Origin of the sequence: Enterobacter sp. BNK-18 (genome assembly GCF_047456135.1) — a bacterium.
Lineage (GTDB): Bacteria > Pseudomonadota > Gammaproteobacteria > Enterobacterales > Enterobacteriaceae > Enterobacter > Enterobacter ludwigii.
Genome location: NZ_CP179899.1, coordinates 1,427,815 through 1,485,090, shown reverse-complemented (window position 1 = coordinate 1,485,090; position 57,276 = coordinate 1,427,815). Strand labels below are relative to the sequence as shown.

Sequence of the window (57,276 nt, the reverse complement as noted above, 5' to 3'; positions counted from 1 at the left end):
GAACGGGCCAGCATCAATCGGTGTGTTGGTCGGGGCCGGAAGCAGTTTACGCAGATCAAAATCAGGATCGTCAGCGTAGAAAACCTGTTCCTGGCAAGGGGCCTGCGATGCCGGGACAACAACCGGCGCGATCGGGTTTTTCACGGCCTGACCGACGTGCTGCGCGAGCGTCGAGGGTTCACATCCCAGAAGGAGTGCCGCTCTTTCCCGGCTGGCGTGCATGCCCACCAGGATACGCGAATCCGGATAGCCTTTAACGTTATTGAACATCATGGCCGGGCCCGTTCGGGTAGGGCGTTTCACCGTGCCGCCCGCACCAATGTGTCGATAAACACCCGCCAGCTCCGCGTTGGGATCCACCGGATGATCCGTTTCAATATACTGTCCTTCGTGGCGTTGCAGTAACGCGATGGCACTTCTGAGATCGTTGACTGGACTTTCCATTTTTTCCTCCCGTGTTTGCATGCCACCATTTTTATGGCAATAGCCCATAGCATCAATTGCATCATTACTGCTATTTTGATAATAAATTTATTATCAAAAAATCCAGGGAAGCGTTATGCAATTTCGTCAGATGCGTAATTTCATTGTCGTTGCGGAAGAACTTCACATGCACCGGGCTGCGGAGCGCCTGAACATGGCACAACCCGCGCTGAGTCAGCAGATTAAAACGTTAGAGGAACGGTTAGGCGTTACGCTCTTTAGCCGGGCGAACCGCCGTTTAACCCTGACGCCGGCCGGTGAAGCTTTCCTGGAGAAAGCCAGGCTGGCGATCGCCCTGACGGAACAGGCGGTACTGGACGCCAGACAAACGGCGAGGGGGGAGCAAGGGGTGTTGAATCTCGGGTGCGTATCGAGCGCCATGTTTGACACCAGGCTGCCTGCCGCGCTGCGCCAGATGCACAGTCGGTGGCCTGCCATAACCATGTCGCTAATGACGGGGAATGTGCAGACGCTCTATACCGCCGTGCAAAGCAACCAGCTGGATGTGGCCATCATCCGGGCACCGCTGCCGTCTCTGCCTGACGACCTGCAAAGCCGCCCGTTTACATCCGAGAAAACGGTGCTGGCGCTCTCTTCACAGCATCCTCTGGCAAAATCGTCCGCGCTTACGCTCGCCTCGGTGAAAGACGAAAAATGGATCTCCCTGCGCGACCCGGAGGGAATGGGCCTCGAACAGTACTTCTATGACGTTTGTTACGGCGCAGGTTTCCAGCCTGAGGTGGTACAAAACGCCACCGACGTACCTACCGTCATCAGCCTGGTCTCTGCGGGGTTTGGCATGGCGCTACTGCCAGCCTCCGCCAGGGCAGTCAGCGTGGAGAATGTCGTGTACGTCGACATCATTGACAGGCTCAGGGAAAGCGAGCTGAAGCTGGTGTGCCACCGGATCATTCGCTCAGAGGTGTTAAAGAAATTTCTGCACACCCTCGATCACATCTGACGTCCCGCGGCCAGCAGCAGTTGCTCGCGCAGCCAGAGGCTTGCCGGATCCTGACTGTTTTTCGGGTGCCAGTACATGCTGATGGTAATCGGCTGCAGCGGCAGCGGCGGGGGAAAGATATCCAGCGTCGAGGCAAAGCGTTGCAGCATACGTTCCGGTAAGGTGCAGAGCAGGTCCGTGCTGGCGACAAGCGGAGGTGCCATGGCGTAGCTCTGCGTGGACATCACCACGTTGCGCTGATACCCCAGTCCGCCCAGGGTTTGATCCACAAAGCCGGTAAACGGGTCACCCTCTGAAGAGACCACCAGATGAGAGAGCGCGCAATAGTGCTCCAGATCCAGTGGCCCGACACCGCGGGGGTGGCCTTTTCGCTGGGCTGTTGCAAACTGGTCATCGAAAAGTTTGCGTCTGACCCAGCCGTCGTGCGCGCCGGCGCTCACACCGATATAGGCATCCACATCACCCTTTTCCAGCTGCTGTGGCAGGGTTGCCATTTCTGGCAGCGCGAATCGCAAGCGGATCCCCGGGGCATGGGCCCGGAACTGATTAAGCAGTTCGGCACCCAGCATCAGGGCCGGATTTTCATGCAGGGCAATCACAAATGTCCGCTGGCTGGTTTGCGCATCAAAGGTGGTGGGAGCAAACATCGCGTTAATGCCCCGCAATACGGTCATGACCTGCGGTCGCAGCGCTTCCGCTCTGGGCGTGGGCAACACCCCACGTCCATGTGGGGAAGGGATAAACAACGGTTCGCCAAAGAGCGAACGCAGGCGCGCCAGACGGGCGGACATCGCGGGCTGGCTGATGCCGAGCCGCGCGGCCGCATGGGTGATGTTCTGGTCCTGGAGTAATGCATCAAGCGTCAGGATCAGGTCGATATCTATCTCAGCAACGGGCGCCATCGTGTTATCCGTTTTACTTTGCGCTGTGGCTGTCACGATTGGTGTAGGTGACGGGCACCCAGGCGTAACCGCCGTGCTCGCCTTTCGTGACGTAACCGATACCCGGGAACGGCAGGTGGGGGGCTGCGACAAGGTCTCTGTTTTTCACAAAATCAGCAAAAGCATCCTGGCGGACACGTGCCGCACCGTCCTGATCCTGGTCGTAGGCGATGGTCACGGCGGGCTGCGGGAACTGTACCGCCGCGACGTGGATAATATCGCCAACAAAGGTGATTTTCTCGCCTTTACTTTCCAGCGTATAGAAGGCCGATCCAGGCGTATGGCCCGGGTGAACCGTGCCGGTTATCCCGGGCAGAAGCTGCGAGGTTCCGGAAAAAGGAACCACCTTGCCGGCATCACGATACGGTTTTAAGGTTTTCTGCGCGACATCGAAGTAGTTCTGGTCGTAGCCGGTTTTTTTCTGATTATCGTTGTTAAAGAAAAAGTCGATGTCAGGTTTGCCGACAAAAACGCGCGCATTGGTAAACACCGCCTTGCCATCTTTGACCAGGCCTCCGGCATGGTCGGAGTGTGCATGGGTCAGTAAAATCTCGGTGATGTCCTGCGGCGCGATCCCCTGCGTTGCCAGACTCTCAATCAGTCGCCCGCCGTTACCGGGGCCAAAAAGCTGGCCTGAGCCGGTATCCACCAGAATCTTGTGGCCGGGTAGCGCAATCAGAAAAGCGTTAATGGACGCCTCTACCGGGTTGGTCTGGAAATTGTGTGCGAGCAACGCATCGGTCTTCTGCGGGGTCGTCCGACGAAGTAATTTGTGCAGGTCTTGCGCCACGGTACCGTCGGTAAACGAGGTCACCATAATATCGCCAACCTGCACACTGTAGCCCCCCGCAGGCTGTTTAACCACGTGCTGGGGCGTTTCTGCCGAAGCCTGAAGCGCAGGGTAGAACAATAACGAACTGGAAATCAGCGTTGTCAGGGCAAGTTTTTTTACGGTCAGCATAAGGGTCTCCTTCAGAAAGAGCTCATCTTACTTCTCCGTAAAATTATATGAACCCGCCTGATAATGATAGGACCTATAAACGGGATGGATAGGTCGGGTCAAATGTCGGGTGGCAGCAATGTGCCACCCGGCAAGCCAGACGTTATTGCTTCAGCGGGGCTTTCCAGCCTTCAAGCGTGGCTTTTGACCACGAGCCATACGCGGCATTGGGCAACACAATCCAGTCACTGCCAAAGCGATCGGCGCTGGCCTCAACGAGTTCACGCTGCGCTTCGCTCGGCTTTTTGTTTTTAAATTGCGCGGCGAAATCAGGCAGGCTGTCACCGAAGAGCATGATTATCTGCTGTTTCTTCAGGATGCTCTGGCGGCGGGCTTCTTTACTGACCGTATCGAGCAGAACGCTATCCTCTGAAACCTGCGGTAAGCCAAGGGATTTTAACGTATTGAGCGTATCTGCTTTGTTTTCCTGCATGCGGTCAGATACATAATAAATACGGACCTTACTTTGATTCACGCGATCAAGAAACGCCTTCGCGCCAGGAATTAATTCCGGTTTTCCCTGTTTTTCCCAGTCACTCCAGGTGTCCCATTTCGTGTAGTCGTGGCACTGTTCGGCATCACGCGCCAGTAACGGAGTGTTATCCAGCACCGTTTCATCAAGATCCATCACAACGGCATAGTTCTCAGGTGCAGTCAGCCCTTTTATTTTTTCGTTAAAACGCTCGGTGGCGAAACGATAGGTCTGCAGCTGAAGTGCCATGATTTCTGCCGATTTCTGTTGATAGCGCAGCGCCATCTCATACGCTTTCGGCTCACAGATATCGTGGTCGGCTGCCGTGGCGGTCGCGCTCAAAACAGGTAATGCCAGCAGTAATGCCTTAGCCATTGAATTCACTCTTCTTTCCTTAACGTCATTGTCAAAATCATGTAAGCGTATTGAAATTAAGTGACAGAAAAATGAAGGGAGGCAGGTGAGTCATATTCTGACGCACATTCCCTTGCGCGCCGGGTGGATAATTTTCAGACTAATCGCTTTCGTCCGCCAATATCCGTTAGAGCCAGGGTCAGATCAGCATGTAATACCAGAACAGGGCGATTTCGTCTTTTTCCGGTAATGCGTTGTAGAGGAAACGATCGTATCCGCCTAACGTAAAGCCATAATGACGGTAGAACAGGCAGGCAGAAACATTCACATTCTGGGTTTCGAGCCTTAATCCAGCCGCGTTGACGCTGCGCGCCCACACGTGTGCGGCCGCCATCAATTTTTGCGCCGCGCCAGCTCTGCGTTTCGTGCGCTCAACGGCAATATAGTCAACGGCGATAAATTTATTCCAGCTCATTGACGCGGTGATAAAACCGGCAATTTCTCCCTCATCTGTTTCGGCCACAAGAAATATGGCATCCGGATTAACGCAATGATTTTCAAGGGTCTGCATATCGAGCTCATACGTTTTACGATAAGGCACGGCGACAGCGTCGATATGCAAATCACAATGTATAAAAGGCTCCCGCGCAACGTGACTGACGGTGAATGAAAAGTCACAGCATTCAAGACGTGCGAGGTCGGTATTTAATCCTTTTCGAATCTGCATGGTATTCCTTGTGGCGAATATTTTTATAAATAATAGATGAAGCCATTAAAACCGCTGGCGTAACACTCTTTTGATCCTGAACTAAGCTTGTACTTCATTCCGCGTAAAATGTGGGTCATTCGAGGACAATGAATGGAATTCAGGACATTTCAAAAACACTGGGGTGCTGAGTTTATTTCCAATGACGTTGTACGTTTTCGCGTCTGGGCAGAAGGACAGAAAGAACTTACGCTACGTCTGGCAGAAAACGACTTGCCAATGACGGCGGTCGGCAGCGGCTGGTTCCAGATTGACGTCCCCGGCGTCACGCACGGCACAGAATATCAGTATGTTTTGCAGAACGGCATGGCCGTACCCGATCCGGCGTCGCGCGCCCAGGCTGGGGATGTTAACGGTCCCTCGGTTGTTATCGATGCCAGACGGTATCCGCCCGGCAACCGGGAGTGGGCAGGGCGTCCGTGGGAAGACACGGTGATTTACGAGCTGCACATCGGCACCTTTACCCCGGAGGGCACCTTCCGGGCCGCCATTGAAAAACTGCCTTACCTGGCTGAACTTGGCATTACCCAGATTGAAGTCATGCCCGTCTCACAGTTTGGCGGATCGCGCGGCTGGGGATATGACGGGGTATTGCTGTATGCACCGCACTCTGCCTATGGCACGCCAGAAGACTTCCACGCCTTTATCGATGCTGCGCATGGGCTTGGGCTTTCTGTCGTGCTGGATATTGTGCTTAACCACTTCGGCCCGGAAGGCAATTATCTGCCTGTGCTGTCACCCGCGTTTTTCGACGCGGAACGGATGACGCCCTGGGGCAACGGGATTGCTTACGAGGCTGAGCCAGTCAGGCAATACATTACCGAAGCCCCGCTGTTCTGGCTGACGGAATACCATCTTGATGGATTACGGTTTGATGCCATCGACCAGATTAAAGACGCATCGGATAAACATATCCTGCAGGAGATTGCCGAACGCATTCGCGAGGCTATCCCCGGGCGGCAGATCCATCTCACCACCGAAGACAGCCGTAACGTTATCTTCCTGCATCCGCGTGACGCACACGGTGCGACACCGCTTTTTACCGCGGAGTGGAACGATGACTTTCACAATGCCGCGCATGTCTTTGCCACCGGCGAAACGCATGCGTACTACCAGGATTTTGCCTTTGAACCGGAGAAAAAACTCGCCCGTGCGCTGACGGAAGGTTTTGTCTATCAGGGCGAGGTTTCTCTCCAGACCGGCAAATCGCGCGGCGTGGAATGTCACACGCAGCCGCCACAGTTTTTTGTCGATTTTATTCAAAACCACGATCAAACCGGCAACCGCGCTCAGGGAGAGAGACTGATCGCCCTCGCGGGGGCCGATAAAACACGGGTGTTGCTTGCTGCACTGTTGCTTTCGCCCCATATTCCGCTGCTGTTTATGGGGGAAGAGTTTGGTGAAACCAATCCGTTTTTGTTCTTTACCGATTTTCACGGTGAGCTTGCCAAAGCAGTGCGGGAAGGGCGCGCAAAAGAGTTTACCGGCCATGCCGGGCACGATGCGTCCGTCCCCGATCCGAATGACGTGAAGACCTTTATTCGCTCCAAAATTGACTGGAATAAGGTCGCCACCGATGACGGTAAAACGTGGCTTCGCTTCACGCGAACGCTGCTGACGTTGCGCCATCGTCATATCGTTCCGTTACTGCGAAAGGGCGTCACGGTGGAGGGCAAGGTCATCAGGACGGCACCCGGCATGATTGCAGTGAGCTGGCGATTCCCGACCGGAACGTTGTCTCTGGCGTTCAATACCGGCAATAAGGCTGTTGATGTGCCTGCACTGGCAGGAGAAACGCTCTTTAGCTGGCCGGAGGTGAACGAGGTGTTACCGCCGAACAGTATTGTTGTTCGCTTTGCTGATGGAGAAGCATCGTTATGATCCCTTCCGCGACCTACCGTATTCAGTTCCGTAACGGCATGACGTTTGACCGTGTCGTGGAACTGGTGCCGTATATGAAAGATCTCGGCATCAGCCATCTTTACGCCTCACCTGTGTTCACCGCCACGACCGGCTCTACGCACGGCTATGACGTGACCGACCCGAATGAAATTGACCCCGCCATTGGCGGACGAGAAGGATTCGACCGTATGGTGGCCGCGCTCAGGCAGGCGGGAATGGGCTTGATACTGGATATTGTGCCTAACCACATGTCGACCTCGCTGGAGAATCACTGGTGGCGAGACGTGATTGAGCATGGCAAACAGAGCCGCTACGCACGCTATTTCGATATTGACTGGTCACGGCCGCTTACGCTGCCGTTTCTGGGCGACACCTTTGAGGCGGAGCTTGAAAAGGGTGCGATTGCTTTAAAACGTGACCCTGTCACGGACAAAGCCGCGCTGGTCTACTACGATACCGCCTATCCTCTTAACCCCGGGACCTTTGTGGAGGGTAAAAGCATTGCGGCGCTGCACGAGGCCCAGAGCTGGAGGCTAATGTCCTGGCGTGAAGCCCCGAAACAGCTCTCGTGGCGGCGTTTCTTTGAAATCACCGGCCTGGTGGGCGTGCGGGTTGAAGACGCGTCGGTATTTAGTGATACACACCGACTGATCCTTGAACTGGTTCATTCTGGCGTCGTTGACGGTCTGCGAATTGACCATATCGACGGTCTGGCCGATCCGCTGGGCTATCTGCAGCGTCTGCGACAGGCAACCGGACCGGCGTGTTACATCACGGTTGAAAAAATTCTCGCCAAGGGGGAACAGCTGCCCGTCGAATGGCCAGTCTCCGGCACCACGGGGTACGAGTTTATTGCCTCGCTGGCGGAAGTTCTGGTGGACGACAGCCGCCTTGACCGCCTGGAGAAAATCCATGACGACACGCTCGGGGAAACCGTTGATCGGTTTGCAGCGTTACGGGATGCCAAAGGGCTGATGACCGATCGCAATTTCGAGGGCGAATTCACTACCCTGTTAACTATCGCCACCGATCTTGCCCGACGCAATGCGGTTGAACTGCAACCCGACGAAATCCACCATGCGTTGCGCGAGCTGCTGATCGCGTTTCCGGTGTATCGGACCTACGGCACCCGTGAAGGTTTAACCGCCTCTGACGTGGCGCTGCTCAATCGCGTTGTCGCAAGCGTTAACACCTCTGAAGCGGCCCTGAGCCTGATCGTGTGCATTCTCACCGGCGATCTTCCTGAAAATTGCCACGACGACGCGGCACGTTTCAGAACCCGCTTCCAGCAACTCACCGGGCCACTGATGGCGAAATCCGTGGAAGATACGCTGTTCTTTCGCCATAACCTTGAGCTGGCGCTTAACGAAGTGGGGGCAGACCCGACGCCGCGTGCCTTTTCGCTATCGCGTTTTCATCAGGAAATGCGCATCCGTCTTGCCCGCCAGCCTGACGCCTTACTCGGGACATCCACCCATGACACGAAGCGCGGTGAAGATGCCCGGGCACGCCTCTATACGCTGACGGAAGCGCCGGAACAGTGGGGCGAAAATCTGGCCCGCTGGCGGCAGATGAATCAAACCCACGTGCGTTTTCTGAGCGACGGTACCGCGCCGAACGCTGCCGATACCTGGATGATTTATCAGGCTCTGGCCGGCGTCTGGCCCGCCACGCTGTCACCTGACGATGTCGACGGGCTGAAATCACTCGAAGAGCGCTTCCTCGGCTTCCTGGAGAAAGCGCTGCGCGAAGCCAAACAACGCACAGACTGGATAGACAGCAACGAAAGCTATGAGAGCGTGGTGTTGAGCTATGCCCGGCATCTGCTTTCACCGGACAACACGCTGTTCCTGAAGGATTTCAGTGAGGCGATGCAGCCCTTTATCCGTGCCGGGCTGATGAACAGCCTCAGCCAGACGGTGATCAAACTCACCGCACCCGGGGTACCGGACATCTATCAGGGCTGCGAAGCGCTTAACTTTAGCCTTGTCGACCCGGATAACCGACGGGAACCGGATTTCCCCGCGCTGGTGCACCATCTCAGCACGGCGGATGCCGGGGTGTTTGCCCGCCCGGAATGCTGGCGAGACGGAAGCGTTAAGCAATATGTCACCGCCACGCTGTTACGGCTTCGTCCGCATTATGCCGCGCTATTCCATTACGGTGACTGGCTGCCGTTGAAGGTGAGCGGCGAGCGGGCAGAGAACCTGATTGTTTATGCACGCGTGAAAGACGAGGAGGCGCTGATTGTTGCCGTGCCGCGGCTGGTCTTCGACGTGACAACCCATGAAGCACTGTGGGCCAATACCACTATTGCTATACCCGATGCGCTGGCAGGAAAACGCTACCGGGATCTGTTCACCGGTGAAAGCCGGGTTCTGCAAGAGACGCTGGATGTAACGTCTGAAACGGGATGCTTAATGGTTCTGCTTACCTGCGAATGATCGTGGAGAACAAAAAATGCCAAAGGATAATACGTTTGAAATTCGGGCCGGTCATGGCCAGCAGCAAGGCGCAAATTATGACGGGAAGGGGGTCAACTTTGCGCTGTTTTCAGCACATGCGGAGCGGGTTGAGCTCTGTCTGTTTGACCCTTCAGGAAAAACCGAAATCGCCCGGCTGGAGCTGCCGGAATATACCCATGAAGTGTGGCACGGCTATGTGCCGGATCTGAAGCCTGGCGCGCTGTACGGCTATCGTGTTTACGGCCCCTATGACCCGGAAAACGGGCATCGCTTCAACCCCAATAAACTGCTTATCGATCCGTATGCCCGTGAACTGGTGGGCGATATCGACTGGAACGACGCCCATTTCGGCTATGAGCTGGGTCATGACGATCTCGACCTCAGTTTTGATACCCGCGACAGCGCGCCGTTCACGCCAAAATGCAAGGTCATCGACCCCAATGCTTTTGACTGGCAGGATGATAACCGGCCAACCATTCCGTGGCCGAATACCGTTGTGTATGAGAGCCACGTGAAGGGCTTTACCCAGCTTAACCCGGCGATTCCGCCTGAACTGCGCGGTACGTTTGAAGGGATGGGACACAAAGCCTCGGTCGATTACATCAAAAGCCTTGGCATCACCTCGGTTGAACTGCTTCCGGTTCACTGGTTCCCGGACGATCAACACCTGCTCGACAGGGGGCTGAAAAACTTCTGGGGCTACAACACGCTCGGCTTCTTTGCACCGGCGTCACGCTATTACGGTCCGGCGGGGATCCAGGGTTTTCGCGATATGGTGCGCGCCTATCATGACGCAGGCATCGAGGTGATCCTCGATGTTGTCTATAACCACACGGCAGAAGGCAATGAGCTCGGCCCAACGCTGTCGTTTAAGGGCATCGATAACTTCAGCTATTACCGCACCTTACCCGATCAACACCGGTATTACATTAACGACACCGGCACGGGGAATACGGTGAATACCTCCCACCCGAGAGTGCTGCAGATGGTGATGGATTCACTGCGCTACTGGGCCGAATCGATGCATATTGACGGTTTCCGTTTCGACCTCGGGACAATTCTGGGCCGTGAGCCCGAAGGCTTTGATCCGCGCGGTGGCTTTTTCGATGCCGTCACGCAGGATCCGGTGTTATCCCGTCTGAAGCTGATTGGTGAGCCCTGGGATATCGGCCCCGGTGGTTATCAGGTCGGCGGCTTCCCGCCAGGCTGGGGGGAGTGGAACGACAAATACCGCGATACCGTACGTGAGTACTGGAAGGGCGATAACGTGTCTAACGACTTCGCCGCGCGCCTGCTCGGTTCCGGTGACTTGTACGACCTGCGCGGACGCCGTCCGTGGGCCAGCATCAACTTTATCACCGCCCACGACGGCTTTACGTTGAATGACCTGGTGTCTTACAACGAAAAGCATAATGCCGACAATGGTGAAGACAATAACGACGGGCATAACGATAACCGGTCGTATAACTACGGAGAGGAAGGGCCGACAGAGAATCCGGATATTATCGCTACCCGGGAGCGGCAGAAGCGTAATTTCCTCACCACGCTGTTGTTCTCTCACGGCACGCCAATGCTGCTGGCCGGGGACGAGTTTGGCCGTACGCAAAAGGGGAACAATAACGGGTATTGCCAGGACAGCGAGATCTCCTGGATCGACTGGAAGGGGTTATCGGAAAACGACACCGCCTTGCGCGACTTTACCCGCCATCTGATTGCCCTTCGCGCGAAACAGCCGTTGCTGCGGCGTGAAAGCTGGCGCGACGGGCTTGAGATCCGCTGGTTTAACGCCGGCGGCGGCCCGCAGCAGGATGAGCAGTGGGATGAAGGTTCCACCCTCGGCGTATCCATCAGCAGACCGGACCTCAGACAGGAGCCGGGCCTCTGGCACGATGTGCTGATGCTGTTTAACCCGTTTGAAGGCACCGTGCCGTTCCAGATCCCCCAGTTTGGCGAAGGAGGCTGGGTACTGGAACTCTCCACGGCGGATGACGTTGTCCCCGGGACGGTCATCACCAAAGCCGTGGAATATAATCTGGCCGGACGAAGTATTTCGCTTTTCAGACGCCCTTAACTACAGTGATGCCGCCGCCCGCGCGGCGGTGTCATACAGGGAAGATATGGTCCGGAGCAGCTGGGCGGTGTCACCAATAGACGCTCCGGAAATCCCGCTCTCCGCATGGATATTGATCAGGCACGCTTCCCGCACGTCTCGGTATTTCATGCATAGCGCTTTCCCTTCCTCCGTCGTTGAGAAATAGAGCTCTTTTCCGGCTTTTTCACTCGTCACGTAGCCCGCCTTGACCAGCTTCTTCAGTGCATACGTCACCACATGGGTATCTTCCACGTTCAGGACAAAACAGATGTCGGCCAGCTTTTTCTTGCGATCGCGGTGGTTCACGTGATGCAGAAGCGAGACATCAAAAGCGCCCATATCTGGCTCACCGGCGGCGGTCATGCAGCGCACCATCCATTTGTTAAACGCGTTGCTGGTCATGATCAACGCGTACTCCAGCTCTGATAATTCCGCGCAACGTTCCGATACCAGATGGCGAGAGGACACGATACGGCCATCGGTTATATCGTCGTGATTTGATGATCCAGCACTCTTCTTTGCAGTCATAACGTTCCTTACGGGGGGTGACGTTGGCCCGGAAATGTAAACTCATCGATAAAATAAGAACATTTTATTGATAAATTGTTTACATGTTTTTGTGGTTCAGATATAGCTTTTTAGTGCAGGTTCTGCGGAGCCTGACGCAAAACACAACATCGCGCGCCGCACTGCATCCCGCTTCGCCATGATGCGAAGTATTAAAAAAATAGCCGCCGGCGCGCAACGCTCACTTTGGATAGGGTAAACGTTTATGGACGGTTCGACACTGTTGCCGCTCATCGGTATACCGGTGGTGGTTATTGGTTTTGCTCTGCGTTTCAACCCGCTACTGGTGGTTGTGGTAGCGGGGCTGGCTACCGGACTGCTGGTTGGCATGGATTTTGGGATGTTGCTGGAGACCTTTGGCGAGAAGTTCGTCAACAGTCGTTCCCTGGCGACCTTTATTCTGATCCTGCCGGTTATTGGCCTGCTGGAATATTACGGGTTGAAAGAGCGGGCGCAGGCGTGGGTGGCAAAGATTGCCAGCGCCACCTCGGCACGTATTCTGATGCTCTATTTTGTGGCGCGTGAAGGGACGGCCGCGCTGGGATTGATGTCGCTGGGTGGGCATGCTCAGACCGTTCGTCCGCTGCTGGCACCGATGGCCGAAGGCGCAGCGCTCAATGAGTATGGTGAACTGCCGCAACATATCCGGGACAAGATCAAAGCGCATGCCGCGGCGTGCGACAACATTGCGGTTTTCTTTGGCGAAGATATTTTTATCGCGTTTGGCGCGGTGCTGCTGATAGACGCTTTCCTGAAAGAGAATGGGATACAGGGCATTGAACCGTTGCATATCGGCCTGTGGGCCATTCCGACCGCCATCGCGGCATTGATTATTCATATGACGCGCCTGTTGCGTCTGGATGCCAGCATCCGTCGTGACGTTATGTCCTGGCGCGCTGAGCAGGGTACACAGGAGGTCGTGCCATGATGACCCTGATCACCATTAACCGCGTGTATTACCTGATCGGCTTTGTCGTGATGCTGCTGGTCGTGATGACCCTGCGCGATCGCGCGAATCCTAAACGTTTTACCACCGCGCTGTTCTGGTTCCTGTTCGGCGGGATCTTCCTGTTTGGCGACCTGATGGTGCAGGAGCTGGGCAAATCCCTTGCTTATCGAATTATCGGCGGCTGCGTCATTGTGATTGCTCTGCTGGCGGGCTTTGGTCTGGTCGGGAAGGGGCATTATAAAATGGCTACCGATGCCGAGCGCGAAGCCTCGTCAACGCGGCTGAAAAACTGGCTGTTCCTGCCTGCGCTGATGATTCCGGTGGTTACGGTGATCGGGACATTATTCCTGAAAGGGGTGTCGATAGGGGGCGTATTCCTTCTTGACCAGAAACAGCTCACGCTGGCGGCACTGTGCGTCGCCTGTGTGGCGGCGATCCTGACCGGCTGGTGGCTGACAAAAGGCACGCCATTGCAGGCTATTCGCCAGTCCCGACGCCTGGTCGACACCATTGGCTGGGCGGTGATTTTGCCACAGATGCTGGCCATGCTGGGCGGGGTATTTGTGGTGGCGAACACCGGCGAGTCAGTCCAGAAGGTCGTAAGCCTGTTTGTGAACCCCGACAGCCGGTTCATGCTGGTGGTGATTTACTGCGTGGGCATGGCGCTTTTCACCATGATCATGGGCAACGCCTTCGCGGCATTCCCGGTGCTCAGCGCCGGTATCGCCTTGCCGTTCCTGATTAACGTTCATCATGGTAACCCGGCACCGCTGCTGGCGATTGGCATGTACGCGGGCTATTGCGGCACGCTGATGACGCCGATGGCGGCCAACTTTAATATCGTTCCGGCCGCGCTGCTGGAGCTTAAAGATAAGTACCAGGTGATCAAGATCCAGATCCCAACGGCGTTAACCCTGCTGGTGGTCAACGTGTTCTTAATGTATTTCCTCGTTTTTCGCTAAGCGCGGCAACGATCTAAGGAGCTGATATGGAATTAACGCAACACCAGGCCGACGCGTTTGCCCGCATGCCTTTGACCTATTTACGCCAGGAATATCCGAACCACATTATGCACCTGCTTAATGATGATGGTGATGTCCTGCCACCCCGCGAACTGCACCCCATTTTTTATGGCTGCTTCGACTGGCACTCGGCGGTGCACGGCTACTGGCTGCTGCTGCGCTGCGTGCGGCTTTACCCTGAACTGTCGTGCCGGGATGAAATTGTCGCCCTGTTTGATGAACACATCACGCAGGAGAAGGTGGCGAAAGAGCTGGCCTATTTCAATGCACCGTTTCGCGCCTCGTTCGAGCGCCCTTATGGCTACGGCTGGCTTCTGGCGCTGGCACAGGAGCTGAAGCAATCCGCGTTACCTCAGGCCGCCAGCTGGTATCAGACACTGCAGCCGTTAACGCAGGACATTCGCGACAGGCTGGTGGATTACCTCAGCAAACTCACCTATCCGATCCGTGTCGGCACGCATTACAACACCGCTTTTGCCCTGGCGCTGGGGATTGATTACGCCCGTGAAGTGCAGGATAACGCCCTTGAACAGGCTATTCTGACGGCGGCGACGCGCTTTTATCTGGCTGACACGCATTACCCGGCTCACTATGAACCGGGTGGTGATGAGTACATTTCCGGCGCGCTGACGGAAGCGCTGTTGATGAGTAAGGTGGCGGAGCATTTCCCGACGTGGTTTGACGCCTTTCTTCCTGATGTGGGGTCTGTTTCGGCCCTGATGCACCCGGCAGAAGTGAGCGATCGTACCGACCCGAAAATTGCCCATCTGGATGGGTTAAACCTCAGCCGCGCCTGGTGCATGAAGCATATTGCCCGCGCGCTGCCGGATAACCATCCGGGACAACAGGCGTTGCGCGAGGCAGTCAACCGACATCTGACGGCAAGCGTCGAGCATGTGGTGGGCAGCCACTACAGCGGTGGACACTGGCTGGCGAGTTTTGCGCTGCTGGCGCTGGAGTAAATCACAGGTGCAGCGCGTAGTGCGCTGCACCGTGTTTATGCCGTAGCCTGACGCGTGGCGCGCAGCCGGCTCACGCTAAACATGACAGAAACCGCCGAAGCAATGACCGCAATCCACAGTGAATAATGAACGGCCCGATCGTCAAAGGCCGGCTGATTCTGCGTTGTGGCCAGCAGAACGCCGACCACGGCAGCCCCCAGGCATTGTCCAAACGTCCGCACGATAGCCAGTACGCCGGATGCGTAGCTGGCATACTCCCGCACCACGTTAGAGAGCATTTCCCGGTTATTGGGACTCTGGAAACAGCCAAAACCAATCCCGCACACCAGGCTTCGCAGGCAGATATTCCATGCGGAAGGGCTGGCGGGCAGTGTCGCGAGCAGGATCAACCCCACCACAAACACGAATAGCCCGAGGGTAGATATCAGCGGGGCTGAAATTGTGTCTGCCCAGCGGCCCGCATGCGGCGCAATCAGTACGATACCTATCGGCCAGGGCGTGAACAGCAGCGCGGAGACTACCGGACTGTAGCCATATACGCTCTGAAACAGGAACGGCAGGGCGATAAAGGTGATGCCCTGGCTCACAAACGAGGCCAGCGACGTGAGCGCGGCGAGCGTAAAGCGTCCGTTGTGGAAAATAACGGGAGGCAGTATGGGGCTTCGGGCGCGGCGAATATGCCAGACAAAGGTGATGGCGCTAATCGTGTCGAGCAGCGCCCAACTGATGGCCTCGTGGCTGATGTGGTGCGAAGCATGCTGGAAACTGTTGGCCGTCATGATCATCGCCCCCAACAGGACCGCGGAGAGCAGTGCCCCCGGGGCATCGAACGGAGAGTGATCTGAAGCCGGTTGTCGTGGTAATGCCTTCCAGGCCAACAGCAGGGCAATCGTTCCGGGAACAAGGTTAATGGCGAATAACCACTGCCAGCGCAGTACGTCCAGGATCGTCCCGCCCAGTACGGGTGCAATGGCCGTGCTGGAGGCGATAAGCAGGGCGTGCAGTCCCAGAATGCGGCCAAGCAGTCGACCGGGGAAGACGGCGCGCAGTATCGCTGGGGCAATACTCAGTGTGGCCGCCCCGCCAATCCCCTGCAAAATCCGCATCCCGATCAGCATGTCCGGGGTGCGGGCCAGCGCGCAGCCGAGCGAGGTGAGTGTAAAGACGGCAAGTCCGGTCAGAAACACCGGGCGGTAGCCAACGCGGGCCGCCAGGGCAGCGAAGATGGCCAGAGTCATGGCCGCGGACAACAGATACCCATTGGCGAACCAGACGGCCACATTCGCGGGCACCTGCATCGCGCTGGCCATCGAAGGCAAGGCGATGTTGATCATGGTGCCATCAAAAACGCCCATCAGCGTGGTGGTCATTACCGCGGCCATCACCCGGGCGCGTTCATGGCCGGGCAATCCTTCGTCGCCGGGCTGGTTTGAAAATAGCGTCATCGTCGTAACTCCGGAAAGAATGTTGATGACGAAACTATAATCATGGGATATACAAGGCGGAAGACGCAGCAGTTGCACTGTTCAGTTGCATACAACGCCTTATCTGAGGATGCATCATGTCCGATCCGGATTTTAATTTGCTTGTCGCCCTCGACGTCCTGCTGGCCGAAGCCAGCGTGGCGGGTGCTGCGCGGCGTTTAAACCTGAGTACGTCAGCCATGAGCCGTACCCTGAGCCGGCTGCGAGAGGTGACCGGCGACCCGATCCTGGTGCGGGCAGGGCGTAATATGGTGCTGACACCCTGGGCCGAGGCCACCCGGGAGCGAGCCAGAGGCGCCGTGTATGAGGCAAGAGCCGTACTGCAGCCCTCCACTGAAACGCTGAAGGTGGAAAACCTCGAGCGACTGTTCACCATCAGAGCCAATGATGGTTTTGTGGTTGCATTTGGCCCATTGCTGATTGCCGCCGTGGCCGAAGCTGCGCCCGATGTGTGTATACGGTTCTCGCCGAAGCCTGAGAAAACGTCACGCTATCTGCGGGAAGGGCTGGTTGACCTGGAAATTGGCGTGCAGAGCAACATGGGACCTGAAATACGCCTGCAGCGATTGTTTCAGGATCGGTTCATTGCCGCGGTGCGTAAGGGACATCCGCTGGCGGCACACCCCACGGTCAGCCTTCACGATTATGTTTCCTGGGGCCACGTGGTTGCCGCGCCCGACGGGTCGCTACACGGCTTTGTCGACGATGCGCTGGCAGAAGTGGGGATGAAGCGCAAAATTGCCAGCGTCGTGCCCGGTTTCCCGACGGCGCTATCCGTGGCGCTGGCGTCCGATCTGATCGCCATGGTTCCGGCATTGTATCTGCTGAACCAGCCGATGGCGCAGAGTGTGCATGTCTTTGAACTGCCGTTTAAAACCCGAACCATTACGGTATCGCAGATGTGGCACCCGCGAATGGAAAGGGATCCGGGGCACCGCTGGCTGAGAGAGAAAGTGCTGGACGTGTGTCGGGCTGTGCAGCAACCACTCAGTACTGGGTAACCCGCTTAGGCACGGACAAGATAAAGCGCGTCGACTGAGCATCCGATTCGACGCGGACTTTGCCATGATGCGCGGTGACAATTGACTTCACAATGGCAAGACCAATCCCGCTGCCTTCGCCTTTTCGCTGCCTGGAAGGATCCACCCGGTAAAAACGGTCAAACAGCCTGGGTAGATGTTCTTGCGGGACAGGTTTCCCGGGGTTGGCAATCATCAGCTCAAAATCGTTTTCCCGTTCGGCGATTGAGACGGTTACCGTCTTGCCTTCCGGCGTATAGCGCAGGGCATTGGATAACAGGTTGTTGATTGCGCGTCTGAACATCTGCGGATCGCCTTCGATCAGGCAGGGCATCCCGTGAAACGTCAGCGTGATATGACGTTCTTCCGCCCAGGCCTCGAAGAAATCAAAGACTTTAATGACCTCCGCGCTTAAATCAAACATCACCCTGTCCGGGATCAGCTGATTGTTATCCGCCTGCGCCAGGAACAGCATATCGCTGACCATCCGGGTCATCCGGTTATACTCTTCAAGGCTGGAGTAGAGGATATCTTCCAGCTCTTTCGGCGTCCGGTTCTGGCTGAGTGCGATTTCAGTCTGGGTCACCAGATTGGTGATGGGGGTTCTGATTTCGTGGGCGATATCGGCAGAAAAATTCGCCTGGCGGGTGAACACATCTTCAATCTTTTCAATCATATGGTTGAACGAAATCACCAGTTGCTCCAGTTCAACCGGAACGCGCGACGGTTCCAGCCTCGCATCGAGATTTTCAGAGGTGATATTTTTAATGGCATTGCTGACGTTACGCAGCGGCAGGTGTCCCTGACGGACCGCGATTCGAATGATAAGAATAATCAGCAGGCTGATCACCACGGCAATCGCAATCAGGTTCTTTTTCAGCGCATCGAGGTAATGGAGGTGGAAATTAATTGAAAGCCCGATCAGCATAACGTAATTCTGCGCTTTTCCCTGCAGCGTTGCCGTGCCTGACGAGGCGATAATCCGGTACGTGTCACTTTTCATCTCAGCGCCGGAATGACTCTGCAGGGTGGGGGCATCTACCGTCCAGAGAAACACATCCCGTGCCCGACTGTGCGTGCTGAACGCCGCCGTGTTCACGGCAGGGCGTAACGCTGCCCCCTGCGCCGTACTGAACAACACCTCTCCACGCGCGTCGAGAAGCAGAACCGCAACGTTGCGATAGCTGGCAATTGACTCTTTGATTTTACTGATTTTCTTCTCGTCCGGATCTGCCGGGGACTGCAGGATACGGTGCATCGCGGTACTGATTTGCTGCAGATCGTTGATATCCTGCTCGGCAAAATGCTTTTCAACGGAGTGCAGCATAAACCAGGTGAAGGCGAAAAATGCCAGTATCGTGGAGAGGCTGATAAAAAACGTCAGCCTCAGGGCTAATGAAAAAGGGCGTCCGGGTAATTTAACGCGCATCCGGTGCCTCCAGCATGTACCCCACGCCGCGGACCGTCTGGATCAACTTCGGCTCATAATCATTGTCTATTTTCGCGCGAAGCCGTTTGACGGCGACATCAATCGCGTTGGTGTCACTGTCAAAATTCATGTCCCAGACCTGGGATGCAATCAGGGAGCGGGGCAGCACTTCCCCCTGGTGTCGCATAAAAAACTCCAGCAGGCTGAACTCTTTGCTGGTCAGCAGGATGCGATTCCCCGCGCGGCTCACCTTTCTGGACACGAGATCAATCATCAGATCAGCCACCTGAAACTGGCTTTCAGTGATCACCGTATTGCCCCGTCGCAGAAGCGTCCTGACGCGGGCGAGAAGCTCCGCAAAGGCAAAGGGTTTGATCAGGTAATCATCCGCGCCCAGTTCAAGACCCTTCACCCGGTGTTCAATAGTGCCAAGGGCTGAGAGTAACAGAACCGGCATTCCCTTCCCGGCAGAACGTAGCATGCGGATGATATCCCAGCCGTTCACGTCGGGAAGCATGATATCCAGAATCAGGAGGTCATACTCGGCGGTCATGGCGAGATGACATCCGGTCAGGCCATTGTCAGCGTGGTCCACCACAAACCCCGCCTCAGTCAGCCCCTTGCTGAGGTACTCCCCGGTTTTTATCTCGTCTTCAACGATCAGTATTTTCATCTTGCTCCCCTGACTGGCTGCTCTGGACATTCTAGAGAGCCTCAAACCGTTATCAATGACTTACGTTAAGAATGACAACATTGTCATTATCCTGTCACCAGGCAAACAGGAAGCACGCTGTAGAGTAACCCTGTTAATACTCTGGACTTCATTTGAAACATTTACCAGGCCTGCCTGGACGAGAAGCGTGATGTGCACATTAAAACGACTTAGCATTAGCACAATATTTTTCCTGGCGGGCTGCGTCTCGCTGGCACCAGAATATGCGCGTCCGCCAGCACCGGTTCCGCAGCAGTTCTCGTTATCCCGAAATAGCCTCACGCCGGTGGTGGCGGGGTATCACGACAGCGGATGGCGTAGCTTTTTTACCGATCCTCAGGTCGCAGCACTGATCGCCGAAGCCCTGAATAACAACCGTGATTTAAAAATGGCCGCCCTCAAGGTTGAAGAGGCGCGTGCGCAGTTCAACGTGACGGATGCCGACCGGTATCCGCAGGTGAATGCCTCGTCAGGTGTAACCTACAGCGGTGGGCTGAAAACGGACAAGCCGACCACACAGCAGTACGACGCAGGGTTGAACCTCAGTTACGAACTCGATTTCTTCGGCAAACTCAGGAATATGAGTGATGCTGACAGACAGAACTATTTTGCCAGCGAGGAGGCTCGCCGTGCCGTGCATATCCTGCTTGTCTCCAGCGTGTCGCAGAGCTATTTCAGCCAGCAACTGGCCTACAAACAACGTCGTATTGCCCGCGATACGCTAAAGAACTATCAACAATCCTGGGCTTTTGTTGAACAACAGCTGGTAACGGGCAGCACCAACGTTCTGGCACTTGAACAGGCCCGGGGGCAGATTGAAAGTACCCGTGCAGAAATAGCGAAAAGAGAAGGCGAGCTGGCTCAGGCCAATAATGCCCTGCAGCAGGTTCTGGGAACCTATCGCGCGCTGCCGGCAGAGAAAGGAGGCAGCGTCGATGAGATTTCCCCCGTCAAACTGCCGCCTCGTCTGCCGTCAGAAATATTGCTTCAGCGCCCGGACATTATGGAAGCGGAGTATCAACTGAAAGCGGCTGATGCCAATATTGGCGCGGCGCGCGCCGCCTTTTTCCCGTCCATTACGCTAACCAGCGGGCTTTCAGCAAGCAGTACGGAATTATCCAGCCTCTTCACCGCAGGAAGCGGGATGTGGAATTTTATTCCGAAAATTGACATTCCTGTTTTTAATGCCGGAAGGAATAAAGCCAACCTCAAACTGGCTGAAATTCGCCAGCAGCAGTCAATCGTCAATTACGAACAAAAAATTCAGGCGGCTTTTAAACAGGTCGCCGACGCGCTCGCATTGCGGGACAGCATCAGTCAGCAACTCGACGCCCAGCAGCGTTATCTTGATTCGCTACATATCACCCTGCAGCGAGCCAGAGGTTTATATTCCAGTGGCGCGGTCAGTTACATTGAAGTGCTCGATGCTGAACGTTCTCTTTTTGCAACACAACAAACCATTCTCGACCTTATCTATTCCCGACAGGTGAATGAAATTAACTTATTCACCGCGCTGGGTGGCGGTTGGGTTGAGTAATTCCTTTTAATTACTCCATCAGGAAATCAAAAAATGAACAGTTTATTTAACGCGGTCGTACTGGGTGCACTCTCCGTTATATTTTCTGCAGGCCTGCATGCTGAAACACATCAGCACGGGGAGATGAGCACAGCAGCACAAGCCACGCCAGAGCAGGTTATCGCGGGAACCGGCGTGGTGAAAGCGGTTGATCTGAGCACTAAAAAAATCACTATCGCGCATGATGCTATTCCAGCGATTGGCTGGCCCGCCATGACCATGCGTTTCACCTTTGTCCAGGCAGACGAAACTATTCTCGCCTTAAAAGCCGGCAGCCACGTTAATTTTACGTTTGTTCAGCAGGGCAATATCTCTTTACTCAAGAGCATTAAATAGCGAGAAAAAGCATGGCCTCTTTAAGAATAAAGTTTGCTGCCGTCATCATCGGCAGCCTTATTGCAGGAGGGCTGATTTCAGTTATCGCCTGGCAGTCGGTGCATCCCGCAGAAAAAACAGAACAGACCACGACGGAGAGAAAAGTTCTTTTCTGGTATGACCCGATGAAGCCGGATACCCGGTTTGATAAACCCGGCAAGTCTCCGTTTATGGATATGGATCTGGTGCCGAAATATGCCGATGAAAATGACGAAAAAAGCAGTGAGGGTATTCGTATTGACCCGACGCAGGTTCAGAACCTGGGACTCAAAACGCAGAAAGTGACGCGGGGAGCGCTGAATTACGCCCAGACCATACCGGCCAACGTCAGTTATAACGAATATCAGTTTGTCATTGTGCAGGCGCGTTCTGAGGGTTTCGTTGAGAGAGTGTACCCACTGACCGTGGGCGATCATGTTAAAAAAGGGACGCCGCTTATCGATATCACCATTCCGGAATGGGTAGAAGCGCAAAGCGAGTTCCTGTTGTTATCGGGTACCGGCGGAACCCCAACCCAGATAAAAGGTGTTCTGGAGCGACTACGTCTTGCCGGCATGCCGGAAGAGGATGTTCAACGACTGCGTGCGACCCGGAGTATCCAGACCCGTTTTACTATCAAGGCCCCTATAGATGGCGTGATTACGGCGTTTAACCTGCGCGCGGGCATGAACATTACCAAAGATAATGTGGTGGCACAAATTCAGGGGATGGATCCGGTCTGGATCAGTGCGGCCGTGCCGGAATCCATTGCGTATCTTCTCAAAGACAGCTCGCAGTTTGAAATTTCAGTGCCCGCGTATCCGGATAAATCGTTTGCCGTTGAAAAATGGAACATTCTCCCCAGCGTGGATCAAACTACCCGCACGCTGCAGGTCCGTTTGCAGGTCTCCAACCAAGACGAAAGCCTGAAACCCGGCATGAACGCCTACCTGAAACTGAACGCCAGGAGCCAGGAGATGCTGCTGATCCCATCCCAGGCCGTGATTGATACGGGCAAAGAACAGCGGGTGATTGTGGTCGATGCGGAAGGGCGTTTTGTGCCGAAAAGCATTCATGTTCTGCATGAATCTCAGCAGCAGTCCGCGATTGGCAGCGGACTGAGCGAAGGCGATGCTGTCGTGGTCAGCGGTCTGTTCCTGATTGACTCCGAAGCCAATATTAGCGGTGCGCTGGAGCGCATGCGTCATCCTGAAAAAACTGACGACGTGCATTCGGGCCATTAAGGAGACGATGATGATTGAATGGATTATCCGGCGCTCCGTCGCCAACCGTTTCCTGGTGATGATGGGCGCTTTGTTTCTCAGCGTCTGGGGAACATGGACTATCATCAATACCCCTGTGGATGCATTGCCCGATCTCTCTGATGTACAGGTGATCATAAAAACCAGCTATCCCGGTCAGGCCCCGCAGATTGTTGAAAATCAGGTCACGTATCCGCTCACGACAACCATGCTGTCGGTACCCGGCGCAAAGACCGTGCGTGGTTTTTCCCAGTTTGGTGACTCCTATGTTTATGTCATTTTTGAAGACGGTACTGACCTCTACTGGGCCCGCTCACGCGTTCTGGAATACCTGAATCAGGTGCAGGGCAAATTGCCTGCCGGTGTAAGCTCAGAAATAGGACCAGATGCCACCGGTGTCGGCTGGATATTTGAATATGCCCTGGTGGATCACAGCGGAAAACACGATCTTGCAGAACTGCGTTCCCTTCAGGACTGGTTCCTGAAATTCGAACTGAAAACCATCTCTAACGTCGCGGAGGTTGCGTCAGTAGGCGGCGTGGTTAAGCAGTATCAGATTCAGGTTAACCCGTTGAAGCTGGCGCAGTACGGTGTCACGCTGCCCGACGTTAAACAGGCTCTCGAATCATCTAACCAGGAAGCAGGGGGATCATCCATTGAAATGGCGGAAGCGGAGTACATGGTCCGCGCCAGCGGTTACCTTCAGTCCATTGATGATTTCAATAATATCGTCCTGAAAACGGGCGAGAACGGCGTGCCGGTTTATCTGCGCGATGTGGCACGCGTGCAAACGGGCCCGGAGATGCGGCGCGGCATTGCAGAACTTAACGGCCAGGGCGAAGTTGCTGGTGGCGTCGTGATCCTGCGCTCGGGGAAAAACGCACGTGAAGTCATTACCGCAGTGAAAGACAAGCTGGAGACGCTGAAAGCCAGCCTGCCAGAAGGTGTCGAGGTGGTGACCACCTACGATCGCAGCCAGTTAATTGACCGCGCCATTGATAACCTGAGTAATAAACTCCTTGAAGAGTTTATCGTGGTAGCCATCGTCTGTGCGCTGTTCCTCTGGCATATCCGCTCTGCGCTGGTGGCGATCGTTTCTCTGCCGCTTGGCCTGTGCATTGCCTTTATCGTCATGCATTTCCAGGGGCTAAACGCCAATATTATGTCTCTGGGCGGGATTGCCATTGCCGTGGGGGCGATGGTGGATGCCGCCATTGTGATGATTGAAAATGCGCATAAACGGCTGGAAGAGTGGGATCATCAACACCCAGGGGAGCAGATAGACAACGCAACCCGCTGGAAGGTCATTACCGATGCGTCCGTTGAAGTGGGCCCGGCGCTGTTTATCAGCCTGCTGATCATCACCTTGTCGTTCATCCCCATTTTCACGCTTGAGGGACAGGAAGGGCGCCTGTTTGGGCCGCTGGCCTTCACGAAGACGTATGCCATGGCGGGCGCGGCCGCGCTGGCAATCATCGTCATTCCTATACTGATGGGGTTCTGGATCAGAGGGAAAATCCCCGCGGAGACCAGCAACCCGCTGAACCGACTGCTGATTAATGCCTATCATCCGTTATTGCTTCGCGTGCTCCACTGGCCGAAAACGACCTTGCTGATTGCGGCGTTAACTATTTTTACGGTCATATGGCCGCTGAGTCAGGTCGGGGGGGAATTTCTGCCAAAGATCAATGAGGGCGACCTGCTGTACATGCCTTCAACGTTACCTGGCGTATCGCCGGCAGAAGCTGCCGCGTTATTGCAGACGACAGACAAATTAATCAAAACCGTCCCTGAAGTGGCGTCCGTATTTGGTAAGACCGGTAAGGCCGAAACGGCGACCGACTCCGCGCCACTGGAAATGGTCGAAACCACCCTTCAGCTCAAACCTGAAGATCAGTGGCGACCAGGAATGACGATTGACAAGATCGTTGATGAGCTGGATAAGACCGTGCGTTTGCCCGGCCTGGCTAACCTCTGGGTACCGCCGATCCGTAACCGTATAGATATGCTCTCCACCGGCATTAAAAGCCCAATCGGTATCAAGGTGTCTGGCACCGTTTTGTCTGATATTGATGCCACTGCACAACGTATCGAAGCGGTGGCTAAAACCGTGCCGGGCGTGGTTTCAGCACTGGCAGAACGTCTGGAAGGCGGACGCTACATCGATGTGGATATCAACCGGGAGAAAGCCTCCCGATACGGAATGACGGTGGGTGATGTGCAGCTGTTTGTCTCATCAGCCATCGGTGGCGCAACAACCGGCGAGACGGTTGAGGGCGTAGCCCGTTACCCGATCAATATCCGCTACCCTCAGGATTACCGAAACAGCCCACAGGCACTGAAACAGATGCCCATTCTGACGCCCATGAAACAGCAAATTACCCTGGGCGATGTCGCTGATATTCGTGTCGTTTCCGGACCTACCATGCTGAAAACGGAAAATGCCCGTCCTGCCAGCTGGATTTATATTGATGCCCGTGGCAGGGATATGGTGTCGGTTGTGAACGACATTAAAACCGCTATCAGCCAGCACGTAAAATTAAGACCGGGCACCAGTGTCTCTTTCTCCGGACAGTTTGAATTGCTGGAGCACGCCAATAAAAAACTGAAACTGATGGTGCCGATGACGGTAATGATCATATTCATTTTGTTATATCTGGCATTCCGTCGTGTTGATGAGGCACTGCTTATTCTGATGAGTCTGCCATTCGCCCTGGTCGGCGGAATTTGGTTCCTGTACTGGCAGGGCTTCCATATGTCCGTGGCGACCGGAACCGGCTTTATTGCCCTGGCCGGGGTGGCAGCAGAGTTTGGCGTGGTGATGCTGATGTACTTGCGTCATGCCATTGAAGCCCATCCGGCGCTTGCCCAGCGGGAAACCTTTACCGCGGAAGGGCTCGATGAAGCCCTTTATCAGGGGGCGGTACTCCGCGTGAGACCGAAAGCAATGACCGTAGCGGTTATCATTGCCGGTCTGTTGCCCATCCTCTGGGGAACCGGTGCGGGCTCAGAAGTCATGAGTCGGATAGCCGCGCCGATGATTGGAGGAATGATTACGGCTCCGCTGTTATCCCTGTTCATTATTCCGGCCGCCTACAAATTAATCTGGCTGCGAAGACATAAATAAACGCGCGACGATATTAAAAGGACACGCTGGAGTGTCCTTTTTTATGCGTATGGGGGAGAGGGTTATTCCCCGTATGGCCCAGTGACAGAAATGTCATCAGCCCGTCACGGGATAAACAGAGGTCGGTTTTTATAATCAATGATAATTCAGACGCCGATGCATTTATCTCTGACTTTTCATTCAGCGATATTGCAGAGCATGTAAACTTAGGAGATTCGACCATGAAAAAGATCCTGTTATCCATTGTCACCATTATGGCTGTCACATCATCTGGCTGGGCAGCAGAAACGATCAACATGCACGACCAGGTTAATAACGCTCAGGCAACTGCGCATCAAACCATGGCTGAGATGCACAAGAAAATGCCCAAAGCTGGCCCCTGTAATACTACTCCCGAATCGGCAAAGTCTTTCTCCGCGATGAATGAGCATGAGAAGGCCGCCGTTGTGCATGAAACGGTGAACAATGGGCAGTCTTTTGTTATTCACCAGCAACAGGCAGAGAAACATCGCCGTATGAATCAGGCGAATTAACTGGCGCGTGGTGGATGTCACGGCTATACGCCCCTCGAGTGAGGGGCGTTTTCAGCATCTTTTAGAAGGTCGCAGTAAGAATGCAGCCACCGCTGAGCAGTATCATGCCGATACGGAGAAGCGCTGCTGTTGGTTTGCAGACATGACCAGGCGAGGTTACAGCGCGCGAGAATGTTCTTCTCTCTGGCTATCGTTTTTCGCCATATCCATTAATAGTGCGATACCAATATAGTTACTCCAGTTAAACGCATTTTGAAGCACGACTACCGCATTGCCTTTTTGTTTATCGAAACCGATAAAGCTTGAGTAGCCGCCAATATAGCCGACCTGATAAGTAATTTTTTCCAGACCGATAAAGTCGGTGGTCCAGGCAATACCCTGTACACCGTCGGGGCGTTGAATATCGGTATTACTGACTTCAGCAAAGACACTATCCAATAAGCGATTGTCGGTAGTCGCCACGTGATAGCGGGCATACGCGGCCAGATCTTCGGCGTTACTGTATAAACTCGCTGCCGCTACCATGTTGTTGGAAAAATGCCAGTCGGGCGTCAGCTGCCCGCGCGGGATGAATTTGGGCTGATCGCCAGCGTGGCCAAGCGCACGCTGCGGGTATCCCTTTAACGTCTGGGGAGTAAAACTACTGTTAGCCATTTGCAGCGGTTGAAAAATATAGCGCGAGGCTAAACTCTGAATATCTTCGCCGGTTTTGTGTTTCAGGATATAGCCGATCAGGGCATAGCCGGTATTAGAGTATTGCGGCATTTTATGCTGCGGTGCATGCCAGTTGGCTAAATAGCGCAATACGTTATCGCTATCCAGTTCGCCATAAAAGTTATCGCCACTGCTTAAATAGCTGATGAATTTTCCCAGCATCGGAACATCCATATTCTGACGGGGCAGGCCAGAGGTGTGGGTCACCAGTTCCAGTATAGTAATTTTTTGTGCATCTGCGCTTAAGGGCGTACCCGGTGGCAGCAATGTCGCCAGGTTATCGTTCCAACTCAGCCTTCCTTCGTTCACCAGACAAGCCACCACTTCCGCCGTAATCCCTTTGCTGAGCGAACCGAGGGCAAACAAGGTATTGGACCCGATCGGGTAGCGATTGGCCGCATCGGTTACGCCCCAACTGTAAAACTGCGGAGAACCGTAATTATGGATCACCGCAACCGTCATCCCGGGAACGGATTTTTGCGCCATATAGTGACGGACCACGCTATCAACGTCGCCGTCCAGCGATTTATGGGTGAGGAGTTCCTGTGTTCCTGCCGGGGAGGACATTTGCGAGAGGGTGCCACAACCGCTCAGTGACGGGATAACAAGCAGAAGCCAGCGAAATTGTTGAGTTATGTTCTGCATACCTGTCATGTGTGGTGGTCATTAGAGCGCCCGGAATGTATCACACCTGGCCTGCGTAAACGCCATTTTTCTACGCTTTAGCCGCCAGGGGCGATTTCTGCGGTTATCCCGCCTTTATTACGCAGAAATAGTGGTTTGACAGGAATAGACGTTTTACGGGTACTCATGTGCGCCGTTTGCTTTAGATAATCCCTAAAGTGCAGCGTCTGTCTGTGGAGTTGATAATCTTCCTCACTGGCGTAAATCTCATAGAAATACCAGCGGTGGGGATCATCTACGTCTGTCGCGGCATACATGGCAAGCACGCCTTTTTCTATGTTGAGCGACTGAGCCATTTCAGGAAGGACAATGTTTTTGAATTCGGTCTGATATTCCGGCTTCACCTCGACTACCACCAGATTATTGATGGTCCGCTCATCGGGTATGATGTGTTTGTCCCCTGTAAATTGCGGCACCAGTGTGATTTTCAGCTTCCGATCAATCATATCAGGTGCTTGAGTAACAAACGCTTTGTATGGAGAGGCATCCAGATGTTTGCGGTAGGCCAACTCGCTTGCATAAAGCTCAACCATATATGCCTGACGCGCATTGTCACTGCGTTTCAGCGCGTACATCGCCAGCGTGCCCACTTCATGATCAACCGAAGCGGTGATTGTTTGCCTGGCAACCTCATCAAAATGCCTGTCCCGATCGGGCGTGATGCTTATCTCAACGATATTCATCACGGGCGTATCCTGTATGCCCTGACTTTTTGCAAAGGCAGGGCTACTTATTAGCAGGTAAGCTAAAAACATGAGACTCTTTTTCATGATGATCCTTTTTCTAAACCAGAAACAGGCTACCGCGTCCAGACCTGCTTAACGTCTTTGGTATGCGGCGTATTTTGCGCCATAACCCCCGTCAGAAGGTGGGGCTGATAGCATTCTTCCAGATAGCGGATCGCCTCCGGGCTCAGCTGCAGACTCACGGCGTTTACCGCACCTTCGACATGACGTTTTTGCGTGGCACCAACAATGGGTGAGGTGACCCTGGTCAGTAGCCAGGCGAGTGATATTTCCGTCATGGATACCTGATACTGTTCGGCAAGCTCGGCAACGCGTTCGATAATGATCCGATCTTGTTCTGCCGTCCGGTCATACTTCCCGCGGGCGTAGTCATCCTCGACGGCTCGCCGCGTGTGGCCTTCTTTACGGGAGAGACGGCCGCTTGCCAGCGCGCTATAGGGCGTCAACGCGATCCCATCCTCAGCGCATAAACCGAAGAGTTCACGTTCATCTTCACGCATAATCAGGTTGTAGTGACTCTGCATGGAAACAAAGGGCGTCAGCCCTTCGCGTTCTGCAAGCGCGTTCGCCTTAGCCAGCTGCCAGGCGTAGCAGTTTGAGATCCCTATAGCGCGCACCTTGCCGGCAGTAACGGCGGCATGCAGCGCTTCAAGCACCTCAAGAACGGGCGTGTTGTAATCCCAGATGTGGTAAATGTAGAGGTCTATGTAGTCCATACCCAGATTTTGCAGACTCAGATCCAGCGAGCGGGCTATTGCCTGTTTTCCGCTGATCCCCTCGGCAATTTGCGCGGGCGTCCGCGGCAGAAACTTTGTAGCCAGCACCACATCATCGCGCTTCGCCATGTCACGCAATGCCCGGCCAACAAACCGTTCACTCGAACCGTTCTGATAGGCGATGGCGGTGTCGTAAAAATTGATGCCCTGTTCAAGGCCGTAGCGAATGATCTGCCGGCTTTCCGTTTCGTCCAGCGTCCAGCGATGCTGGCCTGTCAACGGATCGCCAAACCCCATGCATCCCATGCAGATGCGAGAGACAAGTAAGTCACTTTTACCGAGCCGGGTATACTGCATCGTTATTCTCCTTCCGAATTATTCACCAATAGCGTTAAGCAGGTCGACAAGCCTTGACGCGTGCTCCCGGGCAAGCGTTTTTTGCTGGGCGATTTTCTCGGCATCCCTGTCGGCGTAGCTGATACCGCAGGTATAAATCGGTGCCAGCATCTCAAGATTGCACAGCCTTGCCGTCGTCTCGAAGGCAATGAGATACTCCTCAATGGTGTGGCCAAAGAAACCGTCAGCGGTGTAAAGCGCTTGCGGTGCCCCCGTTGTGAAGGAGAGAACCAGCTTTTTACCACCCAGTTTCGCCGTGGAACCATGCGCGAAACCGTGAACAAAAACTTCATCCAGCCACTGTTTCATGAGTCCCGGGAGTCCGTACCAGGAAAAAGGGAACTGCCAGACAATCACATCGGCCCTGAGCAGGCTTTCCTGCTCCGCTCCGATATTGAATTTGCCGTCCGGATAGAGCCAGTCCAGACGACGAATTTCAGCGTCGGGCAGGGCTGTCGCCACCTCGTCAAGGATGGTGGCGTTGGCGACAGAATGGTTAAGTTCTGGATGTCCGGAAACGATAAGGATATTTTTCATTTCAATCAGTTATGCAGAATTGATGGATGTTTAACTCAGGCGTGTTTTCAGATGCAGCGTCTTAAAAAGACAGGACGTCAGCCACGCCGTGCTTTTAGTTTTTAAATTCTTCTGAGAAGAGATTTTCCCAGTTAATAAAGGAGCCAAGAGGAATGCACTCGAAGCTTAATAAGCCTGCTTTCGCCAGAGGGAATTCGGCCATTACGTTCATCGCTTCCTCGACAGCGTCACATTCAAGGAAAATAGCGACGCCGGGTCTGTCCTGACGAAAGTAGATGTCGCGGATGACGCCGGATTTATACAGTCCCCAGGCGTGCAATGCTTCAGCAGTAAGGTGCGGTGCATATTTTTCCGGCGATGTACCCGCGGCGGGAATATCCAGACATAAAATTCGCATCAGTCGCTCCAGTAATCAGTTTTCAGTGAGAAGAGCAGAAAGTATAAGAGCCTCTATGTATGAAGATAAGGCGAGCATTGACTTAAGCATCTTTAGTCTGTACTTAATAATCAGGCGGTAATTGCTTAAGGAAAATGCTATGAATAACGCTCTTTATAATCAGATCCGCATCTTTCAGAGCATTGCGCGTGAAGGAAATATCTCGGCAGCCGCGAGGAAACTTGAAATCACGCCGCCATCCGTCAGCAATGCGCTTAAGTTGCTGGAAGAGCATATTGGTCATCCGCTTTTTGTGCGCACGACCCGGCGTATTGAGCTGACCGAAACCGGGCAACAGTTGCTGGAACAAACGGCCGCCGCGGTGGATTCGCTGGAAAAATCGCTGGAAAGCATTCGCGATCGGAGTCAGGAACCCTGTGGTGTGGTAAGAATTACGCTCTCGCGTTTCGCCTATCTGTTAATTCTCAAGCCTGCAATGGCTGCGTTCTGTCAGCAATACCCAAGGATTCAACTGGAAATTTCGGTCTTCGACGGTACCGTGAATATTATCGAGGAGCGTTTTGATCTGGGGATTCGTTTTGGCGATATTCTGGAGGGTGGGGTGGTAGCACGACCGTTAATGAAACCGTTTCGTGAAGGGTTATACGCATCCTCTGCCTATCTCGCTGAACAGGGTATGCCTGAGGTGCCGGCAGATCTCAGTCATCACCGATTGATTGGTTACCGTTTTATCACTAACAACCGCATCCTTCCGTTGATCCTGAACGATCGCGGAGAACAGTTAACCGTTGAGATGCCCGGACAGTTAATCAGCAACGATATTGACGTTATGGCAGACGGAATTCGTAACGGGCTGGGAATTGGGCGCTTGTTCGAACCCATCTGGCGGTTACAGCCAGATCGGGAACAATTTGTACCTGTGATGGAGAGCTTCTGGAAAACCTATCCGCCAGTGTATCTCTATTACCCGAAAAATGCGGGGAAAACAAAAAGGGTGAAAGCCCTGATTGATTTTTTGATCTCCGCGACCGAGCGATAAGGTTGCGCAGGCACAGGGCGAAGTCCCGCCAGTAGTGGCGGGAATGTGTTTAACGCTGCATGTTATTGCGTGTCTGGCGGATTTGCTGGCGCCAGGCGCGATTATGAAGGGTAAATAGCAGCATCTTATAGAAGGAAGGAGATCGTATACAGAAACCGCTGAGCAGCAACATGACAACACTCACCAGTGCGGCTGTTAAATTGACGCCTGGCCAGATGGTGCCGCTCAGAGCTGCAAGCAGATAAACTACCGTCAGCAGAAGGCTTATGAATGCCAGAGAAAGATGTACCCGCACGGCGCGAATGCTGCCTTTACCCATCATAAACATCGTCAGACCGTTGATGCCGGCGAACAGAAGGGAAATCAACACTACCCACACAAATACCTTTTCTGCCGGCTGATTGAGTGCGGCGAATACGCCGTAGCCCAACCATAGCTGCGGAATAGCAAAACTGACAATCACCCCGAGGGTGCTGATTGCCGCAGGGATGCCCATAGTGTGTAGCCCCACGGGCTTACCCATCTGCTGGTCCAACTGCGTTTTCAGTTCTTGCAACTGTGAAGCGTTGGCATTATTTATACGTACCGCTATGTCATTACAGTGTTGTAGACGACGGGATAGCTCTTTAAGCATTTGAATACTCTACGCTTAATTTGGGGAAAATGACTGTAATAGTCCTACCACATAGCGCCCAGACTTGACTGTGTTCTGTGGATTTCGAATGGTGCCCGTAAGTGAACTACCAACAAATGCCGAGGCATTGGTTACCGCATTAACCAACTCACGCTGCAGTGATTTTTGCAATGATTCGCTGGGGAATCGTTTCGGATAAACACCTGCACGAATTGCAGCCTTAACTCCGGAACTGGAGATGCCAGGATTCTGAGCTTTGATGATTTCTTCTGTAATTCGTTTTCTCTCAGCACGACTAAGGCTCTGGAACCAAGTTATAACTTTACTTGAGGAAGCCGCTTTCATCAGCTTGTAAGTTTCTAATGTACCTTTCAGTGCCGTTCCAGCAGCAGCCAGCGAAATAACATCCAAGACTGTAGAAGTGGCAATATACCAGTCCTGGCTGTCCAGCCAAGCAACATCGGATCCGTGATCGTTATTAATAGCCAGCAGTCTGCCAGCTCCAATCATGCACTGCGCACCGGTCGCGAGTGCACCTGATAGACTAATTGCAGCTATTACCCCGGATCCTCCCGCAGTCATTGGTACTGCCGCACCGGCACCAAACGCCATGACCAACGTTACGATCATCGCACCACAGGCAAAACCAGTTGAGGTAATTTCAGTGGCCAGTGACGGCGCTGTGAGAGCAGCAACAACGGCTTTTTCTGCACTGTGTTGCTTGATATCCGGCACTTTACTTATCACCACATGGCTCACGGTGCTCTGATTAGCATCCGCGATACGGCGGGAAGGGCGTACAAGCCAGCGTTGTCTACCATCGTCAAAAATAATACCGACGTTGTAAAAATTTCGCATGCAGTCCAGCTGTTCAGCCAGTTTTTTAAAATCGATATCTGCACCTGTCTGATTACCGAGACTGCGAGAAAGGTCGTAACCAGGTAAAGTGTTGTCAGGTGAAGGTTGACCAGGGAGGTTCATCAGAGAACTCCTTCGTTCCATGAGGGCAAATGACGCTTTTGTGGACTGCCTGAATATTCAAACGGCAAGCAGAGTAATTTTATGATTTCGATGATAGCAGTGTTAAAACTTTGATCCAATATCTGGGGGCCAGCCAGAATAGGTAGGAATTAGAAAAGGGTAGGATTGCGTAATGAGTGTTGCCCAAGAATGGATCATAATAGTCAATTTAACATAATATACATTATGCGCACTTACATAGATTAAGGCAGAATCTGGCTTTTTATGGTCATCCTTGTTCTGGTGTTTGACAGCCTCTAATGCACCTTATCTGCTCCGAATCCTCTAAACCTGCATAGCCATCTTCACTCACGCTGTTTATTCTCTGGCTTCTCTGCCGGCGCTGCATACCAGTTATCTTCCGTCACGACGACCGCGCCTTCTGGTTGCATCACAAAGTTTGGCGACATGATTTGTACATTAAACTCGTTGAAGACATCCTGAATATTGCTGTGCAGTTCATTGCGGGCCTCCGCCAGTGATTGCCCGGCACGCAGCTTCACCTGAAGTTCATAAGCAATATACCAGTCCATCAAACTCAGTTGTCTTACCAGCGGCTGTTGTGACTGATCGATACATTTCGCCCGTCTGGCGGCAATCTCCAGCATGGCATGAACTTGCCGCCATGGCGTGTCGTATCCGATAGTGACACCTGTCGTCAGGTTCACGCCACCATCTGGATTTTGCGCGCTGAGATTAGTGATTTTGCCGCTAACTACGACAGCATTCGGTACGGTTACAACGTAATTCTCCCGCGTAATGATTTTCGTCGCGAGCATACCTATCTCGGTAACCAACCCTTCGTTATCCGCGACCCGAATGATGTCGCCTTTTCTCAAGGCTCGCGAGTAAATCAGTACCAGGCCACTCATGGCATGGTTCATCACCCCGGCAGATCCCAGGGTCAACATTAGCCCAAAGAACACACTGATACCTTTAAAGGCCAGTGAATTGGCCCCGGGTAAAAACGGGTATGCCGCGGACAGAGCAAATAACCATACCACCACAGAAATTAACTTCCGCGTCGCGCCGACGGTTTCAGGATGGATCCCGGGAAGGTGTAAACGCCCTGCTTCTACCTGATTTAACAAGACTTTAAGGAGTTTTAGAATGAAGGCTGTGATAAGAAAAATAATCAGGACGATTAAAATGCCCGGCATAGCCGAGACAATGGACAGTGCGATATCCCGCAGAACACGCATGGTCCAGTCACCCAGCGATGCTCCCCAAACGCGCGTCCAGGGAAACAGACTGAATGACCAACTTAGCCAGATGTAAAGCCCGAGAATACCCAGAATAATCATCAGCAAAGCATACAAACGAGTCTCAATCGCGCCGACAAACCTGCGCCAGCGTTGTGGAATGATACTGCGGTTCTCAAGAATGCGGCCTCGGTAAAAACGCCTTACTCCACGCCATGACCGCCAGGCACCGTACTAGAAAACAAACAGTGCCAGCAGCCCTGCGGCCGTTTTGCCTGCCGATAATGCCAACCACCCGGCGTCATATTGATCGCGAAGCGCCGTACGTTGTGCCTCCATTCGGGTCAGCACACGTTGAGCAGCTTCATCAAGCGTCAGGTCGTCACCCTCATCGAGATCGGCTTGTGCCAGTAACATCACCGGCTTGCCGTTCATCACAATCAGTCTTCCCGGTTGGTTGTAACGGGTAACCGGAATAATTTTCAGGGGCTCCCGAACATCCTGTTGAGAGAAATTGCGCAGCGTATTACGAATGCGCAAAACTCGCTCTTCAGGCGTGGTCAGACCGAATTTTGCCTGCAGCATAACTATCGGCTGATGGAAAATATAAACCGTTCTGGCGCGCTCCCGATCTGTCGGCTCCTGGCGCGGCTCTGCGGCTACGCTGAGAAAGGAGATTACCGAGAGCAAGCATGACAATGTAACGAGCAGGATCCTCTTCATTTCCACCCCCTGAAACGCAAGATTATTGTTATTTTTCAATACGCCCAGAGAATGGCTGATCTCTGCTTTTTGAGCATAGACCAGCTCGACTCTTCTGCAACTGTCTTAAAAAAACCATAATGCACAATATTGCTTGAAATTGCACGAAATTGGCGACTAATATGAAGCCAGAAACGAAAGACGCACAAACGTGCAAACTCATGCATTTTTACTTACTGAGGTTGATATGACACAACAGTTGATTTTAATCGCCGGCCCCTATCGTAGCGGCACCGATGGCGTGCAGGCGCGCATTGATGAAAACCTTGCTCGTCTTGAAAATGCGGCGTTAGCCGTCTATCAACGTGGTCACGTTCCGGTTATTGGCGAATGGCTGGCCTTACCGTTGGCAAAAGCGGCTGGCTCGAAATCGATGGGTGATGAAATCAGTGAAGCAATGCTGTATCCCGTCGCGCACCGACTCATTGCGAAATGTGATGCTCTCTACCGGATTGCCGGCGCGTCCAAAGGGGCCGATATGGACATTGAGGTGGCGCAAACACTGGGGCTTAAGATTTACACTGCGCTTCAGGATATCCCTCAGGTTTGATGTGGCCTGCCAGCCTGTCGGCTTACCGACAGGCCGGATCATAAAGGCTTTTCGCGTGGGTTATGCCTTTTCCGGTTCAGAGGTCATCACCACGGAAACCCCCTTTTCTTTTACCGCGTTAATCCAGGCGCTATCGGTATCGTCTTCAACGACAATCGTGTTCACCAGCGACAGATCGCCAATCACAAAAGATGAAGCGGTATTGATTTTTTCGGGGGAAGCCAGCACAACCGTTTCGGCGGCTCTGCCGGAAAATGCACGTTTGATACTCGCCTCTTCAAAATCACCGGTCGTCAGGCCCGCATCAGGATGGATGCCAGTTACTCCCATAAAGAACAGGTCCGCATGGATTTTTTCGATGCCTTCGATAGCAGCCGCGCCGACCGCAACAATAGAGTGTTTATACAGACGGCCACCGATCAGGATAACCTCAATGGAGGGATGTTCGACAAGTCCCAGCGCAATGCCAGGGCTGTGCGTGACCACGGTTATCTTCAAATCAGGAGGCAGAAACGTAATCAGCTCTGACGTGGTCGTGCCGCCGTCAATGATCACCACCTGGCCGTCAGAAATCAGCTGCGCACCTTTACGGGCGACATTTTTCTTGGCATCCATCTTTACCGATTTACGCTCAGCAAACGGGGCAATGGCCGAGGATGACGGCAGCGCCCCGCCGTGAACACGCTGTAAACGCCCTTCTGCCGCCAGCTCGCGTAAATCACGCCGAATGGTGTCTTCAGACACCGCGAAAAGCGTGCTGAGCGCTTTCGACTGGACCTGACCTTCAGCCTCGAGCTTTTCAAGGATCAATTGTTTTCGCTGCGTTGTGAGCATAAGGAATTCCTGATATTGCACGTTTAATCTTGAAACTGCACGACCATGCTGTTTATGATAATTACTCTACGTAAGGAGGAACAAACGTGCAATCAAAACGTGCAGATGTACGCATCATAGAAAGTGAAACACTGTCTGATAACTGGTACATCCTGAAAAAATATACCTTTGATCTACAGCGACGCGATGGCGAATGGCAGCGGCAAAATCGCGAAGTTTACGACCGGGGAAACGGAGCCACCATCCTGCTTTATAACCGGGATAAAAAGACGGTGATCCTGACCCGCCAGTTCCGCTTCCCTGTCTTTATTAACGGGCACGAAGATGACCTTATTGAAGCTGCTGCGGGCTTGCTCGATAACATGGATCCGGAAAGCCGGATTAAAGCAGAAGCGGAAGAAGAGACCGGCTATAGCGTTTCCCGCGTTGAGAAAATTTTTGAAGCTTACATGAGCCCGGGCTCCGTCACTGAAAAACTCTATTTTTATCTCGCCGAATACCAGCCGAAAGACAGAACCAGTGAAGGCGGTGGACTCAAAACGGAGGGTGAGGATATCGACGTACTGGAAATGACGCTGGAAGAGGCACTGCGCGGCATTGAAACGGGCAGGATTGTCGACGGGAAAACCATCATGCTGCTTTATCATGTTGCCCTGAAAGGCATTCTGTAATTGCCGCAGGACAGACACCTGCCGCAGTGCAGGTGTCTGCGTGTGCTATTCTTGCTGAAGTATGCACAACGGAGATGCAAAGATGGCTGACTGGAACCCTTCCCTGTACCTGCGATACGGAGCCGAACGTACGCGGCCCGCCGCTGAATTGCTCGCCAGAATTCCCCTGGATGACGTGTCATCCATCGTCGATCTGGGCTGCGGGCCTGGAAACAGTACGGCGCTGTTAAAACATCGCTGGCCTTCAGCGCACGTCACAGGGGTCGATAACTCACCTGCGATGCTCGACGAAGCCCGCAGCGCCTTACCGGATTGCCACTTTGTTGAGGCCGATATCCGCCAGTTTAAGCCCGGCCAGCCGCTGAGCCTGATTTACGCCAATGCCTCGTTGCAGTGGGTGCCCGACCACTACGATCTCCTGCCGCACCTGGTCTCTCTGCTCACGTTAAATGGCGTACTGGCCATTCAGATGCCTGACAACTGGCTTGAGCCCACTCATGTGGCGATGCGTGAAGTTGCCTGGGAGCAAGGTTATCCTGACCGGGGTCGTGAAGCCTTGCCCGGCGTGCATGCCTATTACGACATTCTGACAGACGCCGGTTGTGAAGTGGATATCTGGCGGACAACCTATTTCCATAAAATGAGCTCACACCAGGCCATCATTGACTGGGTAAGCGCGACCGGTTTACGTCCGTGGCTGCAGGAGCTTAATGAGAGCGAGCAGAAACGTTTTCTCAAGCGCTACCATGAAATGCTGGAAGAGCAGTATCCGCTCCAGGAAAACGGGCAGATACTGCTGGCTTTTCCACGGTTGTTTATCATTGCTCAACGTCAGCCCTGAGCAACGTTATGAGCGGGCCTCTTTAAGCAGCTGCTGGATAACTTTTTCCTGTTCTTCATAGTTACCTTCGCCAAAAGAGGTATAACGTAACTGCCCTTTGGCATCGAAATAGTAATGTGCCGGCCAGTACTGGTTCCCGAAGGCGTTCCAGATCTGGTAGTTATTATCCGTCACGACCCGATACGGCAGTTGCCATTTGTTCACCGCGTTTTTCACCGACGAGAGCGGTTTTTCCCACGGATATTCAGGCGTATGCACGCCGATGACCACCAGACCCTGGGACTGATATCGCGTGGCCCAGTCGCGGACATGCGGGAGCGTATGCTGGCAGTTGATACAGTCCCAGGTCCAGAAATCAATCAGGACGACTTTACCCCGCAATGATTCAGACGTGACAGGGTCACCATTAATCCACCCGGTACCTCCACTTAACGAAGGCAACTGACTGCTGGGTTCGGTCATTACGACCGGCTGCAGTTTTACTGGCGCAGAGGCGGGCTTCGCCAGGGTCAACAGCGTCGTTTCAAGACGGTCTGCCACCCCATTTGCACCCTTCAGCACCGAGTTCATCCCCGTGGCGTTGAACGCCACAGCCGCTAACATCACCACGCCCGCCCCCTTGCGCAACCTTTCCATCAGCGCTGATTTGGCCCGCAGCGGTGCCATCAGTTTCCGACCGCCGGCCATAAGCAGGCCCAACATAAGCGCACATCCGCTGCCATACGCCGCCAGCAGCGCGCCGGTGGTGATGGCCGAATGACCCGCAATATTGATACTGAAAATAGCCCCGAGGATCGGTCCGGCACAGGGAGACCAGAGCAGACCGACGGCCAGTCCGGCCAGGAAAGCGGAAAACATTCCGCGCGTTTGTCCGCTGCGGGTGTTGAGGATATTGCCCGCGCTGACCGCAGGCCCGGCTATGCGCTGGGCGAAGGACGGGAAAATTAAGGCCAGCGCGGCTGTAGCCAGAATAATGAGTGCCAGCCAGCGCCCTATTATCGTGGCATCCGTGATCCATTCGCTGGCAACCGTGACAACCATCGCCACCACGGTAAACATCACGATCATCCCTGCCAGCAGAGCCAGGATATGTCTTCGCTGCCCCTGAAAACCGGCAAACAGAAGAGGTATCACCGGGAGCGTACATGGACTGAGCAGGCTTATCATCCCGCCCAGAAACGCGATTATCAAAAACATAAAAACCTCACATTACAGATGGCCTGCGACGCTGCAGTGAGGGTATTTCATCGTACGGATGTGTTTGGGATGTGTGCAAAACGGGACGATTTGTCTGCTCTCGTATCGGTCACGCCACCGGATACAAAACCGTACAATCAGCGACGCGGCAGCGTTACCGTGACCTTCAGCCCGCCTTCAGGAAGATTTGCCAGCCGCAGTTTCCCGTCAAGCTGCGCGGTCAGCTGCGCGGCAATCGCCAGCCCCAGGCCGGTTCCGCCGGTATCACGGTTACGCGATGTTTCTACCCGATAAAAAGGCTGTAATACCGCGTCGAGTTCAGCCTCGGGTATCCCCGGCCCGCCGTCCAGAATATGGATAGCAATGTGTCCGGCAGAAGAATCATCAATCTCAATAACGGCATAGCCACCAAACTTAAGCGCGTTATCCAGGAGGTTGGTCATCACCCGGCGAAGCGCCTGCGGCCGAGTCACTATCGGCAGGCGGGCGTCGTTTGCCTGAAACTGCACGTTTTTACCAATGTCCTGATAATCACAGGCAATGCTGTTTACCCAGGCATTGAGCTCCAGCTTTAGCGAGGTCTCTTCCAGGGATTCTGATGACCGGGCATAGGCAATCCCTTCCCGCACCAGACGGGTCATGTTATCGAGGTCGTTCAATAACTTGTCGCGTAACTCGGGTTGTTCGGCCATCTCGACGCGCAATTTCATGCGCGTGATGGGCGTCTGCAGGTCGTGAGAAATGGATGCCAGGATCTGCGCGCGTTCGCGAAGATAGGACTGAATGCGCGCCTGCATCGCGTTAAAGGCATGCGCGGCTCTTTGCACTTCTACCGGCCCTTTCTCCGTCATTGGGGTGTTTGCCGCCGGGTCCAGCGCGTCAACCGCACGGGTAAACTGAGAAAAAGGCCGAATCACCTGACGCACGGCGATCCAGGCACAGGCCGCAAGCAGCAGCAGCTGCAATACCAGCACGACAGGTAACCAGCTGGCGACCGGTGGCATGCGTGGTGTCAGATCGATGGTCAACGGTGCCCCATCACGTAAGGTGAGATGCGCCTGAATATGGGAAATGGGACCGGGAACGGCGGTAAACGTGAGCGGGTAGTCAGCCGTAAGGGTCTCTTTTAGCGTTCGAATGGCATCGCGTGAACGCTTATCCTCAGGCAGCGCGCCCGGTTCTCCAGGCCCGAGAATATAGCGATAGTTACCGCGCTCCAGCCGCGGCAGCCAGGCCGCCCGCTCCTGAGCGGGAAGTCGGTCAAGAATGGCCACGCTAGTGGCTACATCGTTTTCCAGATTACCCAGCATTACGGTACGGGCGCTGTGCATGCGTTCAACCATCACCAGCGTCAGGCTGAGAGTATTGGCCAGTAAGAGTCCAGCCAGCACGATGACCAACAGCCGGGACAGCAACGAGCGTGGCCAAAGCGTCATTCATTGGCCTCTTTTATGGTCACCGGCATTGTAAAGACATAGCCTTCACTGCGCACGGTCTTGATATAGGCCGGCGTGCGGGCGTCTTCATTCAGACGCTGACGCACCCGGCTCACCAGCAGATCAATCGATCGTTCAAAAAGCTCGGCATCGCGCCCCTGGGTCAGATTTAGCAGTTGATCCCGGGTCAGGACGCGCTGAGGGTGATCGAGGAACACGCGCAGCAGACGATATTCCGCCCCGCTGAGCGCCACTACCATCCCTTCACTGTCGATTAAATGACGGGCCACGGTGTCCAGTTGCCATTCACCGAACGTGACCAGTCGCCCGGCTTCCGTCACCTGTAAATTGGGGGGCATTGTGCGGAAACGACGTAAAATGGCTTTGATCCGCGCGAGTAACTCGCGTGCAACAAAAGGCTTCACGACATAATCGTCTGCCCCCATCTCCAGCCCCAGGATCCGGTCTGTTTCCTCGTTACGCGCCGTGAGCATCAGAATGGGCAAGTCTTTATGTTTACCGCTTCGGAGCTGACGGCACAGCGTTAATCCGTCATCGCCGGGCATCATGACATCCAGCACCACAAGATCGATATGCTGTTTATCAAGCACAACTCGCATCTCTTTGCCATTTGCCGCGCCAGAGGCGCGATATCCTGACTTAACGAGGTAATCGACAATCAGCTCACGAATATCCCTGTCGTCATCGACGACAAGGATATGATCAATATGCTCCACAGAAATCTCCAGAATGAAGGGTAACGTATTGAAAATAGCACATTTCAGAGTTTATCTGCGTCCACAACTGCGTTGACGAAATCCTGCGGATCTTCCTGCGGTGGGTTGTGACCTACGGTTTTGCCAAAGGTACGGTGTTCATACTTGCCGGTGAATTTCCCGGCGTAGGCCTGTGGTGCAGGATGCGGCGCCCCGTTGTTTCCGCCTTCGATGGTGATCGTCGGGACGGTAATATTCGGAAGCGTTGCCAGTTTTTGCTCATAACTGTCGTATTTGCGCTCCCCTTTTTCCAGTCCTAAACGCCAGCGATAGTTACTGAGCGTCACCGCGACATGGTCCGGGTTATCAAGGGATTTGGCACTGGCGTTAAACGTTGCATCACTAAATTTCCAGTCAGGTGATGCCTGCGACCAGATCAAACGGGCGAAGTCATGGGTGTTTTTGGCGTAGCCTTCAGCGCCACGTTCGGTGGCGAAATAGAACTGATACCACCACTGAACTTCTGCTTTCGGCGGTAAGGGTTGTTTGCCAATCTGCTGGCTGCTGATCAGGTATCCACTGACGGAGACCAGCGATTTAACGCGTTCTGGCCACAGCGCCGCGACGATGTCCGCCGTACGGGCACCCCAGTCGTATCCTGCAAAAACGGCCTGCTTGATGTTCAGGGCATCCATCAGGTTCACAACGTCTTTCGCCATAGCCGAAGGCTGGCCGTTACGCGGCGTTTTGTCTGAGAGGAAACGGGTAGTTCCGTAGCCACGCAGAGAAGGCACAATCACCCGATATCCTTTGGCAGCCAGCGCGGGAGCGACTTGCGCATAACTATGAATATCGTAGGGCCAGCCGTGTAATAAAATGATCGGTTGACCATTTTTCGGGCCGATGTCGACATAACCGACGTTAAGGTCGCCGGCGTTAATCTGCTGAGGATGATCAAACGCCGTCGCGAAATCAGTACCGGTTGCTTCGGCCTGACAGGACATGACGGTACCAAGAGAAACGGTTAACGCCAGAGTTGAGTATGCGAGTTTGCTGAACATGTTGTTATCTCCGATTGAGTACGATTCACGGGGATATAACAACATCGGTTTGTATAGCGGATATGTGCGAATGGGCCTTTATTGCAAGCCTGTGTATGTATCAGAGGCGTTGATACAATGTGATACAAACACAGGTCATTGCGTCTTAAAGCGAGACGCGATAACGAACGTAATCGTCGGCTTCGCCATATTGGTCGTAGAGTTTACGTGCCGGGTTGTTCTGCCGCGTGACCCAGTAAAGTTTTGACCACCCTTCGCGCTTGCCTTCGTCCATCAGGGCGTCAATGAGCGCTTTTCCAGTCCCTGCTCCCCGTTGGCTGGCAGCAACAAACAGGTCTTCCAGATAACAAACGGGCGCTGTCGACCAGGTTCCTTCGTGCAAAATACACATGGCGAAGCCGATGACGTTGCCGTCGCTTTCCGCAACCCGGCAAAACATCGATGATCGCTCGTCGAGCGCCCTTTGCCATGTCGCGGCTGTCACGGACTCATCGAGGACACAGTCATAAAAATGGGTGTAGCCGTCCCACAGCGGACGCCACTGTGAATAATCTTCTGCGCGTAAAGCTCTTACCGTAACAGCCATATATTCCTCATATTACAAATCGAAAGCCTTTTAAAAGCAGTTATTGGTAGTAAAGAATTCCAGCACACCGAAAAAGAATGTGATAGAGATGAAAATACCAGAAGGTGAACAAAAACATAACGCTTAAACAGGGAGAACCACGGATGACAATACCGACGCTAACGACAGACCGCCTGTTACTCATTCCCCTGGTCGCGGAAGATGCCGTCCAGATACAGCGGCTTTATCCACGCTGGGAAATCGTTCGCTATATGGTCTCCTCAGTGCCCTGGCCCTACCCGGATAACGGCGCGGAGTATTATGTTAATAACGTTGCGCTGCCGGATATGGAAAAAGGCATTGCCTGGTTCTGGAGTATTCGACGTCGCGAGGCGCCGGATGAGCTGATGGGGATTATCTGCCTGTACGATGTTGAAGATAATAACCGTGGGTTCTGGCTGGCGCCGGAGTTTCAGGGTAAGGGATACATGCGTGAGGCCAGTATTGTGGCGACGGATTATTGGTTTAACACCCTGAACAAGCCGGTGTTGCGTGCGCCAAAAGCGGCTGCTAACAGCCGCTCCCGTCGTATTTCAGACAGTAGCGGCATGCGGCTTATCAGGACAGAAAAGAAAGCGTACGTCAGCGGCATACTGGACTCCGAACTGTGGGAAATCACCCGTGACGAATGGAATGCCCGTCAGGTCAGTTGATAATATTTATCCGGTAACAGTCTTTCGGGGATCTCTTCTTCATCGTTCATCTGCAACAGGTCACGTTCCATCATGTTGCAGATGGCGTCCAGCGGCAGGTCGTTATCTTCGGTACCAAACGGGTCTTCCAGCTCTTCCGCCAGCGTATCCAGCGAGATAAAGGTGTAAGAAATCAGCGCCGACACAAAAGGCGTCATGTAGTGCAGATCGACGACCAGCGCGAACGGCAGCATGATGCAGAACAGATACACCGTACGATGAAGGATCAGCGTGTAAGCAAACGGTACGGGTGTCGTCAAAATACGCTCGCAACCCGACAGGACGATGGACATGTCGTTCAGCCGGTTGTTGAGACTGTGGAACAGGATATCTGAGAGCTCGCCATTGCGGCGCCTGACGGCAAGCCACTCCCCCATGATCAGTAAAATACGGTTCGCCGGCGAGTTGGCGTTCATCACCTTGCGTAAATCATCTTCCGGAAGATAACGGGAAAGTTGTTCGGCGTTCGTTTCCCGGCGCAGGGTCATGCGCAAACAGTTGGCAAAGGCAATCTGCAGTCGAACAAACTCGCCGAGATGTTTATCGTCCGGCAGGGTGTTTTTTACCTCGCGAAACAGAGAGCGTGCCGCTATCATCAGTTGCCCCCAAAGCTGGCGCGCCTCAACGTAGCGGGAATAGCAGGCGTTGTTTCGGAAACCGAGAAAGATAGCGATCGCCACACCGAGAATGCTAAATGGCGCAACGGTAAATTTGATGCCAAGGGACGTGTACCACGGCAGCATCAGGATCACGGCGATAGAAAGCAAAAAGTTGAGTAGCAAGCGGGTATAAATTTTTGGCAGTACCGAGCCATGCCAGACAAAGATGAGTTGTAACCAGTGCTGTTTAGGACGAACAATCATAGTGAGTTTCAGGAAAGAAAAAGAGCGTGGCTATTAAACGTGATCCCCCTCACGGTTGCAAGCATGTTAATAAAACATTGAATTTTCTGACCTGGCTAGCCTAAACCGCACGGTGCCAGAGGTGTTTTTTAAAAACAGAGCAAATAGTATGTTGTAACTAATAAGATCCCCATTAAAACCCGGCCGAAGCCGGGCAACGGTGTTAGCAGAGCGGTTTAACGGCCGCACGCATTCCTTGAAGCAGAATAGCATCCAGATCCCGCGTAACCTGCTCGACCAGGCCGTTAACCTGCGTAAGATCTTGCTCCCAGTGTTCACTCACGCTCAGTACCGATTTTACCAGTTGGCGGGTAGTGATCTGGCGATCGTGATGCTGTGTCCACAGCTGCTGGAAACGCGCCAGCCAGTGCGCGTCGTCCTGAACCGGGTAACTTTCCCCGTTACGCTCCCCGCGATAAAACGCAATCAGTGCCGCTAAAGCAAACGTCAGTCGCGCAGGCAATGACCCGGTTGCTTTCTGCCCTGCCAGCAGCTGCGGCAGAATGCGGGTGCGGAACTTGGTCATCCCGTTGAGGGCAATCGACAGCAGCTGATGCCGGATGTAAGGGTTACGGAAACGACCCGTTACCGCACTGGCGAACGATTCCAACTCATCACGCGGCAAATCCAGTACCGGAATAATTTCCTCATAGATAGCTTTTTCGACAAAAGCGCACACGTCAGCATCGTTCATCGCCTCGCCTACCGTCTCCAGCCCGGCCTGGAAGGCTACCGGTACCAGCGCCGTGTGCGCACCGTTCAGAATGGCGACTTTACGCTCTTTGTAAGGCCGGATGTCATCCACGATCAATACGTTGAGCGGGAACTTATCAAGACGCAGTTCGCTGGCAAGGGAGTCAGGGCCCTGAATCACAAACAGATAGAAGTGTTCGGCGGTATCCAGGAACCCATCCTGATAACCCAGTTCAGCCTGCAGGGCGGCCACTTCGTCACGCGGGTAACCCGTTACAATGCGGTCAACCAGGGTCGAGCAGAAGCAGTTGGCATCGTTCAACCATTCAGTAAAGGCCGTCGGCAGCGCCCAATCCTGCGCGTAGCGCAGCACCAGTTCCCGCAGCGCATCCCCGTTGTAGTCAATCAGTTCACACGGAATGATGACCCAGCCTTTGTCTGGCGCACCGTTAAAATGACTGAAACGCTCGAAGAGCAATCGCGTCAGTTTCGCCGGGTAGCTGACGGCAGGCGCATCTTCAAAGGTGTCGCCCGCGTGATAACCGATCCCGGCTTCCGTGGTATTCGAGAACACAAAGCGCATCTCCGGGTTATGAGCCAGCCTGAGGAACGCATCGTATTCATTATAAACGTTGATTTCGCGGTTAACGGAACGGATAAGACGCGCATCGCTCACCGCGTCGCCCTTCTCGTTCAGGCCGCGAATGATCGTGGTATACAGACCATCCTGCGTATTCAGCGACGGCGGAAAATCACTTTGAATGGGACGAACGACCACCACACCGGCGTTGAGATCGGTATGTTCGTTTAACAGGTCGATTTGCCAGTCGATAAACGCCCGCAGGAAATTGCCTTCACCAAACTGAATGATACGTTCCGGATAGTGTGGACCGGGAAAATCATGACGGTTAAGTGTGTTCACAATGGGTTCCTTTTATAATTAGTCATACAGCCTGATAAGATTGGTACGATAACTTATCAAAACTTTACGACCGGGAACCCTGTTTTGATCAATTCATGATGGAGTTGTGAAAAATAATTATAAGAACTTATAGAACACGGAGGTGGCGGTCATCGCACCGTCCGGCATCAATGCATAGCGCGGAATCTCCCCCACTTTTTGCCAGCCCGCACGCTGGTAGAACGTCTCGGCACCGCTGCCAGTCGACGTATCCAGTACCAGGACCGAAATGCCTCTGGCTCTGGCCTGAACTTCAAGTTCTTCCATCAGGGCCATTGCCGCCCCTTTACGGCGCGCTTTTTCATGGACCAGCAGTTTTGCCACATCCGCGCGATGCGGCTGATTCTCCGGCTGATCGGTGATCAACTGTACCGTGCCGATAACACCGTCCTGCGGATCGATACTGGCCAGCACAAGACGTTCATTGCGTCCCACGCTCTCAGCAATACCGCGCCAGAAAGCACGCGCTTTCTCCGGGCTAAAGGGCAACATAAAACTGACGGATGCGCCGCCGTTAACGCAGTTTTCGAGGATCGCGGACAACGCATCGAGGTGGGTGAGGATCTCTTCCCGGGTGAGGTTTTTGATGTGCAGTGAGGTATTCATTGTTTTTCCTTACGTTGAATACCGTCACTGTGCAATTAACATCTTATTAACGCAAACGGATCGATCATAGGCTTTTGTTATGTCATCTTTCGCGATGGCGTTGCTGCTTCATGGCATACATCTTTTCATCGGCCTCTTTTAGCCACTGTTGCAGGTCATGGCCATTGTGGTCGAATTCACTGAGGCCCCACGAGAACAGAAGCGACCACGGATGCAGTTTGCGGGCATTATAATTTTCGACCTGCTCGGCCAGATACTGCATCGCAATCCAGGCCCCCTGCTCATCCGTATCGGCGAACAGCACGGCAAACTCATCCCCGCCAAAGCGAACCAGCAGATCCGCCTCACGGAAGGAGGAACGCATCAGTTGCGCCATCACCTTCAGCGCCTTATCCCCTTCCTCGTGACCGTAGCGATCGTTTATCTCCTTAAAACGATCCAGATCCAGCCAGCCGAGGGTTAACGGCTCTGCACGGCGTCGCGCGACGGACAGGGTAAACCGTACGAGCTGATTAAAGCCCCGACGGTTGAATAAGCCCGTTAGTTCATCGGTGGTCGCCGCACTGACGGCGGCAAATTCATCTTCTGCCAGCGCGCCCAGGTCTCCCAGCACGGCAAGATCGGCCGCCGTAAACTCCCGCGGAGAATAATCAATCAGGCAAAGCGATCCGACGCTCGCGCCGTCGCGCAGACGCAGCGGGAAACCAGCGTAGAAACGAACGCCGGGCTCACCGGCCACCAGCGGATTATCGGCAAAGCGGTCATCCTGACGCATGTCCCCCACCACCAGCGGCGCTTCGCTGAGGATCGTATGGCCACAAAATGAGATATTGCGCGGGACAGAGTCCGGTGCCTGGCCATCCGCTGACTTCACGATCAGCGAATGCTCATCGATAAGATTGACCATCGCCAGCGGCACCTGGAAAAAGCGTTTTGCCAGACGCGTCAGGCGGTCAAAGGCCGGCGAACTGTCGATTTCAAGCAGGCCTGATTCGCGCAGCGAGTTCAGACGTTCCGTTTCATTTTCAGGGGTTGCAGGTGTTTTCATAACGTCTCCTGACGCAAGCTTTACTAAAAGCGTAGCTTAAACAGAGACATTGTCAGTGTACGAATATCCTGTTCAGACGCTATTTGTTAACGTCACTGGCTCATGACGACTAATGCAGTGATGTTTCGCTGCCGGACGTTGCAGTAACCTGCTCATCCGACAGCCGGGCGCTGGTCCGATTTCGCCCCGCTTTCTTTGAGCGATAGAGATGATCGTCCGCTTCAGCCATCAGCTTATTAAAGACCTCCGTCAACTGCCATGACTCAGATTTACCGCTGCCCAGGCCAATGCTGACGGTCAGATACAGCGTCTGCTGGCGCCAGGTAAACGGATGATGTGCGACGGTGGTTCGGATGCGTTCAGCCAGTTCAAAACCGTGCTGCGCATCCCCGGAGTTCACGACCACCGCGAACTCTTCTCCGCCCATTCGCGCCACCATACCGTCCTCACCGACAACCTGCTGAACCTGCCGGGCAAAGGCCGCCAGTACGCGGTCACCGCACTCGTGACCGTAGTTATCATTGATGCTTTTGAAGTAATCGATATCCAGCAGCATGACGGTTAAAAAACGCGAATGCCGGTGCGCCTCTTCTTGCTTTAACGCTTCATAAAGCCCGGATCGGGAATAGACATGCGTCAGAAAATCATAATCTGCCCGCAGTGACACCTGACGAATCAGTGAATTAATGGCCGCCACGCTGACGGAGACCATCACCGGACAAATAGCCATGGTGGCAATGCCCAGCCGGGCTGAGAACATCATCGGGGTCGAAAGCGGTGTCGCGACGGCAATATTGATAATGGAGTTGGCAACCAGAATGATCTCAACGGCGCCCGTGAGAAACGTCAGTAAACAGGTGACGGGCAGCGGGTAGCGTACCGCACACCAGATAAGCGCCGGCAGCGGGAAACAGAGGCTCCCCGCGCCGCCAATCACCACCGACGCGACCACCGAGACAATCAACGCCATAACCGGGAACAGCTGCTCCAGACGTAACTGAATATCACGCCCGGGCAGACTAATCGTCAGCATACACGGCACAATCAGCACCCCCGTTGAAAACTGCTCGCTAAACCAGTCGGCAAACAGCGGCCAGAAGGTGTGACTGTCGATACCGACCGACCCCACCGCGCCAAGCAAGGCACACAGCAGCGCAGCAATCAGGCAGTAGTTAAACAGACGCAGCGCATTAAGCGGATCGGGGGTTTTCATCAGCCGTTTATCACGCAGAACCAGTATGGCGACCACGACGATAAAAATCATATTCGACAGGTTAATCACCAGCGAGGCCATTCCCCAGCTGGTGGTGACCGCGTCGTACATCAGCATGGCAACATACGCGACCGCGTAGTTATGCAGACGATTCAGATAAGCATAACGGGCGAATACTCCCGCCATAACGCCATTCAGTGGCCAGAACAGCGACAACGCTTCAACCAGACGCAATTCAGCACCCACAAAATAGAATAAGGTGGTGAGAATAAAGATCCACGACGCATTACGCAGCGGAGTATCGGGTTGAAAAAATCTGAAGGCAGAGAGAGCAGAACGCATTAAATATCATTCCGTATAATAACTTATGGCGATTATGTCGATCGTCAGCAGGATCTGAACTAACTTAACCTGCATCTATAACACAAATACAACAGGATCATAACTCGTCAAATTTAGGCGTTCATCTGCAGCACCAGCCAGTGGTGGATCACGCTGACGATATAATGCTGTTGCTGCGCGCTGAGCTGAACACCCTGCGGAATGTTATGCCACTTTGCCAGACAGCCACGACAACAGGTGGCGGTGGCATGCTGAGCGATAAACACCGGATGACCGCGCATGGGCGTCTGTTTCCCGTCATTGGTGGGATGGGCCGGTGCAAGACGCCGGGCAATAAAATCGGCGGCGTGCTGGTCAATGGTTTCGGCACCTTTGTCCCAGCAGTACTGCCGTTCCTTCGTGCCTAAGCGAAAGCGCGAACGAAAAGGCGATCGCGCCAGGCGGACAAAAAGCGGATCCAGGGTCGACATCAGTATACGGAACGTCCCAGACGTTGGGTCAGTTTCTCCAGAACTGCCACACCGGCAAGTGAATTTCCCGTTTCATCCAGCTCCGGGCTCCAGACGGCAATCGCCATTTCGTGAGGCACGATTGCCACCACCCCGCCGCCGACACCCGATTTGGCCGGAAGACCGACGCGCCAGGCAAACTCTCCGGCGTTCTGATACATCCCGCTGGTCGCCATCAGGGCATTCACCTGACGCGCCTGCATGGGCGAGACAACATCTTGCGCGAGGTGCGGCGCATGCCCCTGATGGGCGAGGAACAAGAATGTCTGTGCCAGTTCAACACAGCTCATTTCCAGCGCGCAGTAATGAAAATAGTTTTGCAGCACGGTGGCGACATCGTTATGGAAGTTACCAAACGATTTCATGAGCCAGGCGATAGCCGCGTTACGGGCGGAGTGTTCAAACTCCGAGCGCGCCACCACCGCATTGTAGGCAATATCCGCGACGCCCGAGAGCTGGCGGACAATTTCAAGCATGCGCTGGCGAGGGGCGCTGAGACGGCTTTGCAGCATATCGCAAACCACCAGCGCACCGGCATTGATAAACGGGTTACGCGGCTTACCCTGTTCAATTTCGAGCTGAAGCAGTGAGTTGAAAGGCTGCCCGGACGGATCTTTCCCCACGCGATGCCAGATTTCGTCTTCCTCATACTGGCGCATGGCCGCAACCAGACTGAGTACTTTTGAAATGGACTGAATTGAAAAACGCTCGGTGGCGTCACCGGCCTGGTAACGCTGCCCGTCTACCGTACAAATGGCAATACCCAGCTTGTTCCCGCTGACCGAGGCAAGGGCCGGAATATAGTCGGCAACCTTCCCTTTTCCAATTAACGGACGAACCTGCGACAGAATCTCGTCCAACATCTCATTATGGATGACCGCAGCCACACTTTGCTCCTTGCCCTCAGGCTAAAACGGGCTGCGAGTATAACAGAGGCTTATATGTTGCGTCAGGCGCTAAGACGAAAACGCGAAACCGCCTGCAATAAAAGATCGGATTGCTTATGCAGCCGTTCAGAGGCATCCGACGCGTCAGACACCAGCATGTCGGTCTGACGGGAAACCTGATTTAACGCCTGAAGCTGCCGCGTCATTTGATGAATGCTCTCCCCCTGGCTCAGGGTCGCTACCGAGATCTCATTCAGCAGACTGCTTAAATTAGCCACCAGCCCGATCACCTGCTGCAGATTATCTTCCAGCAGGTTAACGGCCCGGGAACCGTCTTCGATGCCCTGCAAAGAGTGATTGATCAGTGCCTGAATAGTCTGCGTCGAGTGGCTGCTCTTTCTGGCCAGCAGCCCCACTTCCCGGGCGACAACGGCGAACCCGCGTCCGTGGTTCCCCGCATGGGCGGCCTCGATGGCCGCATTCAGAGCCAGAATGTTGGTCTGAAACGCCACGCTGTCGATCATCGCCACGATCCCGCGCATCTCTGACGATCGGTCAACGATCGCCTGCATGGAGGCATTGACGGTCGTCATCATCCGATCGCCACCCGCGGCTACCTGGCGCGCCTCGTCCGCCCTGGAGCTGGCGAGTTTTGCATATCCTGTATTCCCTTCCACGTGGTTTTCCAGCGCGGCAATGTGTGTCGTCACATCCTCAAGCTCTTTCGCCTGACGAGCCGACTGCAGATACAGCTTCTGGTTGCCCTGCGCCAGCGAGCCTATATTTTCGACCATTGCGTGGGTGGCATTGCTGACCTGGGTCACCAGTTCCTGCAGTCCGTGCTGCAGGGTGGAAACACTGTCGCTCAACTGTCCGATCTCCTTGTTAAAGCGCAGTACGCCCGGCGGTGTACCGGACAGGTCTCCTGCAGCCAGCTGATTAATGTGAACAATCAACCGACGCAGCGGCGTAATGACCCAGCGGGACATGCCGAACCACACCAGAATGGCGATGGCAAGTAACAGAACCGGCGCTATCAGAAAGAGCGTTTGCAGGCCAGAGAGTTGCGCCATCAGGCTCTGGCGGCCCTGCATCGCCTGCTTCTCACTGGCCTGCTGATAGCGGGCATAGTTTTCGTTGAAGTCAGTCTGAAAAGCCTGGGCAGGTACGGCAAAAAAGGCATCGATCGTGTTGGTCTTGATGAGCCCTTCCGCCTGCTCCTTGATGGCACCGTAGAAAAGCTGGTAGCTGGTGATCAGGGCGTCATCTTTTGGCGGATTAAGCGCCAGCCAGGCGTTCCAGGCCTGCTGAGAAACCGTCAGCGACGCCTGAGCTTCGTCCATCAGGCTGTGCCAGCTTCCTTCAGAGCCGGTCTCTTTATCCTGCATAAACCAGACGCCGGAGCGGTTAAGCAGATCGCTTGCTGCCAGCAGAGACACGCGGGCCAGATCCAGTTTGCTCTGTTGCTGGTACGCCAGCAGATTTTGCTGCTCGTTGCGCTGAGCGTCCTTCAGGGAAGCATTGAGCAAAAATGAAGAGGAGAGTTGCAGTGCGGAGAAAAGACCAATAATACAGAAAATACCGGTCAGCAGGCCAAACTGACGAGGGATGAGGCGCTGCGCAATACGGCGAAAAATTTGCGTTAGGTTCATAATTTTCTTCAGTAACAAGACGTTAGACGCGTGCGAGTCTACGAAACGAAAATGACAGAACCATTGCAGGAAAATGACAACGGCCTTCGTGCTGAAGGCCGTTATCGGAGAGCGAACTAGACTCTGTTCTTCCATACCGTCTGCACGTTACAGAACTCGTGCAGACCGAAGTGGGAAAGCTCACGACCAAAACCGCTCTTCTTCACGCCGCCAAAGGCCACGCGTGCATCGCTGGCGCTGAAACCATTGATGAACACCCCACCGCACTCCAGCTCACGGGAGAATTTCTCCGCCAGCGTATCGTTCGCGGTAAAGACGGTTGCGGACAGACCAAAGTCGCTGTCGTTAGCCAGCTGCAGCGCGTGCTCCGCGTCTTTCGCAACGCTAACCGCCGCAACCGGACCAAACAGCTCCTGACGAAATGCCGTCATGCTGGCAGTGACATTCCCCAGCACGGTCGGTGCATAGTAGTTACCTTCACCGGCAACTTTCTCCCCGCCAAGCAGCAGCGTGGCGCCTTCGGCCAGCGTGGCCTGCACCTGCTGATGCAGTTCATCACGCAGGTCAAATCGCGCCATCGGGCCAATAAAGTTTTCTTCGCTATCCGGCGCCCCCATCTTCAGGGCTGCCGTCGCCTCGACAAAACGCTGGGTGAAAGCATCAGCGATGCCCTCTTCCACAATAAAGCGCTTAGCGGCGGCGCAAACCTGTCCGGTATTCTGATAACGACCGGCCACGGCTGCTTTCACCGCCAGATCCAAATCAGCATCATTGAGCACAATAAACGGATCTGAACCGCCCAGCTCCAGGACGCATTTCTTGAGTGCTGCCCCCGCCTGCGCACCGATCGCCGCCCCCGCGCGCACGCTGCCGGTTACGGTTACGGCAGCAATACGACGGTCGTTGATCGCCTGGCTCACGCCCTCATTCGTGGCATTCACCCAGCCAAAGACACCCTGCGGAAAACCGGCGTCAGCAAATACCTGCGCAATGAGGTCAGCCGAGCCGAGTACGTTTGGCGCATGCTTGAGCAGATAGCTGTTCCCGGCCAGCAGGATGGGTACCGCGCCACGCAGTACCTGCCAGAGCGGGAAGTTCCACGGCATGACGGCAAGAACAGGTCCCAGCGGCCGGTATTCAATCACCGCGTTTTGGTTTTCTACCAGGGTCGGTTCAGGCTGCAGCATTGCCGGGCCGTGTTCCGCATACCAGTCACAGAGGCTGGCGGATTTTGCCACTTCAGCACGCGCCTGCAAAATGGGTTTGCCCATCTCACGGGAGATCATTCGGGCCATCTCGTCTGCACGGTTGCGCAGCGCGCTGGCGAGATCGCGCAGCTTTTGCGCCCGGTCTGAAACGCTTACGCGTCTCCACTGACGAAAACCGGCATCAGCCTGCGCAATTGCGCGTTCAACGTCGTCGGTGCTCGCCCACGGATACGCCGCGAGCGTCTCACCGGTGGCTGGGTTAACAGAGAGGGCATGTGTAGCAGAGGAATAAGTCATGATGGTCTCCACGTAATAACGGTTGATTCATTGTGGCGCACTCTGCTATTTCTTAAAAATGAATAATACTAACCACCTTGTTCACGAATCGAGAATGGCATGGACTTAACTCAGCTTGAAATGTTTAACGCCGTGGCGCTCACCGGCAGCATCACCCAGGCGGCGCAAAAGGTGCATCGCGTTCCGTCGAACCTGACCACCCGCATCCGCCAGCTGGAGGCCGATCTTGGCGTTGAGCTGTTTATTCGTGAGAACCAGCGTTTACGTTTATCTCCCGCCGGGCATAACTTCCTGCGCTACAGCAAGCAGATCCTGGCGCTGGTCGATGAAGCACGAATGGTCGTCGCCGGTGATGAACCGCAGGGATTATTTGCGCTTGGCGCGCTGGAGAGTACCGCCGCCGTGCGTATTCCGGAAAGCCTGGCGCAGTTTAACCAGCGCTATCCACGTATCCAGTTTGCCCTCTCTACCGGGCCGTCCGGCACAATGATTGACGGCGTACTGGAGGGAACCTTAAGCGCCGCGTTTGTCGACGGCCCCCTTTCGCATCCGGAACTGGAAGGCATGCCGGTTTACCGGGAAGAGATGATGCTGGTCACGCCCGCCGGGCATGCAGAAGTGGCACGCGCCACGCAGGTAAGCGGCAGTGACGTCTACGCCTTTCGCGCAAACTGTTCGTATCGCCGACATCTGGAAAGCTGGTTTCACGCCGACAGAGCCACGCCCGGGCGTATTCATGAGATGGAGTCTTATCACGGCATGCTCGCCTGCGTCATCGCGGGCGCCGGTATCGCGCTGATGCCTCGTTCGATGCTGGAAAGTATGCCAGGCCACCATCAGGTAGAAGCCTGGCCGCTGGCAGAAAACTGGCGCTGGCTTACCACCTGGCTGGTCTGGCGCCGCGGGGCTATGACCCGCCCGCTGGAGGCTTTTATAGCGCTGCTAAACGAACGTCAACCACCAGTGCCTTCTCCATAAACAGGCTCAGCGGGTCATCAACATACGGCGGAAACGCCGGACGTTGCTCATAGCCGCACTGCTCATACAGACGGACGGCGGCATGTTGCCGGATGCCCGTCTCCAGGCGAAGCGTGTGGCAGTGACGGCTCAGGGCTTCATCTTCCAGCGCCGCCAGCAGCATCTCGCCGAGATGTTGCCCGCGATGAGCCGGATCGATATACACCCGTTTCATTTCACCGGTCCCGTCGCCGTTGAGCACCACGGCACCACACCCGACGGCATGAAGCTGCCGGTCCCGAATAATCATCAGGATCAGCGAGGCTGTCGGCAGTTCGGTCAGATCGAGCAGGTGGTTACTTTCAGCGGGATAGAGTTCGCTCTGATAGCGGTCAAGCGCGGCAATCAGATGCAAAATATCAGGGTGATGTGCAGATTCAGCGGTAATGGAATACATGGCGGGCTCCTTGTTGTTTTTATTTCAACATAGCGCAGCCCTGCACACGTGCTTCATACCGTTAACTTATATCAGCATTGCCGTTCAGGCTGACGAGGGTATTCCTTAACCAGCGGTGTCCGGCGTGGTTATGGCTGCGTTCATGCCAGATAAGACTGACGTCAAACGTCTCTTTCAGCCAGGGGAGTTCCACCACGGTGAGCGGGTTAATGGTTCCCATAATTAATCGTCGGGGCACCAGTGCTACCAGATGGCTCATCTGCACCATGCCGGGAACAAACAGAAATGATGCCGCAGACACCGCAACCTTACGTTGCAACCCTGACTCCGCCAGCATGACATCCAGCGGCGTGGTAAAACCGCCCCCCGAGGGGGACACGATAATATGCTCAAGTTTTGCGAACGCTTCCATTGTCAGTTGATCGTTCAGTTCGGGATGCTGAGGGCGTCCGATAAGCACGTACGATTCGTCATAAAGATGTTGCGTTCTGAGCTGCGCCTGCGCAGGGTCTGGCGTGGCAATGGCAGCATCAACATCGCCTGAGCTCAGTTGATGGGCCAGCTGATGCGGATCGTAATTCCTGACAGCAATACGCACGCCGGGGGCAATCTCTTGCAGGGTCACAATCAGCGGCATAATGACCGCAGCCTGCACGTAATCAGTACAGGCCAGAGAGACCGTTAGCGAATCGTGCAGCGGATCAAAGTCCTCATGTGATTGCAGCGTATCCCGTATTTTTGCCAGCGCCCCGCCAAGCGTCGCCATCAGCTCAAGAGCTTTGGGGGTTGGCGTCATCCCCCTGCGCCCCGGGATCAATAACGGATCGTTAAACATCCCCCTCAGCCGGTTAAGCTGCGCGCTGACGGCAGGCTGGCTAAGACAAAGCCGGCTGGCGGCCCTGGTGACATTTTGCTCCGCGACCAGCGCTTCCAGAGTCAGCAGCAGGTTTACGTCAGGCTTTTTGGTATTCATAGGATGGATATCATGTAAGAAATAAATCGATTTCACGCTCGCCGCCCGCATTCCGATAATGCACTACCGCAACAACACAGAGCGAGAATGAAATGTCGTATGATAAAAAACCACTCATAACAGTTTTTGGTGCCACCAGTAAACAAGGACGTAGCGTAACCAGAACCCTGCTGCAAAGTGGGCGCTATCGGGTGCGCGCCTTAACGCAAAACACGGACTCTCCTGCGGCGAAACAGCTGGCGGAACGGGGCGCTGAACTGAGGCAAATCACCCTTCAGACGGGCAATGATGCGCATCTGATCGGGGCGTTTGCCGAGTCAGACGGGGCGTTCCTGATGACACCAGGTTTCATCCCCGTATCGACACAGATGCCAACGGGTGAAACGGCGCTGGGCTACAGGCTTGCAGATGCCGCCGTCAATGCCGGCGTAAAACACCTTGTCTTCAGCAGTCTGGAAAACGTCGAGAGAATAACGGCCGGAACTCTATGGGCTCCTCATTTCAGCGATAAGGGCCGAATTGAGGAGTACATCCGCACACTCCCCGTCAGCGCGTCGTTTATTCAACTGGCGTTCTTTTACACCAATCTGGCCGAATATTATCCGCCGCGTAAAGAAGGCGACGAGCTGATCTTTCCCCTCTATCTCCCGGAAGACGTTCGGGCGCCCT

General features: G+C 54.3%; 53 protein-coding genes and 1 pseudogene (2 of these 54 cut by a window edge). 20 read left to right on the top strand and 34 right to left on the bottom strand.

What is annotated here, in order from left to right:
* Window positions 1-444, bottom strand: the beginning of a protein-coding gene (locus ACMGG3_RS07080; RefSeq protein ID WP_040017527.1) for a UbiD family decarboxylase. 1,047 nt of this gene lie to the left of the window's left edge; only the first 444 of its 1,491 coding nucleotides appear in the window; it begins with the start codon at window positions 442-444; its stop codon lies off the left edge, out of view.
* A gap of 115 nt (window positions 445-559) precedes the next feature.
* Here ACMGG3_RS07080 and ACMGG3_RS07075 point away from each other — a divergent pair, with 115 nt between their 5' ends.
* Window positions 560-1,444, top strand: a complete 885-nt coding sequence (locus ACMGG3_RS07075; RefSeq protein ID WP_059306093.1) for a LysR substrate-binding domain-containing protein — start codon at window positions 560-562, stop codon at window positions 1,442-1,444.
* Here the strand turns inward: ACMGG3_RS07075 and ACMGG3_RS07070 are convergent.
* From ACMGG3_RS07070 to ACMGG3_RS07055, 4 genes are all read right to left on the bottom strand, one after another.
* Window positions 1,435-2,346, bottom strand: coding sequence for a LysR family transcriptional regulator (locus ACMGG3_RS07070; protein WP_414149736.1), 912 nt, complete (start codon window positions 2,344-2,346; stop codon window positions 1,435-1,437). The two genes, ACMGG3_RS07075 and ACMGG3_RS07070, sit on opposite strands and share 10 nt — an antisense overlap.
* 13 nt (window positions 2,347-2,359) lie before the next feature.
* On the bottom strand, window positions 2,360-3,346 hold the full coding sequence (locus ACMGG3_RS07065) for an MBL fold metallo-hydrolase (protein WP_414149735.1): 987 nt from the start codon (window positions 3,344-3,346) through the stop codon (window positions 2,360-2,362).
* 142 nt (window positions 3,347-3,488) lie between these two features.
* Window positions 3,489-4,232, bottom strand: a complete 744-nt coding sequence (locus ACMGG3_RS07060) for a 5'-nucleotidase, lipoprotein e(P4) family (protein ID WP_410396118.1) — start codon at window positions 4,230-4,232, stop codon at window positions 3,489-3,491.
* Window positions 4,233-4,410: 178 nt separating this feature from the next.
* Window positions 4,411-4,938, bottom strand: coding sequence for a GNAT family N-acetyltransferase (locus ACMGG3_RS07055; RefSeq protein ID WP_020884118.1), 528 nt, complete (start codon window positions 4,936-4,938; stop codon window positions 4,411-4,413).
* 132 nt (window positions 4,939-5,070) lie between these two features.
* On the opposite strand from ACMGG3_RS07055, the gene treZ reads away from it, so the two are divergent.
* Genes treZ through glgX form a run of 3 tightly spaced genes read left to right on the top strand, consistent with a single transcriptional unit; the run spans window position 5,071 to window position 11,415 of the window.
* Window positions 5,071-6,858 (top strand): malto-oligosyltrehalose trehalohydrolase, encoded by a 1,788-nt coding sequence (treZ, locus tag ACMGG3_RS07050; protein WP_020884119.1) that lies wholly within the window; start codon window positions 5,071-5,073, stop codon window positions 6,856-6,858.
* Window positions 6,855-9,323 carry a malto-oligosyltrehalose synthase gene (gene treY, locus ACMGG3_RS07045; protein ID WP_414149734.1) on the top strand — a complete coding sequence of 823 codons (2,469 nt, stop codon included), beginning with the start codon at window positions 6,855-6,857 and terminating at the stop codon, window positions 9,321-9,323. Before treZ ends, treY begins: the two co-directional genes overlap by 4 nt.
* A gap of 16 nt (window positions 9,324-9,339) precedes the next feature.
* A complete protein-coding gene (glgX, locus tag ACMGG3_RS07040; protein ID WP_049022553.1) occupies window positions 9,340-11,415 on the top strand; it encodes a glycogen debranching protein GlgX in 2,076 nt (691 codons plus the stop codon).
* Here the strand turns inward: glgX and ACMGG3_RS07035 are convergent, their stop codons facing one another.
* Window positions 11,416-11,964 (bottom strand): winged helix DNA-binding protein, encoded by a 549-nt coding sequence (locus ACMGG3_RS07035; RefSeq protein ID WP_014170092.1) that lies wholly within the window; start codon window positions 11,962-11,964, stop codon window positions 11,416-11,418.
* A 244-nt stretch (window positions 11,965-12,208) separates the two neighbouring features.
* Here ACMGG3_RS07035 and ACMGG3_RS07030 point away from each other — a divergent pair, with 244 nt between their 5' ends.
* From ACMGG3_RS07030 to ACMGG3_RS07020, 3 genes are read left to right on the top strand one after another with little or no spacing between them, the layout of a single operon-like run.
* Complete coding sequence (locus ACMGG3_RS07030; RefSeq protein WP_138614005.1) at window positions 12,209-12,931, top strand: DUF969 domain-containing protein; 723 nt, start codon at window positions 12,209-12,211, stop codon at window positions 12,929-12,931.
* A complete protein-coding gene (locus tag ACMGG3_RS07025) occupies window positions 12,928-13,914 on the top strand; it encodes a DUF979 domain-containing protein (protein ID WP_014170090.1) in 987 nt (328 codons plus the stop codon). The genes ACMGG3_RS07030 and ACMGG3_RS07025 overlap by 4 nt, the downstream gene beginning before the upstream one ends.
* Before the next feature lie 26 nt (window positions 13,915-13,940).
* On the top strand, window positions 13,941-14,936 hold the full coding sequence (locus ACMGG3_RS07020; RefSeq protein WP_414149733.1) for a DUF2891 domain-containing protein: 996 nt from the start codon (window positions 13,941-13,943) through the stop codon (window positions 14,934-14,936).
* Between the two features lie 35 nt (window positions 14,937-14,971).
* On the opposite strand, the gene ACMGG3_RS07015 is transcribed toward ACMGG3_RS07020, so the two are convergent.
* Entirely contained in the window at window positions 14,972-16,381 is a 1,410-nt protein-coding gene (locus ACMGG3_RS07015; protein WP_414149732.1) for an MFS transporter, read from the bottom strand.
* A gap of 116 nt (window positions 16,382-16,497) precedes the next feature.
* Here ACMGG3_RS07015 and ACMGG3_RS07010 point away from each other — a divergent pair, with 116 nt between their 5' ends.
* Complete coding sequence (locus ACMGG3_RS07010; protein ID WP_032680987.1) at window positions 16,498-17,421, top strand: LysR family transcriptional regulator; 924 nt, start codon at window positions 16,498-16,500, stop codon at window positions 17,419-17,421.
* Here ACMGG3_RS07010 and ACMGG3_RS07005 read toward each other — a convergent pair.
* Window positions 17,408-18,868 (bottom strand): Cu(+)/Ag(+) sensor histidine kinase, encoded by a 1,461-nt coding sequence (locus tag ACMGG3_RS07005; RefSeq protein ID WP_414149731.1) that lies wholly within the window; start codon window positions 18,866-18,868, stop codon window positions 17,408-17,410. The genes ACMGG3_RS07010 and ACMGG3_RS07005 overlap by 14 nt on opposite strands.
* Entirely contained in the window at window positions 18,858-19,541 is a 684-nt protein-coding gene (locus ACMGG3_RS07000) for a copper/silver response regulator transcription factor (protein WP_414149730.1), read from the bottom strand. The genes ACMGG3_RS07005 and ACMGG3_RS07000 overlap by 11 nt, the downstream gene beginning before the upstream one ends.
* Window positions 19,542-19,731: 190 nt before the next feature.
* On the opposite strand from ACMGG3_RS07000, the gene ACMGG3_RS06995 reads away from it, so the two are divergent.
* From ACMGG3_RS06995 to ACMGG3_RS06975, 5 genes are all read left to right on the top strand, one after another.
* Complete coding sequence (locus ACMGG3_RS06995) at window positions 19,732-21,117, top strand: efflux transporter outer membrane subunit (protein ID WP_176587219.1); 1,386 nt, start codon at window positions 19,732-19,734, stop codon at window positions 21,115-21,117.
* A gap of 33 nt (window positions 21,118-21,150) precedes the next feature.
* Window positions 21,151-21,492, top strand: coding sequence for a cation efflux system protein CusF (cusF, locus tag ACMGG3_RS06990; protein ID WP_014170083.1), 342 nt, complete (start codon window positions 21,151-21,153; stop codon window positions 21,490-21,492).
* Window positions 21,493-21,503: 11 nt separating this feature from the next.
* Window positions 21,504-22,754: an efflux RND transporter periplasmic adaptor subunit gene (locus tag ACMGG3_RS06985; protein WP_414149729.1), complete on the top strand. Its 1,251-nt coding sequence runs from the start codon at window positions 21,504-21,506 to the stop codon at window positions 22,752-22,754.
* 10 nt (window positions 22,755-22,764) lie between these two features.
* On the top strand, window positions 22,765-25,899 hold the full coding sequence (gene silA / locus ACMGG3_RS06980; protein WP_414149909.1) for a Cu(+)/Ag(+) efflux RND transporter permease subunit SilA: 3,135 nt from the start codon (window positions 22,765-22,767) through the stop codon (window positions 25,897-25,899).
* A gap of 221 nt (window positions 25,900-26,120) precedes the next feature.
* Complete coding sequence (locus ACMGG3_RS06975) at window positions 26,121-26,432, top strand: Silver-binding protein (protein ID WP_414149728.1); 312 nt, start codon at window positions 26,121-26,123, stop codon at window positions 26,430-26,432.
* Between the two features lie 156 nt (window positions 26,433-26,588).
* Here ACMGG3_RS06975 and ACMGG3_RS06970 read toward each other — a convergent pair whose 3' ends face one another.
* The 5 genes from ACMGG3_RS06970 to ACMGG3_RS06950 form a co-directional block, all read right to left on the bottom strand.
* Entirely contained in the window at window positions 26,589-27,791 is a 1,203-nt protein-coding gene (locus ACMGG3_RS06970; RefSeq protein WP_414149727.1) for a serine hydrolase domain-containing protein, read from the bottom strand.
* Between the two features lie 77 nt (window positions 27,792-27,868).
* Entirely contained in the window at window positions 27,869-28,600 is a 732-nt protein-coding gene (locus ACMGG3_RS06965; RefSeq protein ID WP_406767143.1) for a putative quinol monooxygenase, read from the bottom strand.
* Between the two features lie 29 nt (window positions 28,601-28,629).
* A complete protein-coding gene (locus ACMGG3_RS06960; protein WP_370977320.1) occupies window positions 28,630-29,649 on the bottom strand; it encodes an aldo/keto reductase in 1,020 nt (339 codons plus the stop codon).
* Between the two features lie 18 nt (window positions 29,650-29,667).
* Complete coding sequence (locus ACMGG3_RS06955; protein ID WP_063156419.1) at window positions 29,668-30,225, bottom strand: NAD(P)H-dependent oxidoreductase; 558 nt, start codon at window positions 30,223-30,225, stop codon at window positions 29,668-29,670.
* A 94-nt stretch (window positions 30,226-30,319) separates the two neighbouring features.
* Window positions 30,320-30,622 carry a hypothetical protein gene (locus ACMGG3_RS06950; protein WP_063156418.1) on the bottom strand — a complete coding sequence of 101 codons (303 nt, stop codon included), beginning with the start codon at window positions 30,620-30,622 and terminating at the stop codon, window positions 30,320-30,322.
* A gap of 139 nt (window positions 30,623-30,761) precedes the next feature.
* On the opposite strand from ACMGG3_RS06950, the gene ACMGG3_RS06945 reads away from it, so the two are divergent.
* Entirely contained in the window at window positions 30,762-31,661 is a 900-nt protein-coding gene (locus ACMGG3_RS06945) for a LysR family transcriptional regulator (RefSeq protein WP_414149726.1), read from the top strand.
* 49 nt (window positions 31,662-31,710) lie between these two features.
* On the opposite strand, the gene ACMGG3_RS06940 is transcribed toward ACMGG3_RS06945, so the two are convergent.
* The 3 genes and pseudogenes from ACMGG3_RS06940 to ACMGG3_RS06930 all read right to left on the bottom strand — a co-directional run bounded on the left by ACMGG3_RS06940 (window position 31,711) and on the right by ACMGG3_RS06930 (window position 35,240).
* Complete coding sequence (locus ACMGG3_RS06940; RefSeq protein ID WP_414149725.1) at window positions 31,711-32,295, bottom strand: hypothetical protein; 585 nt, start codon at window positions 32,293-32,295, stop codon at window positions 31,711-31,713.
* A 15-nt stretch (window positions 32,296-32,310) separates the two neighbouring features.
* Window positions 32,311-33,276, bottom strand: a complete 966-nt coding sequence (locus ACMGG3_RS06935) for a hypothetical protein (protein ID WP_063924941.1) — start codon at window positions 33,274-33,276, stop codon at window positions 32,311-32,313.
* 344 nt (window positions 33,277-33,620) lie between these two features.
* Window positions 33,621-35,240, bottom strand: a pseudogene (locus ACMGG3_RS06930) (mechanosensitive ion channel family protein).
* A gap of 226 nt (window positions 35,241-35,466) precedes the next feature.
* Between ACMGG3_RS06930 and ACMGG3_RS06925 the strand changes: the two are divergent.
* On the top strand, window positions 35,467-35,829 hold the full coding sequence (locus ACMGG3_RS06925) for a DUF4406 domain-containing protein (RefSeq protein WP_251884465.1): 363 nt from the start codon (window positions 35,467-35,469) through the stop codon (window positions 35,827-35,829).
* Between the two features lie 60 nt (window positions 35,830-35,889).
* Here the strand turns inward: ACMGG3_RS06925 and ACMGG3_RS06920 are convergent, their stop codons facing one another.
* Window positions 35,890-36,663 carry a DeoR/GlpR family DNA-binding transcription regulator gene (locus ACMGG3_RS06920; protein WP_020884137.1) on the bottom strand — a complete coding sequence of 258 codons (774 nt, stop codon included), beginning with the start codon at window positions 36,661-36,663 and terminating at the stop codon, window positions 35,890-35,892.
* A gap of 86 nt (window positions 36,664-36,749) precedes the next feature.
* Here ACMGG3_RS06920 and ACMGG3_RS06915 point away from each other — a divergent pair, with 86 nt between their 5' ends.
* Entirely contained in the window at window positions 36,750-37,334 is a 585-nt protein-coding gene (locus ACMGG3_RS06915; protein WP_121339677.1) for an NUDIX domain-containing protein, read from the top strand.
* A gap of 82 nt (window positions 37,335-37,416) precedes the next feature.
* Window positions 37,417-38,175: a trans-aconitate 2-methyltransferase gene (gene tam, locus ACMGG3_RS06910; RefSeq protein ID WP_049022563.1), complete on the top strand. Its 759-nt coding sequence runs from the start codon at window positions 37,417-37,419 to the stop codon at window positions 38,173-38,175.
* 6 nt (window positions 38,176-38,181) lie between these two features.
* Here tam and ACMGG3_RS06905 read toward each other — a convergent pair whose 3' ends face one another.
* The 5 genes from ACMGG3_RS06905 to ACMGG3_RS06885 form a co-directional block, all read right to left on the bottom strand.
* On the bottom strand, window positions 38,182-39,372 hold the full coding sequence (locus ACMGG3_RS06905; protein ID WP_307370727.1) for a cytochrome c biogenesis protein/redoxin: 1,191 nt from the start codon (window positions 39,370-39,372) through the stop codon (window positions 38,182-38,184).
* A gap of 137 nt (window positions 39,373-39,509) precedes the next feature.
* On the bottom strand, window positions 39,510-40,808 hold the full coding sequence (locus ACMGG3_RS06900) for an ATP-binding protein (protein ID WP_414149724.1): 1,299 nt from the start codon (window positions 40,806-40,808) through the stop codon (window positions 39,510-39,512).
* A complete protein-coding gene (locus tag ACMGG3_RS06895; RefSeq protein ID WP_025204193.1) occupies window positions 40,805-41,545 on the bottom strand; it encodes a response regulator in 741 nt (246 codons plus the stop codon). Before ACMGG3_RS06895 ends, ACMGG3_RS06900 begins: the two co-directional genes overlap by 4 nt.
* 44 nt (window positions 41,546-41,589) lie before the next feature.
* Window positions 41,590-42,585 (bottom strand): alpha/beta fold hydrolase, encoded by a 996-nt coding sequence (locus ACMGG3_RS06890; protein WP_032678150.1) that lies wholly within the window; start codon window positions 42,583-42,585, stop codon window positions 41,590-41,592.
* A gap of 145 nt (window positions 42,586-42,730) precedes the next feature.
* Window positions 42,731-43,171: a GNAT family N-acetyltransferase gene (locus ACMGG3_RS06885; protein WP_014170062.1), complete on the bottom strand. Its 441-nt coding sequence runs from the start codon at window positions 43,169-43,171 to the stop codon at window positions 42,731-42,733.
* Between the two features lie 143 nt (window positions 43,172-43,314).
* Between ACMGG3_RS06885 and ACMGG3_RS06880 the strand changes: the two genes are divergently transcribed.
* Window positions 43,315-43,863: a GNAT family N-acetyltransferase gene (locus tag ACMGG3_RS06880; protein WP_414149723.1), complete on the top strand. Its 549-nt coding sequence runs from the start codon at window positions 43,315-43,317 to the stop codon at window positions 43,861-43,863.
* On the opposite strand, the gene ACMGG3_RS06875 is transcribed toward ACMGG3_RS06880, so the two are convergent.
* The 9 genes from ACMGG3_RS06875 to sad form a co-directional block, all read right to left on the bottom strand.
* Window positions 43,851-44,765, bottom strand: coding sequence for a bestrophin family protein (locus ACMGG3_RS06875; protein ID WP_014170060.1), 915 nt, complete (start codon window positions 44,763-44,765; stop codon window positions 43,851-43,853). The genes ACMGG3_RS06880 and ACMGG3_RS06875 overlap by 13 nt on opposite strands.
* Window positions 44,766-44,967: 202 nt before the next feature.
* Window positions 44,968-46,419, bottom strand: a complete 1,452-nt coding sequence (locus ACMGG3_RS06870; protein WP_414149722.1) for a tagaturonate reductase — start codon at window positions 46,417-46,419, stop codon at window positions 44,968-44,970.
* Between the two features lie 117 nt (window positions 46,420-46,536).
* Entirely contained in the window at window positions 46,537-47,064 is a 528-nt protein-coding gene (locus ACMGG3_RS06865) for a GNAT family N-acetyltransferase (RefSeq protein WP_020884147.1), read from the bottom strand.
* Window positions 47,065-47,146: 82 nt separating this feature from the next.
* Window positions 47,147-48,112: a sensor domain-containing diguanylate cyclase gene (locus ACMGG3_RS06860; RefSeq protein WP_063156410.1), complete on the bottom strand. Its 966-nt coding sequence runs from the start codon at window positions 48,110-48,112 to the stop codon at window positions 47,147-47,149.
* A 109-nt stretch (window positions 48,113-48,221) separates the two neighbouring features.
* The gene (locus ACMGG3_RS06855) at window positions 48,222-49,667 is read right to left on the bottom strand and encodes a GGDEF domain-containing protein (RefSeq protein ID WP_078774045.1); all 1,446 of its coding nucleotides are present in this window, start codon (window positions 49,665-49,667) and stop codon (window positions 48,222-48,224) included.
* Window positions 49,668-49,780: 113 nt separating this feature from the next.
* Window positions 49,781-50,137 carry a DUF4186 domain-containing protein gene (locus ACMGG3_RS06850; RefSeq protein WP_047356499.1) on the bottom strand — a complete coding sequence of 119 codons (357 nt, stop codon included), beginning with the start codon at window positions 50,135-50,137 and terminating at the stop codon, window positions 49,781-49,783.
* Complete coding sequence (gene glsB, locus ACMGG3_RS06845; protein WP_025204200.1) at window positions 50,137-51,063, bottom strand: glutaminase B; 927 nt, start codon at window positions 51,061-51,063, stop codon at window positions 50,137-50,139. The genes ACMGG3_RS06850 and glsB overlap by 1 nt, the downstream gene beginning before the upstream one ends.
* A gap of 62 nt (window positions 51,064-51,125) precedes the next feature.
* Window positions 51,126-52,715 carry a methyl-accepting chemotaxis protein gene (locus ACMGG3_RS06840; RefSeq protein ID WP_414149721.1) on the bottom strand — a complete coding sequence of 530 codons (1,590 nt, stop codon included), beginning with the start codon at window positions 52,713-52,715 and terminating at the stop codon, window positions 51,126-51,128.
* A gap of 116 nt (window positions 52,716-52,831) precedes the next feature.
* Window positions 52,832-54,220 carry a succinate-semialdehyde dehydrogenase gene (gene sad / locus ACMGG3_RS06835; protein WP_032681013.1) on the bottom strand — a complete coding sequence of 463 codons (1,389 nt, stop codon included), beginning with the start codon at window positions 54,218-54,220 and terminating at the stop codon, window positions 52,832-52,834.
* Between the two features lie 99 nt (window positions 54,221-54,319).
* Here sad and ptrR point away from each other — a divergent pair, with 99 nt between their 5' ends.
* Window positions 54,320-55,198 (top strand): putrescine utilization regulator PtrR, encoded by an 879-nt coding sequence (ptrR, locus tag ACMGG3_RS06830; protein WP_014170051.1) that lies wholly within the window; start codon window positions 54,320-54,322, stop codon window positions 55,196-55,198.
* Here the strand turns inward: ptrR and ACMGG3_RS06825 are convergent.
* Both ACMGG3_RS06825 and ACMGG3_RS06820 read right to left on the bottom strand, forming a co-directional pair.
* Window positions 55,152-55,634 (bottom strand): GNAT family N-acetyltransferase, encoded by a 483-nt coding sequence (locus ACMGG3_RS06825; RefSeq protein ID WP_014170050.1) that lies wholly within the window; start codon window positions 55,632-55,634, stop codon window positions 55,152-55,154. The two genes, ptrR and ACMGG3_RS06825, sit on opposite strands and share 47 nt — an antisense overlap.
* A gap of 61 nt (window positions 55,635-55,695) precedes the next feature.
* Window positions 55,696-56,607: a LysR family transcriptional regulator gene (locus tag ACMGG3_RS06820; RefSeq protein WP_410382319.1), complete on the bottom strand. Its 912-nt coding sequence runs from the start codon at window positions 56,605-56,607 to the stop codon at window positions 55,696-55,698.
* A gap of 92 nt (window positions 56,608-56,699) precedes the next feature.
* On the opposite strand from ACMGG3_RS06820, the gene ACMGG3_RS06815 reads away from it, so the two are divergent.
* Window positions 56,700-57,276, top strand: partial view of an NmrA/HSCARG family protein gene (locus ACMGG3_RS06815; RefSeq protein WP_063858452.1) — the 5' portion only. The gene runs 386 nt beyond the window's last position; only the first 577 of its 963 coding nucleotides appear in the window; the start codon lies at window positions 56,700-56,702; the stop codon falls past the right edge of the window.

What these genes read in the sequence shown, in the direction of transcription:
- ACMGG3_RS07065 (WP_414149735.1), bottom strand. Translation starts at nt 3,346, where the DNA reads ATGCTGACCGTAAAAAAACTTGCCCTGACAACGCTGATTTCCAGTTCG.
- ACMGG3_RS06855 (WP_078774045.1), bottom strand. Translation starts at nt 49,667, where the DNA reads ATGCGTTCTGCTCTCTCTGCCTTCAGATTTTTTCAACCCGATACTCCG.
- ACMGG3_RS07055 (WP_020884118.1), bottom strand. Translation starts at nt 4,938, where the DNA reads ATGCAGATTCGAAAAGGATTAAATACCGACCTCGCACGTCTTGAATGC.
- tam (WP_049022563.1), top strand. Translation starts at nt 37,417, where the DNA reads ATGGCTGACTGGAACCCTTCCCTGTACCTGCGATACGGAGCCGAACGT.
- cusF (WP_014170083.1), top strand. Translation starts at nt 21,151, where the DNA reads ATGAACAGTTTATTTAACGCGGTCGTACTGGGTGCACTCTCCGTTATA.
- treZ (WP_020884119.1), top strand. Translation starts at nt 5,071, where the DNA reads ATGGAATTCAGGACATTTCAAAAACACTGGGGTGCTGAGTTTATTTCC.
- ACMGG3_RS06890 (WP_032678150.1), bottom strand. Translation starts at nt 42,585, where the DNA reads ATGTTCAGCAAACTCGCATACTCAACTCTGGCGTTAACCGTTTCTCTT.
- ACMGG3_RS06970 (WP_414149727.1), bottom strand. Translation starts at nt 27,791, where the DNA reads ATGCAGAACATAACTCAACAATTTCGCTGGCTTCTGCTTGTTATCCCG.
- ACMGG3_RS06995 (WP_176587219.1), top strand. Translation starts at nt 19,732, where the DNA reads ATGTGCACATTAAAACGACTTAGCATTAGCACAATATTTTTCCTGGCG.
- ptrR (WP_014170051.1), top strand. Translation starts at nt 54,320, where the DNA reads ATGGACTTAACTCAGCTTGAAATGTTTAACGCCGTGGCGCTCACCGGC.
- ACMGG3_RS06925 (WP_251884465.1), top strand. Translation starts at nt 35,467, where the DNA reads ATGACACAACAGTTGATTTTAATCGCCGGCCCCTATCGTAGCGGCACC.
- ACMGG3_RS07025 (WP_014170090.1), top strand. Translation starts at nt 12,928, where the DNA reads ATGATGACCCTGATCACCATTAACCGCGTGTATTACCTGATCGGCTTT.
- ACMGG3_RS06955 (WP_063156419.1), bottom strand. Translation starts at nt 30,225, where the DNA reads ATGAAAAATATCCTTATCGTTTCCGGACATCCAGAACTTAACCATTCT.
- ACMGG3_RS06905 (WP_307370727.1), bottom strand. Translation starts at nt 39,372, where the DNA reads ATGTTTTTGATAATCGCGTTTCTGGGCGGGATGATAAGCCTGCTCAGT.
- ACMGG3_RS06935 (WP_063924941.1), bottom strand. Translation starts at nt 33,276, where the DNA reads ATGAACCTCCCTGGTCAACCTTCACCTGACAACACTTTACCTGGTTAC.
- ACMGG3_RS07010 (WP_032680987.1), top strand. Translation starts at nt 16,498, where the DNA reads ATGTCCGATCCGGATTTTAATTTGCTTGTCGCCCTCGACGTCCTGCTG.
- ACMGG3_RS06945 (WP_414149726.1), top strand. Translation starts at nt 30,762, where the DNA reads ATGAATAACGCTCTTTATAATCAGATCCGCATCTTTCAGAGCATTGCG.
- ACMGG3_RS06940 (WP_414149725.1), bottom strand. Translation starts at nt 32,295, where the DNA reads ATGCTTAAAGAGCTATCCCGTCGTCTACAACACTGTAATGACATAGCG.
- ACMGG3_RS06840 (WP_414149721.1), bottom strand. Translation starts at nt 52,715, where the DNA reads ATGAACCTAACGCAAATTTTTCGCCGTATTGCGCAGCGCCTCATCCCT.
- ACMGG3_RS06985 (WP_414149729.1), top strand. Translation starts at nt 21,504, where the DNA reads ATGGCCTCTTTAAGAATAAAGTTTGCTGCCGTCATCATCGGCAGCCTT.
- ACMGG3_RS06900 (WP_414149724.1), bottom strand. Translation starts at nt 40,808, where the DNA reads ATGACGCTTTGGCCACGCTCGTTGCTGTCCCGGCTGTTGGTCATCGTG.
- ACMGG3_RS07060 (WP_410396118.1), bottom strand. Translation starts at nt 4,232, where the DNA reads ATGGCTAAGGCATTACTGCTGGCATTACCTGTTTTGAGCGCGACCGCC.
- ACMGG3_RS06975 (WP_414149728.1), top strand. Translation starts at nt 26,121, where the DNA reads ATGAAAAAGATCCTGTTATCCATTGTCACCATTATGGCTGTCACATCA.
- ACMGG3_RS07030 (WP_138614005.1), top strand. Translation starts at nt 12,209, where the DNA reads ATGGACGGTTCGACACTGTTGCCGCTCATCGGTATACCGGTGGTGGTT.
- ACMGG3_RS06920 (WP_020884137.1), bottom strand. Translation starts at nt 36,663, where the DNA reads ATGCTCACAACGCAGCGAAAACAATTGATCCTTGAAAAGCTCGAGGCT.
- ACMGG3_RS07015 (WP_414149732.1), bottom strand. Translation starts at nt 16,381, where the DNA reads ATGACGCTATTTTCAAACCAGCCCGGCGACGAAGGATTGCCCGGCCAT.
- glgX (WP_049022553.1), top strand. Translation starts at nt 9,340, where the DNA reads ATGCCAAAGGATAATACGTTTGAAATTCGGGCCGGTCATGGCCAGCAG.
- ACMGG3_RS06825 (WP_014170050.1), bottom strand. Translation starts at nt 55,634, where the DNA reads ATGTATTCCATTACCGCTGAATCTGCACATCACCCTGATATTTTGCAT.
- ACMGG3_RS06960 (WP_370977320.1), bottom strand. Translation starts at nt 29,649, where the DNA reads ATGCAGTATACCCGGCTCGGTAAAAGTGACTTACTTGTCTCTCGCATC.
- ACMGG3_RS06885 (WP_014170062.1), bottom strand. Translation starts at nt 43,171, where the DNA reads ATGGCTGTTACGGTAAGAGCTTTACGCGCAGAAGATTATTCACAGTGG.
- ACMGG3_RS07035 (WP_014170092.1), bottom strand. Translation starts at nt 11,964, where the DNA reads ATGACTGCAAAGAAGAGTGCTGGATCATCAAATCACGACGATATAACC.
- ACMGG3_RS07000 (WP_414149730.1), bottom strand. Translation starts at nt 19,541, where the DNA reads ATGAAAATACTGATCGTTGAAGACGAGATAAAAACCGGGGAGTACCTC.
- ACMGG3_RS06865 (WP_020884147.1), bottom strand. Translation starts at nt 47,064, where the DNA reads ATGAATACCTCACTGCACATCAAAAACCTCACCCGGGAAGAGATCCTC.
- ACMGG3_RS06950 (WP_063156418.1), bottom strand. Translation starts at nt 30,622, where the DNA reads ATGCGAATTTTATGTCTGGATATTCCCGCCGCGGGTACATCGCCGGAA.
- treY (WP_414149734.1), top strand. Translation starts at nt 6,855, where the DNA reads ATGATCCCTTCCGCGACCTACCGTATTCAGTTCCGTAACGGCATGACG.
- ACMGG3_RS07075 (WP_059306093.1), top strand. Translation starts at nt 560, where the DNA reads ATGCAATTTCGTCAGATGCGTAATTTCATTGTCGTTGCGGAAGAACTT.
- ACMGG3_RS07020 (WP_414149733.1), top strand. Translation starts at nt 13,941, where the DNA reads ATGGAATTAACGCAACACCAGGCCGACGCGTTTGCCCGCATGCCTTTG.
- ACMGG3_RS06860 (WP_063156410.1), bottom strand. Translation starts at nt 48,112, where the DNA reads ATGAAAACACCTGCAACCCCTGAAAATGAAACGGAACGTCTGAACTCG.
- ACMGG3_RS06850 (WP_047356499.1), bottom strand. Translation starts at nt 50,137, where the DNA reads ATGTCGACCCTGGATCCGCTTTTTGTCCGCCTGGCGCGATCGCCTTTT.
- ACMGG3_RS07005 (WP_414149731.1), bottom strand. Translation starts at nt 18,868, where the DNA reads ATGCGCGTTAAATTACCCGGACGCCCTTTTTCATTAGCCCTGAGGCTG.
- ACMGG3_RS06820 (WP_410382319.1), bottom strand. Translation starts at nt 56,607, where the DNA reads ATGAATACCAAAAAGCCTGACGTAAACCTGCTGCTGACTCTGGAAGCG.
- ACMGG3_RS06880 (WP_414149723.1), top strand. Translation starts at nt 43,315, where the DNA reads ATGACAATACCGACGCTAACGACAGACCGCCTGTTACTCATTCCCCTG.
- ACMGG3_RS06965 (WP_406767143.1), bottom strand. Translation starts at nt 28,600, where the DNA reads ATGAAAAAGAGTCTCATGTTTTTAGCTTACCTGCTAATAAGTAGCCCT.
- ACMGG3_RS07070 (WP_414149736.1), bottom strand. Translation starts at nt 2,346, where the DNA reads ATGGCGCCCGTTGCTGAGATAGATATCGACCTGATCCTGACGCTTGAT.
- sad (WP_032681013.1), bottom strand. Translation starts at nt 54,220, where the DNA reads ATGACTTATTCCTCTGCTACACATGCCCTCTCTGTTAACCCAGCCACC.
- ACMGG3_RS06875 (WP_014170060.1), bottom strand. Translation starts at nt 44,765, where the DNA reads ATGATTGTTCGTCCTAAACAGCACTGGTTACAACTCATCTTTGTCTGG.
- silA (WP_414149909.1), top strand. Translation starts at nt 22,765, where the DNA reads ATGATTGAATGGATTATCCGGCGCTCCGTCGCCAACCGTTTCCTGGTG.